Annotated in this window: 49 protein-coding genes and 2 tRNA genes (2 of these 51 running past the window's edge); 15 read left to right on the top strand and 36 right to left on the bottom strand. The window is 71.0% G+C overall.

The window, feature by feature from the left end:
• Positions 1 to 1627, bottom strand: the 5' portion of a protein-coding gene (leuS, locus tag ACV530_RS25645; RefSeq protein WP_494334960.1) for a leucine--tRNA ligase. Its footprint begins 1223 nt before the window's first position; only the first 1627 of its 2850 coding nucleotides appear in the window; its start codon is at positions 1625 to 1627; its stop codon lies beyond the left edge, outside the window.
• 206 nt (positions 1628 to 1833) lie between these two features.
• Positions 1834 to 3813 carry a S53 family peptidase gene (locus tag ACV530_RS25640; protein ID WP_494334959.1) on the bottom strand — a complete coding sequence of 660 codons (1980 nt, stop codon included), beginning with the start codon at positions 3811 to 3813 and terminating at the stop codon, positions 1834 to 1836.
• Between the two features lie 264 nt (positions 3814 to 4077).
• On the opposite strand from ACV530_RS25640, the gene ACV530_RS25635 reads away from it, so the two are divergent.
• Both ACV530_RS25635 and ACV530_RS25630 read left to right on the top strand, forming a co-directional pair.
• The gene (locus ACV530_RS25635; RefSeq protein WP_494334958.1) at positions 4078 to 4731 is read left to right on the top strand and encodes a hypothetical protein; all 654 of its coding nucleotides are present in this window, start codon (positions 4078 to 4080) and stop codon (positions 4729 to 4731) included.
• The gene (locus ACV530_RS25630) at positions 4728 to 6242 is read left to right on the top strand and encodes an NADH-ubiquinone oxidoreductase-F iron-sulfur binding region domain-containing protein (protein ID WP_494334957.1); all 1515 of its coding nucleotides are present in this window, start codon (positions 4728 to 4730) and stop codon (positions 6240 to 6242) included. The genes ACV530_RS25635 and ACV530_RS25630 overlap by 4 nt, the downstream gene beginning before the upstream one ends.
• Positions 6243 to 6300: 58 nt before the next feature.
• On the opposite strand, the gene ACV530_RS25625 is transcribed toward ACV530_RS25630, so the two are convergent.
• The 4 genes from ACV530_RS25625 to ACV530_RS25610 all read right to left on the bottom strand — a co-directional run bounded on the left by ACV530_RS25625 (position 6301) and on the right by ACV530_RS25610 (position 8417).
• Positions 6301 to 6373: transfer RNA gene (locus ACV530_RS25625), tRNA-Ala, on the bottom strand.
• Positions 6374 to 6495: 122 nt separating this feature from the next.
• Positions 6496 to 6729, bottom strand: a complete 234-nt coding sequence (locus ACV530_RS25620) for a hypothetical protein (RefSeq protein WP_004944425.1) — start codon at positions 6727 to 6729, stop codon at positions 6496 to 6498.
• Positions 6730 to 6733: 4 nt separating this feature from the next.
• Complete coding sequence (locus ACV530_RS25615) at positions 6734 to 6886, bottom strand: hypothetical protein (protein WP_494334956.1); 153 nt, start codon at positions 6884 to 6886, stop codon at positions 6734 to 6736.
• A 70-nt stretch (positions 6887 to 6956) separates the two neighbouring features.
• Positions 6957 to 8417 carry an MFS transporter gene (locus ACV530_RS25610; RefSeq protein ID WP_494334955.1) on the bottom strand — a complete coding sequence of 487 codons (1461 nt, stop codon included), beginning with the start codon at positions 8415 to 8417 and terminating at the stop codon, positions 6957 to 6959.
• A gap of 94 nt (positions 8418 to 8511) precedes the next feature.
• On the opposite strand from ACV530_RS25610, the gene ACV530_RS25605 reads away from it, so the two are divergent.
• Positions 8512 to 9456, top strand: a complete 945-nt coding sequence (locus ACV530_RS25605) for a helix-turn-helix transcriptional regulator (RefSeq protein ID WP_494334954.1) — start codon at positions 8512 to 8514, stop codon at positions 9454 to 9456.
• Positions 9457 to 9520: 64 nt separating this feature from the next.
• Here the strand turns inward: ACV530_RS25605 and ACV530_RS25600 are convergent.
• The 7 genes from ACV530_RS25600 to ACV530_RS25570 form a co-directional block, all read right to left on the bottom strand.
• Positions 9521 to 9593, bottom strand: a tRNA-Ala gene (locus ACV530_RS25600).
• Positions 9594 to 9708: 115 nt separating this feature from the next.
• Positions 9709 to 10359, bottom strand: coding sequence for a histidine phosphatase family protein (locus tag ACV530_RS25595; RefSeq protein WP_494334968.1), 651 nt, complete (start codon positions 10357 to 10359; stop codon positions 9709 to 9711).
• Positions 10356 to 10790 carry a ribosome silencing factor gene (rsfS, locus tag ACV530_RS25590; protein ID WP_494334953.1) on the bottom strand — a complete coding sequence of 145 codons (435 nt, stop codon included), beginning with the start codon at positions 10788 to 10790 and terminating at the stop codon, positions 10356 to 10358. The genes ACV530_RS25595 and rsfS overlap by 4 nt, the downstream gene beginning before the upstream one ends.
• 126 nt (positions 10791 to 10916) lie before the next feature.
• Positions 10917 to 12560: an LCP family protein gene (locus tag ACV530_RS25585; protein ID WP_494334952.1), complete on the bottom strand. Its 1644-nt coding sequence runs from the start codon at positions 12558 to 12560 to the stop codon at positions 10917 to 10919.
• A 43-nt stretch (positions 12561 to 12603) separates the two neighbouring features.
• Positions 12604 to 13215, bottom strand: coding sequence for a nicotinate-nucleotide adenylyltransferase (gene nadD / locus ACV530_RS25580; RefSeq protein ID WP_494334951.1), 612 nt, complete (start codon positions 13213 to 13215; stop codon positions 12604 to 12606).
• A 55-nt stretch (positions 13216 to 13270) separates the two neighbouring features.
• Positions 13271 to 13432 carry a hypothetical protein gene (locus tag ACV530_RS25575; protein WP_494334950.1) on the bottom strand — a complete coding sequence of 54 codons (162 nt, stop codon included), beginning with the start codon at positions 13430 to 13432 and terminating at the stop codon, positions 13271 to 13273.
• A 96-nt stretch (positions 13433 to 13528) separates the two neighbouring features.
• On the bottom strand, positions 13529 to 13699 hold the full coding sequence (locus tag ACV530_RS25570; RefSeq protein ID WP_494334949.1) for a hypothetical protein: 171 nt from the start codon (positions 13697 to 13699) through the stop codon (positions 13529 to 13531).
• Between the two features lie 113 nt (positions 13700 to 13812).
• Between ACV530_RS25570 and ACV530_RS25565 the strand changes: the two genes are divergently transcribed.
• Entirely contained in the window at positions 13813 to 14898 is a 1086-nt protein-coding gene (locus ACV530_RS25565; RefSeq protein ID WP_494334948.1) for a M48 family metallopeptidase, read from the top strand.
• Positions 14899 to 14914: 16 nt separating this feature from the next.
• Here ACV530_RS25565 and ACV530_RS25560 read toward each other — a convergent pair whose 3' ends face one another.
• The 5 genes from ACV530_RS25560 to proB form a co-directional block, all read right to left on the bottom strand.
• Positions 14915 to 15991, bottom strand: coding sequence for an SCO2583 family membrane protein (locus tag ACV530_RS25560; RefSeq protein ID WP_494334947.1), 1077 nt, complete (start codon positions 15989 to 15991; stop codon positions 14915 to 14917).
• 158 nt (positions 15992 to 16149) lie between these two features.
• Positions 16150 to 16749 carry an SCO2584 family spore wall biosynthesis protein gene (locus tag ACV530_RS25555; protein WP_494334946.1) on the bottom strand — a complete coding sequence of 200 codons (600 nt, stop codon included), beginning with the start codon at positions 16747 to 16749 and terminating at the stop codon, positions 16150 to 16152.
• A gap of 62 nt (positions 16750 to 16811) precedes the next feature.
• Positions 16812 to 18110 carry a glutamate-5-semialdehyde dehydrogenase gene (locus ACV530_RS25550; RefSeq protein WP_494334945.1) on the bottom strand — a complete coding sequence of 433 codons (1299 nt, stop codon included), beginning with the start codon at positions 18108 to 18110 and terminating at the stop codon, positions 16812 to 16814.
• A gap of 82 nt (positions 18111 to 18192) precedes the next feature.
• Positions 18193 to 18684, bottom strand: a complete 492-nt coding sequence (locus ACV530_RS25545; RefSeq protein WP_494334944.1) for a DUF8830 family protein — start codon at positions 18682 to 18684, stop codon at positions 18193 to 18195.
• A 269-nt stretch (positions 18685 to 18953) separates the two neighbouring features.
• The gene (gene proB, locus ACV530_RS25540; RefSeq protein WP_494334967.1) at positions 18954 to 20102 is read right to left on the bottom strand and encodes a glutamate 5-kinase; all 1149 of its coding nucleotides are present in this window, start codon (positions 20100 to 20102) and stop codon (positions 18954 to 18956) included.
• A 270-nt stretch (positions 20103 to 20372) separates the two neighbouring features.
• Between proB and ACV530_RS25535 the strand changes: the two genes are divergently transcribed.
• Positions 20373 to 22418 carry a hypothetical protein gene (locus ACV530_RS25535; protein WP_494334943.1) on the top strand — a complete coding sequence of 682 codons (2046 nt, stop codon included), beginning with the start codon at positions 20373 to 20375 and terminating at the stop codon, positions 22416 to 22418.
• Positions 22419 to 22617: 199 nt separating this feature from the next.
• Here the strand turns inward: ACV530_RS25535 and obgE are convergent, their stop codons facing one another.
• The 15 genes from obgE to folC all read right to left on the bottom strand — a co-directional run bounded on the left by obgE (position 22618) and on the right by folC (position 42307).
• Positions 22618 to 24057: a GTPase ObgE gene (gene obgE / locus ACV530_RS25530; protein WP_494334942.1), complete on the bottom strand. Its 1440-nt coding sequence runs from the start codon at positions 24055 to 24057 to the stop codon at positions 22618 to 22620.
• 120 nt (positions 24058 to 24177) lie between these two features.
• Entirely contained in the window at positions 24178 to 24432 is a 255-nt protein-coding gene (gene rpmA, locus ACV530_RS25525; RefSeq protein ID WP_494334941.1) for a 50S ribosomal protein L27, read from the bottom strand.
• Between the two features lie 14 nt (positions 24433 to 24446).
• Entirely contained in the window at positions 24447 to 24767 is a 321-nt protein-coding gene (gene rplU / locus ACV530_RS25520; RefSeq protein WP_494334940.1) for a 50S ribosomal protein L21, read from the bottom strand.
• A 218-nt stretch (positions 24768 to 24985) separates the two neighbouring features.
• Positions 24986 to 28717 (bottom strand): Rne/Rng family ribonuclease, encoded by a 3732-nt coding sequence (locus ACV530_RS25515; protein WP_494334939.1) that lies wholly within the window; start codon positions 28715 to 28717, stop codon positions 24986 to 24988.
• 220 nt (positions 28718 to 28937) lie between these two features.
• On the bottom strand, positions 28938 to 29711 hold the full coding sequence (locus ACV530_RS25510; protein WP_494334938.1) for a TIGR03936 family radical SAM-associated protein: 774 nt from the start codon (positions 29709 to 29711) through the stop codon (positions 28938 to 28940).
• Between the two features lie 167 nt (positions 29712 to 29878).
• Positions 29879 to 31813, bottom strand: coding sequence for a TIGR03960 family B12-binding radical SAM protein (locus ACV530_RS25505; RefSeq protein ID WP_494334906.1), 1935 nt, complete (start codon positions 31811 to 31813; stop codon positions 29879 to 29881).
• A 71-nt stretch (positions 31814 to 31884) separates the two neighbouring features.
• Positions 31885 to 33402: a CYTH and CHAD domain-containing protein gene (locus ACV530_RS25500; protein WP_494334907.1), complete on the bottom strand. Its 1518-nt coding sequence runs from the start codon at positions 33400 to 33402 to the stop codon at positions 31885 to 31887.
• Positions 33403 to 33442: 40 nt separating this feature from the next.
• The gene (gene rodA / locus ACV530_RS25495) at positions 33443 to 34621 is read right to left on the bottom strand and encodes a rod shape-determining protein RodA (protein WP_494334963.1); all 1179 of its coding nucleotides are present in this window, start codon (positions 34619 to 34621) and stop codon (positions 33443 to 33445) included.
• A gap of 104 nt (positions 34622 to 34725) precedes the next feature.
• The gene (mrdA, locus tag ACV530_RS25490) at positions 34726 to 36864 is read right to left on the bottom strand and encodes a penicillin-binding protein 2 (protein ID WP_494334908.1); all 2139 of its coding nucleotides are present in this window, start codon (positions 36862 to 36864) and stop codon (positions 34726 to 34728) included.
• On the bottom strand, positions 36861 to 37538 hold the full coding sequence (mreD, locus tag ACV530_RS25485; RefSeq protein ID WP_494334964.1) for a rod shape-determining protein MreD: 678 nt from the start codon (positions 37536 to 37538) through the stop codon (positions 36861 to 36863). Before mreD ends, mrdA begins: the two co-directional genes overlap by 4 nt.
• Positions 37539 to 37548: 10 nt before the next feature.
• Positions 37549 to 38487 (bottom strand): rod shape-determining protein MreC, encoded by a 939-nt coding sequence (mreC, locus tag ACV530_RS25480; protein ID WP_494334909.1) that lies wholly within the window; start codon positions 38485 to 38487, stop codon positions 37549 to 37551.
• A gap of 124 nt (positions 38488 to 38611) precedes the next feature.
• A complete protein-coding gene (locus ACV530_RS25475; RefSeq protein WP_004950903.1) occupies positions 38612 to 39631 on the bottom strand; it encodes a rod shape-determining protein in 1020 nt (339 codons plus the stop codon).
• Between the two features lie 282 nt (positions 39632 to 39913).
• Entirely contained in the window at positions 39914 to 40327 is a 414-nt protein-coding gene (ndk, locus tag ACV530_RS25470) for a nucleoside-diphosphate kinase (RefSeq protein WP_494334910.1), read from the bottom strand.
• Positions 40328 to 40416: 89 nt separating this feature from the next.
• Positions 40417 to 40770 carry a DUF4233 domain-containing protein gene (locus tag ACV530_RS25465; protein WP_494334911.1) on the bottom strand — a complete coding sequence of 118 codons (354 nt, stop codon included), beginning with the start codon at positions 40768 to 40770 and terminating at the stop codon, positions 40417 to 40419.
• Between the two features lies 1 nt (position 40771).
• Entirely contained in the window at positions 40772 to 42307 is a 1536-nt protein-coding gene (gene folC / locus ACV530_RS25460; RefSeq protein ID WP_494334912.1) for a bifunctional tetrahydrofolate synthase/dihydrofolate synthase, read from the bottom strand.
• 75 nt (positions 42308 to 42382) lie between these two features.
• On the opposite strand from folC, the gene ACV530_RS25455 reads away from it, so the two are divergent.
• From ACV530_RS25455 to ACV530_RS25435, 5 genes are all read left to right on the top strand, one after another.
• Positions 42383 to 43501, top strand: coding sequence for a PAS domain-containing sensor histidine kinase (locus tag ACV530_RS25455; RefSeq protein ID WP_494334913.1), 1119 nt, complete (start codon positions 42383 to 42385; stop codon positions 43499 to 43501).
• Positions 43498 to 44202, top strand: a complete 705-nt coding sequence (locus ACV530_RS25450) for a response regulator transcription factor (protein WP_494334914.1) — start codon at positions 43498 to 43500, stop codon at positions 44200 to 44202. Before ACV530_RS25455 ends, ACV530_RS25450 begins: the two co-directional genes overlap by 4 nt.
• 175 nt (positions 44203 to 44377) lie before the next feature.
• Positions 44378 to 45508 (top strand): non-hydrolyzing UDP-N-acetylglucosamine 2-epimerase, encoded by a 1131-nt coding sequence (gene wecB / locus ACV530_RS25445; RefSeq protein WP_494334915.1) that lies wholly within the window; start codon positions 44378 to 44380, stop codon positions 45506 to 45508.
• Between the two features lie 70 nt (positions 45509 to 45578).
• Entirely contained in the window at positions 45579 to 46943 is a 1365-nt protein-coding gene (locus tag ACV530_RS25440; protein ID WP_494334916.1) for an XrtP-associated glycosyltransferase, read from the top strand.
• A gap of 130 nt (positions 46944 to 47073) precedes the next feature.
• The gene (locus tag ACV530_RS25435) at positions 47074 to 48258 is read left to right on the top strand and encodes a hypothetical protein (RefSeq protein WP_494334965.1); all 1185 of its coding nucleotides are present in this window, start codon (positions 47074 to 47076) and stop codon (positions 48256 to 48258) included.
• A gap of 190 nt (positions 48259 to 48448) precedes the next feature.
• Here ACV530_RS25435 and ACV530_RS25430 read toward each other — a convergent pair whose 3' ends face one another.
• Positions 48449 to 51070: a valine--tRNA ligase gene (locus ACV530_RS25430; RefSeq protein ID WP_494334917.1), complete on the bottom strand. Its 2622-nt coding sequence runs from the start codon at positions 51068 to 51070 to the stop codon at positions 48449 to 48451.
• Positions 51071 to 51162: 92 nt separating this feature from the next.
• On the opposite strand from ACV530_RS25430, the gene ACV530_RS25425 reads away from it, so the two are divergent.
• The 4 genes from ACV530_RS25425 to ACV530_RS25410 all read left to right on the top strand — a co-directional run bounded on the left by ACV530_RS25425 (position 51163) and on the right by ACV530_RS25410 (position 54702).
• Positions 51163 to 51894: a hypothetical protein gene (locus ACV530_RS25425; RefSeq protein WP_494334918.1), complete on the top strand. Its 732-nt coding sequence runs from the start codon at positions 51163 to 51165 to the stop codon at positions 51892 to 51894.
• Between the two features lie 149 nt (positions 51895 to 52043).
• Positions 52044 to 53003 (top strand): hypothetical protein, encoded by a 960-nt coding sequence (locus ACV530_RS25420; RefSeq protein WP_494334919.1) that lies wholly within the window; start codon positions 52044 to 52046, stop codon positions 53001 to 53003.
• Positions 53004 to 53040: 37 nt separating this feature from the next.
• A complete protein-coding gene (locus ACV530_RS25415) occupies positions 53041 to 53805 on the top strand; it encodes a hypothetical protein (protein ID WP_494334920.1) in 765 nt (254 codons plus the stop codon).
• Positions 53806 to 53844: 39 nt separating this feature from the next.
• Positions 53845 to 54702: a hypothetical protein gene (locus tag ACV530_RS25410; RefSeq protein WP_494334921.1), complete on the top strand. Its 858-nt coding sequence runs from the start codon at positions 53845 to 53847 to the stop codon at positions 54700 to 54702.
• 6 nt (positions 54703 to 54708) lie between these two features.
• Here ACV530_RS25410 and ACV530_RS25405 read toward each other — a convergent pair whose 3' ends face one another.
• Together ACV530_RS25405 and ACV530_RS25400 are read right to left on the bottom strand one after the other, a co-directional pair.
• On the bottom strand, positions 54709 to 55257 hold the full coding sequence (locus tag ACV530_RS25405) for a GNAT family N-acetyltransferase (protein WP_494334922.1): 549 nt from the start codon (positions 55255 to 55257) through the stop codon (positions 54709 to 54711).
• On the bottom strand, positions 55254 to 56483 hold the full coding sequence (locus ACV530_RS25400) for an NsdA family TPR-like regulatory protein (RefSeq protein ID WP_494334923.1): 1230 nt from the start codon (positions 56481 to 56483) through the stop codon (positions 55254 to 55256). The genes ACV530_RS25405 and ACV530_RS25400 overlap by 4 nt, the downstream gene beginning before the upstream one ends.
• Positions 56484 to 56701: 218 nt before the next feature.
• On the opposite strand from ACV530_RS25400, the gene ACV530_RS25395 reads away from it, so the two are divergent.
• Positions 56702 to 56783, top strand: the 5' portion of a protein-coding gene (locus ACV530_RS25395; RefSeq protein WP_494334924.1) for a DUF6415 family natural product biosynthesis protein. 260 nt of this gene lie beyond the right edge of the window; only the first 82 of its 342 coding nucleotides appear in the window; the start codon lies at positions 56702 to 56704; its stop codon lies off the right edge, out of view.

The following is a 56783-nucleotide window of genomic DNA, read 5'->3' as shown; positions in this document are numbered from 1 at the left end:
CCAGCGGCAGCATCGACTCGGGCAGCGCGTGGGCGACGCCGTCCTCGTCGTAGACGATCGGGAAGGGCTCGCCCCAGTAGCGCTGGCGGCTGAACAGCCAGTCGCGCAGGCGGAAGTTGACGGTGCCCTCGCCGATGCCGTGCTCGGTCAGGTGGTCGATGACGGCGCGCTTGGCCTCGTCGACCTGCAGGCCGTTGATGTCCAGCAGCTCGCTCGCGGAGTTGATGGCCGGGCCCTGCCCGGTGTACGCCTCGCCGTCGAAGCCCTCGGGCAGCTGCACGGTGCGGATGATGGGCAGCTCGAAGGCGGTCGCGAACTCCCAGTCGCGCTCGTCGTGGCCCGGGACGGCCATGACGGCACCGGTGCCGTAGCCCATCAGCACGTAGTCGGCGACGAAGACGGGGATCTGCTTGCCCGTCAGCGGGTTGACGGCGTACGCGCCGGTGAAGACGCCGGTCTTGTTCTTGCCCTCGGTCTGGCGCTCGACATCCGTCTTCGTCTGCGCCTGCTTGCGGTAGGCCGCGATGGCGTCCGCGGGCGTGCGCGCGCCGCCCGTCCAGGAGTCGTTGACGCCTTCCGGCCACTCGGCCGGGACGATGGTGTCGATCAGCTCGTGCTCGGGGGCCAGCACCACATAGGTGGAGCCGAAGATCGTGTCGGGGCGGGTGGTGAAGACCGTGATCTTCTCGTCGTGACCCTCGACCTCGAAGCTCAGCCGGGCGCCCTCGCTGCGGCCGATCCAGTTGCGCTGCTGCAGCTTGATGGCCTCGGGCCAGTCCAGCGCGTCCAGGTCGTCCAGCAGGCGGTCGCCGTAGGCGGTGATCCGCATGTTCCACTGGCGCAGCTTGGACTTGAAGACGGGGAAGTTGCCGCGCTCGGAACGGCCGTCGGCGGTGACCTCCTCGTTGGCCAGCACGGTGCCCAGGCCGGGGCACCAGTTGACGGGCGAGTCGGAGGCGTACGCCAGGCGGTACTCGCCCAGCACGTCGGCGCGCTCGACCGCGCTCAGCTCATTCCAGGGGCGCCCGTCGGGAGTTGCGCGCTCGCCGCTCTCGAACTGCGCGACCAGCTCGGCGATCGGGCGGGCCTTCTTCGCCGTCTCGTCGAACCACGAGTTGAAGATCTGCAGGAAGATCCACTGGGTCCACTTGTAGTAGTCCGGGTCGATCGTCGCGAACGAGCGGCGCTTGTCGTGGCCCAGGCCCAGCCGGCGCAGCTGCGCCTTCATGTTGGCGATGTTGGCCTCGGTGGACACCCGCGGGTGGGTGCCGGTCTGCACGGCGTACTGCTCGGCGGGCAGGCCGAAGGCGTCGAAGCCCAGGGTGTGCAGGACGTTGTGCCCGGTCATGCGGTGGAAGCGTGCGGTGACGTCGGTGGCGATGTAGCCCAGCGGGTGGCCGACGTGCAGGCCCGCACCGGAGGGGTACGGGAACATGTCCATGATGAACTTGGCGGGACGGGCCAGCGTCGCGGCATCGCCGCCCAGGTCACCGCCGTCGGGGTTGGGGGCCTCGTAGGTGCCCTCGGCGTCCCAGAAGTCCTGCCAGCGTGCTTCGATGTCGGCGGCCAGCGCGGCCGTGTAGCGGTGCGGGGCAGCCACCTCGGCGGCGGGTGTGGTCTCGCTCATCGTCTTCAAAGCTCCATCGATGTCGTCTCTGCCTGCGAACGAAAAAACCCCTCGCACAGGAGGGGGCGCCGCGCCGATGCCGTCCGGGTCTCGTCCGGTCGGGATTGATCAGCGCGGCTCGCTAAGCAGGAGGCGTACGGCACGCATGGGCTCAGGCTACCGCAGGGGTACCGGGACCCGCACCGAGGTGCGGGCCCCGGCCCGCCTCAGCGGCGGTGACCCGGGACGTACGAGGTCACGTAGTTGTCGGCCGGGGAGCCGACACCGGTGACGTTGTCGTAGCCGACGGTCGCGGAGAGGGAGCTGTCACTGCCCATGCTGCGCAGCGAGGTGACCACGCCGGCCTTGGCGTCGACGCCGTTGACGAAGTCGAGGCGGACGTTGCCGATGCCCTGGTTCCTGCCCAGCGGGTGGTCGGTGACGTCGTGGTACGCCGAGGTGCCGTAGCGGTCGTAGATGGCGGGGTTGGCGAAGCCGATCGGCACACCGTGGCGGGCCTGCTGGGCCAGCGCCTGGACGCCCGCGATCACAGGGGCGGCGAGCGAGGTGCCGCCGATGCGGTACTCGCCGTACTTCACGGACTTGTCCGGGAAGGTCTGGGTCTGGCCGACCAGGAAGCCGGTGGTGGAGTCGGCGACGGCCGCGATGTCGGGCCCGACGCGCATCGGCTTGGCGGTGCCGTTGGCCTTGGCGAGCGTGTCCGGCACGACCCCGCGCTGGTAGAAGGGCTGCTCGAACAGCGCGCTGGTGCCGCCGCCCGCGCCGCCGGTGAAGGTGCCGGGGAAGTTCTCCCAGTTGCGGCCGTCCTTGGACAGGCCGGCCTTGTGGGTGCCCCAGCCGGTCTCCCACAGGTACTTGTCGCCCTTGCCGACGGCCAGCGAGGTGCCGCCGACGGAGGTGACCCACGGGGAGTTGGCGGGGGTGTCGACCTGCTTCACACCGTGCTTGTTGGTGTTGTCGCCGTCGTCACCGGAGGAGAAGTAGAAGCCGATGCCCTCCACGGCGCCGGCCTGGAAGACCTGGTCGTACGCGGCGGCGGTGTCCGGGGTCTCGTGGGTCTCGATGTCGCCCCAGGAGTTGGAGACGATGTCGGCCAGGCGGTTGTCGACGACCTTGTGCAGGGAGTCGATCAGGTCGTCGTCCTGGCAGGAGGCGCCGGCGACATAGACGATGTCCGCCGCGGGGGCGACGGCGTGCACCGCCTCGATGTCGAGGGTCTCCTCGCCGTACCAGCCCGACGCGTCGCACTCGGTGGGCCCGGTGTGCGTGTAGTTCGCGGGCTCGAGCTGGGAGAACTGGCCCTTGCGGTACGCCTTGTCGCCGTTGCGCTTGGCGTACTGCTCGATGTCCTTGGCGATCGTCGGCGAGGCGAACGCGTCGGTGATCGCGACGGTGACGCCCTTGCCGGTGAAGTTCTTCGCGCCGTACGCGGCGCGCAGCTGCTTGCCCGTGTAGCCCTTGATGGCGTACGGGGCGTGGCCGCCGTAGGCCGAGGGGAGGCTCTTGTTCACGTTCGAGCCGTAGTACGTGGAGAACGGGCCGGCGTTGACGAACGCGTTGCTCGGACCGGGCAGCGTCTCGTCGTGGTGGGCCAGCCGCGGCGCGTTGTTGAGGCCGACGACGGTGAGGACCGCGCCGTCGAGGGAGGCCGGGACGGAGGCGGTGCGGGACGGCGCGTGGTACGTCTTGCCGTCCTTGACGTAGTCGTGCAGCTCGGCGCCGAAGGCCTTCTTGGCCGCGGCGGCGTCACCGGAGACGGTGAGGTAGTGCTGGTTGGTGCCGGTCACCTTCAGGCCGGAGGACTTCAGCCAGTCGGTGACCTTGGCTATCTGGCCCTTGGTCGCGCCGAAACGCTCCGTCGTCTGCTTCGCGGTGAGGTAGTGGCCGTACGAGCCGGACTTCGGGTCGGAGACGGCCTTCGCAAGAGCGGCCAGGCCCTTGGCGTCACGGCCGGCGAGGTAGACGCGGGCGGTGATCTGCTTCGCCTCGGCGGTGGCGCCGCGGTCGGCGTGGGACGTCGCCCACTCGGGCTTGGTGCCGGCCAGCGACTGGCGGGCGTGCGGGCCGGGGTCGGCGACGGCGGAGGGCGCGCCGAGCGCGAGCGCTCCGGCCACCAGGGGAAGCGCCGCGACGAGGGACAGGCCGGCTTGCGCTCTGGAACGTCTTGTTCTCAATGAAACCCCCATGCGATCCGAAATGGTCGACGTCACTCTGTCGATGAACTGTTCATACAGGGGGCATGAGTTCACCAAGATGACACCAAGGAAACCTCATGTGACGTGCGAGGAAGGTGCGTTGAGGGAGCAAAGACCCAAAACCGGCACGGAAACACGCGGATCGCAGAGCGAACAGATCGCAGAAAGAACAGACGTTAGCAGCGGCTCGGCGCCGCGGATCCAATTCACCGGAAGCGGACCGCATCGTTCGGCAGCTGCCTAGCGTGCGGGGGCATGTCGCTCCTCCACCGCTTCCTCGACCACACCGGAGGCGTGCTCGCCCTCGTCGCGCTCACGGCCACCGTCGTCTGGGGGCTCGTCGCCACCGACCGGCTGGTCCTCACCGCGCGCGGCAGGCTGCTCGCCCAGGCCGTGCACCGCACCCTCGCCGTGTGCGCGCTCGGCTTCCTGGCCGTGCACATCGGCGTCAAGACCGCCGAGGCGCACGCCCGCCCCTCCTCCGCGCTGCTGCCCTTCTCCTCCGGCATACGGGGCACGGCCGGGCTCATCGGACTCGGCGCGCTCGCGGGGTACCTCCTGGTGCTCGCCGCCGCGACCGGCGCCCTGCGTTCCGCCTTCGCCGGCAACGGCCGCGCCGCCCAGCGCTGGCGCGCGCTGCACGCCTGCGCGTACCCGGCCTGGTGCACCGCCGTGCTGCACGGGCTCAAGTCGGGCCGCGCCCCGGCGTCTTGGGTGACGGCGTGCTACGCGCTCTGCCTCGCCGCGGTGGCCGTGGCGCTCGCCGTACGGGCCGTACGCGGCCGGTCCCGCGAGCCCGGGACGGCGGCGGCCTCCACCGGTGCCCACGCGGCGCGCCGGACGGTGCCGCCCGTGACAGTACGGCCCGTCCGGGCCGCCCTCGGACGCCCCACGGGCCGGCACCTGTGAGCACCGCGCTGCCCGACCTGCCCGCGGTCCTCTCCCTCGGACTGCCGCGCCTGACGGCCGGGTTCGACGAGGCGGAGCGCCTGGACCGCAGGACGCACCTGGCCGTGCACGGCTCGGTCCCCCGGCTCGGCGAGGACCAAGTGGCGCTCCTGGCCGAGACGATCGCACTGCGCGGGCGGGGCGGTGCGGGCTTCCCGTTCGCCCGCAAACTGCGGGCCGCCGGGAGCGCGGCGCGGCGGCGCGGGGTGCGGCCCGCGGTGGTGGTCAACGGCTGCGAGGGCGAACCCGCGTGCCGCAAGGACACCGTGCTGCTCGCCCGCGCCCCGCACCTGGTCCTGGACGGCGCGCTGCTGGCTGCCGAGGCGCTCGGGGCCCGTGTGCTCGTAGTGGCGGTGACCCGGCAGTGCACCGAGACGTCCGCACGCGAGGCCCTGGCCGAGCGCGGCCTCGCCGACCGGCGCGGCCGGGCCGTGCGCGCCCGGGTCGTACGCCTCCCGGAGCGGCTGGTCTCCGGGGAGTCCTCGGCACTGCTGCGCGCCGTGGACGGCGGGCCCGCGCTGCCGCCAGGGCGCCATGCGCGGGCGAGCGAGGAGGGCCTGGGCGGTGCGCCGACGCTGCTGTCCAATGCGGAGACCTTCGCCCAACTCGCCCTCGCCGCACGGCTCGGCGCACCGCGCTACGCCGCCACCGGCACGGCCGACGAGCCCGGCACCCTGCTGCTCACACTGTCCGGCGCGGTGCCGTGGCCGAGCGTGGTGGAGGCGCCCGGCGGCGTGCCGATGCCCTACGTCCTGCGCGCGTGCGGCACCGACCCCGGCTTCCAGGGGGTGCTGGCCGGCGGCTACCACGGCGGATGGCTGGACGCCGCGACGGCGTGCGAGGTGGCGGTCTCGCGCGACGCCATCGCCGCGCGGGGCGGGAGCCTGGGCGCGGGCGCACTGCTGCCGCTGCCGAACGGTACGTGCCCGCTGGGCGAGACGGCGCGGGTGGCGCACTGGCTCGCCGCCGAGTCGGCAGGGCAGTGCGGGCCGTGCCGTCTGGGGCTGCCGTCCCTGGCCGGGGCACTGGCGGAGGTGGCGGACGGCGGCGGACGGCGGGCGCTGGAGACCGTACGGGAGCTGACCGGGGCCGTGCGCGGGCGCGGCGCGTGCGGGCATCCGGACGGGGCGGCGCGCTTCGTGCTGAGCGCTCTGGCGGCCTTCACGGACGATCTCGCGGCGCATGTGCTCGGCGGCGGCTGCGGACGGCCGACGGCGGGCGTCCTGCCCCTGCCGGCGCCCGCGGGAGCGGAGGCGGGGGCGGGTGGCGCGGAGGAGCGGCTGGCGGTGGACTGGACGCTGTGCGAGGGCCACGGACTGTGCGCCGGGCTGCTGCCGGAGCTCGTACGGATGGGGGCGGACGGCTATCCGTCGCTCGCCGGTGACGGGGTGCCCGCGCAGCTGCGCGGCCGCGCGCAGCGGGCCGTACGCCGCTGCCCGGCGCTCGCCCTGCGGCTGGACCGGCGGCGGTGAGCGCGGCCCAAATACGCCGAGAGGGCCGCCCGTTCCCGGACGACCCTCTCATTCACTGTGGAGCTAAGGAGAATTGAACTCCTGACCTCCTGCATGCCATGCAGGCGCTCTACCAACTGAGCTATAGCCCCTTGTTTTGTTTTCCCGCCCGGCTTTCCTTGCGGTCTCCCTGGCGACACGGATTACATTACACGGACCCACCCCCCATCCGCCAAATCGGTTGACCGGCGATACCTTTTGCCCGTTTTGCCCGTCAAGCCGTGGCGAAGGAGTAGAACCGCTTGAGCGCGCAGTGCTCGTCGAGCAGCCGCCCGTAGATCGGTTCACCCTCGAGCTCACGGTAGGTCTCGATGGGGTCGCCTTTTATGATCAGCGCGCGTGCGCACTCGACGCACCAGTACTGGTAGTCGGCATTGATCGGCTCCATGTCGCGGACGATCGGAGTTCCGCTGCCGCACCAGTCGCACTTCCGGCTGTGTGCACCCATTCACTCAGCTCCAGCTGTGGCCGCAGGCTGTGCAGACGTAAGAAACACCGCCGTTGTCGCCGAGCACCTGGGCCACATGAGCGGATCCGCATGCCGGGCACTGCAGCGAGAACGTCCTGGGGAGGGCTTCGGATTCCGCGAGGATGCGCATCGGCATGTCCCCTTCCCTCCCCCTTCGGCCCCGTCCGCGCCCGGCGGTCCGATTCTGCCATGCGACGGGCGCCGGGTCAGCGTCGTCGCCGTAGCAGTCCCGTACCCATTCCTGCCACGGCTGTACCCGCCAGCGCGAGGCCGGTTACCCAGAGCGCACGCGCGGATGCCTGCGCGCCCGCACCGTCGATCCCGCCGAGATGGACGGCGCCGAAGACCGCCACGCCCGTCAGCAGGCCGATCTGGGACGTCGTCGCCAGCAGACCGCTGGCATCCGCCGCGTGCTCCCGTCGCACCGCCCCCAGGGTCAGGGTGAGTGTCGGGCTGAAGGCCAGGCTCACTCCCGCACCGCACCCGGCCAGCGCGGCGTACAGCGCGGGCCCGCCGTCGCCCCCGCCGCGCAGCAGCAGTGCGACGGACGTGTAGGAGAGCGCGGCCAGCGCGAAACCGGCCGTGGCCAGACGGTCGTGCCATCTCTCGGGCAGGCGCTGCCAGTTGAGCCCCACCGCGCCGAAGGCCACGGTCATCGGGACGAAGACCATCCCGGCGCGCTGTGCGCTGAAGCCCAGCCCGCTCTGCAGATGCAGTGACAGCACCAGCAGGAAGCCCGCGTTCACCGCCATGGACATCCCGATGCGGGCCACCGCCCGCGGCATGCCGGGCGCCCGCAGCACCTGGGGCGATATCAGCGGTGCCCCGCCGCGCCGGGCCAGCCCCGACTCGTACGCCGCGAAGGCCGCCGCCAGCACCGCGCACAGCGCGAACGACACCCAGCACCACAGGGGCCAGCCCTGGTCCTGGCCGAGCACCATGGGCACCGTGAACAGCGTGACCACCGCCGCGAGGAGCACCAGACCGGGCACGTCGAGCCCGCGGGCGCGCTCCGCCGGCTGCCGCTCCTCCCGCGGCATCAGCCGCACGCCCGCGGCCAGGATCAGCAGCCCGACCGGGACGTTCACCAGGAAGACCAGCCGCCAGCTCGCCCCGAAGAGGTCCGCGCTGACCAGCACACCGCCCACGATCATGCCCGCGGCCGCCCCGGAGGCGAGCACCGCGGAGTACGCCCCCAGCGCCCGGGTACGCGAACGGCCCGTGTACGTGCGCTGGATGAGACTGAGAACCTGCGGCAGCATCGTCGCCGAGCCCACGCCCTGGACGAACCGGAAGGCGATCAACTGCCCGGTGTCCGCGGCGAGTCCGCAGCTGAGCGAGGCCAGCGTGAACAGCGCCACCCCCAGCAGGAACAGCCGGCGGTGGCCGTACCGCGCGCCGAGGCGGGCGCCGGTGATGAGCAGCACCGCATACGCGATGGTGTATCCCGCGATGATCAGCTGCATCCCGGCGCCGGAGGCGTGCAGTTCGGAGCGCATGGTCGGCGCGGCGACATTGACGATGAACGTGTCGAGCAGGGACATGAACTGGCCCGTGAGCACGATCACCAGCAGCCAGCCGGGCCATGGGGCGCGGCGGCGGGGGCGGTTGTCAGTGGTACCCGCTCTACTGGTCACCGGAGCGGCACGGGTGAAGGTCTCGGTCATGTCACCGAGCCTGAGGCCGCCGCGGTACGGGTGGTGAGAGTCCGCCGATGCTGGTACTGGCAGCACCTGGCAGCCGTCCGCACCGGCACCGAGGATGGGGGGTATGACGACGATGGCGACGACGACCGGACGCAAGAGGCCCGAGCTGGCCGCCTTCCTGCGCAACAGGAGGGCCCGGGTGACCCCGGCCGACGTGGGCATGCCCGGAGGGCTGCGGCGTCGTACGCCCGGGCTGCGGCGCGAGGAGGTCGCGCAGCTCTCCGGCGTCGGCGTCACGTGGTACACGTGGCTGGAGCAGGGCCGCCCCATCAACGCCAGCGTGCAGGTGCTGGATGCGATCGCCCGCACGCTCCGCCTCGACACGGCGGAGCGCGAGCATCTCTACCACCTCGCCGAAGTGCCCTACGCGCCGCGGAAGACAGCCGTCGCCGAGACGGTGGACGCGGAGGTGCAGGGCATCATCGACACCCTCGACCCGCTCCCCGCCGTGGTCTACAACGCGCGCTACGACATCCTCGCCTCCAACACGCCCTACCGCGACCTGTTCCCCGTCGTGCACCTCACGGCGGACCAAAGGCCCAACGCCCTGTGGCAGCTGTTCTCCAGACCGTCGTGCTGCAGCCCGTTCATCAACCGCGACCTGGAACTGCCGCACCTCGTGGCCACGTTCCGCGGTGCGTACGGGCGCCATGTCGGCGAGGCCGGCTGGGATGCCTTCGTCCAGCAGCTGTCGGAGGTCAGCGAGGAGTTCCGCGCCCTGTGGGAAGCCGGTGACGTCGTCCCGCAGGGCAACCGGATAAAGGTCATCCGGCACGCCTCCGTCGGGGAGCTCCGGCTGACCACGACCTCGCTCTGGGTGGGCGGGGCGCCGGAGACCCGCGTCGTGGTCCACACGCCCAATGACGAGGAGAGCCGCGAACTGATCGCCCGCCTGCGCACCATAGAGGACCCGGTGGTCGGCTGCTGCGAGCACGCCCGCCCGCTCTCGGAGATGCGCGCACGCGTCGCGGCACGGACGGCCTTGGCGGCGGCGGGCTGAAACGGCGGGCTGAAAACGAACGATCCCGCCCCTCTGCGAGAGAGGGACGGGATCGTTTCGACTGTGGAGCTAAGGAGAATTGAACTCCTGACCTCCTGCATGCCATGCAGGCGCTCTACCAACTGAGCTATAGCCCCGCTGTTCTCGGTTCCCCCGGAGGTTTTCCCCCGCGTTTCCCGCGAACAAGAAGAACTTTAGCCTGCGACCTGCCCAGATGTGAAATCGGGCCGGAAGGGGCCCCGGTGGCCGACCTCAGTCGTCGTCGCCGAGGACGGGCTCGGGCAGCGTCCCCGCGTTGTGCTCGAGCAGGCGCCAGCCGCGCGCGCCCTCGCCCAGGACGGACCAGCAGCAGTTGGTGAGCCCGCCGAGCGCTTCCCACGTGGTGGACTCCAGGCCGAGCAGCCGGCCGATCGTGGTGCGGATCGTCCCGCCATGGCTGACGACGACGAGCGTGCCGCCGTCCGGCAGCTTCTCGGCGTTGGCCAGCACCACCGGGGCGGCCCGGTCGGCGACCTCGGTCTCCAGCTCGCCACCGCCGCGCCGCACGGGCTCGCCGCGCTTCCACGCCGCGTACTGCTCGCCGTAGCGCTCGATGATCTCCTCATGGGTGAGCCCCTGCCAGGCCCCCGCGTACGTCTCGCGCAGAGCGGCGTCGCCGGCGACGGCCAGGCCCGTGAGGGCGGACAGCTCGGCCGCGGTGGCGGCGGCCCGGCGCAGGTCGGAGGCGACGATCGCGTCGGGCTTCATCGCGGCCAGCAGCCGGGCGGCCCGGCGGGCCTGCGCCACGCCGGTCGCGGTCAGCTCGATGTCCGTGGAGCCCTGGAAGCGGCGCTCCACGTTCCACGCGGTCTGGCCGTGCCGCCACAGCACGATGCGGCGACCGCGGCCCGTTCCGCCGCTCAGAGCAGCTCTCCGTCCGCTCCGGCCTCGGCCGTCCGCGCGTGCTCCTCGGCCTTGCCCCGGGTGGCCACCGCGTCCTCGGGCAGCTCGATCTCGGGGCAGTCCTTCCACAGCCGCTCCAGGGCGTAGTAGACACGCTCCTCGCTGTGCTGGACGTGCACGACGATGTCCATGTAGTCGAGCAGCACCCAGCGGGCGTCACGGTCGCCCTCGCGGCGCACCGGCTTGGCGCCGAGCTCCTTGAGCAGCCGCTCCTCGATCTCGTCGGTGATCGACTTGACCTGGCGGTCGTTGGGGGCCGAGGCCAGCAGGAAGGCGTCGGTGATCGACAGTACGTCGCTGACGTCGTAGGCGACGACGTCGTGCGCGAGCTTGTCGGCGGCGGCCTGGGCGGCGGCCCGGATGAGCTCGATGGAGCGGTCAGTGGCGGTCACAAGCCATGCTTTCGATGAGGGGGTCGGTACGCACCAAGGGTCTCACGACCCGCCGACGCCCTTCCTTGCCTTTTCCGCCCGCCTTCCGCCCGCCCCGGAGGCTCCCGTCAGCCCCACGAGCTCCCGTCAGCCCTTGTAGTCCTTGCCCAGGGTCACGGTGATGTCGGCGTTGGCGGCGCCCTGCGCCTTCTTCACGGCCCCGGCAGGCAGCCCCAGGGTCTTGGCGACCTCCCTGGCCTCGCCCGCCCGCCTGTCGTCCGCGTAGGTCACCGACGACGTGCCCTGCACGGGCGCTGTGCCGCCGTCGAGGCTCGTGTAGCCCCCGTTCACGAGCGCGACCTGCGCCGATCCGGCGGCGGCAGTGCCGCCTGTGGCATTCCTCACGCTCACCCGGGGCGCCGCGTCCTTGCCCGCGTCCCCGACCGCGCCGCCCAGCACGTCCTTGACCACGCGGTCGGCCGCCTGGCCGTCGAGCGTGCCGTCCTGCCGCACGGGCAGCACGGTCGTGTCGTACGCACCGCTCTTGGACCGCGAGGCGAGCTGTGCCAGGGAGGCACCGAGCTGCTTGACGGACAGCGAGGGGTCGGGGATCTGGGCAAGCGACTCCACGGTCGTGGTCGCGGCGCCGGGGTCGGTGGAGAGCTTCTTCAGCACCGCCTGCATGACCTGGCCGAAGCGCGCGAGCTGCTTGTTCTGGTCCTCGCGGGCGGCCCGGTAGGTGGCGTAGGCGACGGCCGTCTGGCCGTTCAGGCTCTGGCCTCCGCCCTGCCGCACGAGCGGGCCGTCACCGGGCTTCGCGCCGGGCACCTCGGCGTCCGCGTCGACGGTGATGCCGCCGACGAGCTGGACGAGGTTCTCCAGGTAGGGAGTGTCCAGCCGCCAGCTGCCCTTGATCCGGGAGCCGAGCAGGGTGTTGAGGGCGTCCCGGGTGGCGCCGGTGCCGGCGTCCGTGACGGACTTGCCGAGGGTCGTGGCGCCGCCGCCCTCCTTGGCCACGGCGAGCGAGTTCGGCAGCAGCACCGTGCTGCCCTTCCGGGTGGTCTCGTTGTCCACCAGCAGGGCCGTGGAGCTGCCCCCGCCCTTCATCTGCCGCAAGTGCACGACGATGACGTCGCGCTGCTGGGCACCGCCCGTGGCCGTGCTCTTCTTGTCGTCGGAGCCCGACAGGAAGAACCAGGCGAGCCCGCCGGCCAGGACGAGCACGAAGGCCACGACGAGGACGACGTACCGGTTACGGCCCTTGCGCTTGCGCTCGTCGCGGCGCTCCGAGCGGCTTTCGCTGAACTTGAGCCAGTCGATGACGTCCTCGGACTCCTCGTCCGGCGCCTCGACGAACGAGAACTGCTCGGTGCGGTAGTCCTGTGCCTTCGCCCCGTCCGCCTGGTCCGGGGCCTGACGCGGCTCCGGGATCACACTGTCCGGGATCACGCTGCCCGGAAGCACAGCCTCCGGTACCGGCTGCTGCTCCTCCGGGGCGGTCCGCCCGGCCTGCCGGGGGATCCAGTCCTGCTCGCGCGTCTGCGCCTGGGGCGGGGACGGGGGCGGGGCGTAGGCGGCCTGGTCGTACGCCTGCGGTGCCGCGGCGGCGTACGGGTCGTGGCCGTGGCCCTGCTGGTACGCACTCTGCAGGGGCTGCCCGTAGACGTCGTACGCGAGCTCGGGTGCGTCGGGCTGATACACCGGACGGCCGTAAGCGTCGTAGCCGTACACCTGCGGCTGCTGCGGGTACGGGTACGAGTCGTGTGCGTACGGGTCCTGGCGGTCGTTCAACGGTGCCCCTCGGTGGCCGCCGAGCCGGGAATCGGCCCGATTGTCAGCCGTCGTGACGGTACAGCCTGCGCTTGTGGATGTAGCGCACGACACCGTCGGGGACCAGGTACCAGACCGGTTCGCCCCGGGAGACGCGCGCACGGCAGTCGGACGAGGAGATGGCGAGCGCCGGGACCTCGACGAAGGAGACCCGGTCGTCGGGCAGCCCGGGGTTGGCCAGTATGTGGCCGGGCCGGGTGACGCCGATGAAGTGGGCCAGGGAGAACAGCTCGTCCGTGTCGCGCCAGGTGAGGATCTGTGAGAGCGCGTCGGCGCCGGTGATGAAGAACAGGTCGGCGTCGTTGTTGAGCGAGCGCAGCTCGCGGAGGGTGTCGGTGGTGTACGTCGGCCCGCCGCGGTCGATGTCGATGCGGCTGACCGAGAACTGCGGGTTGGACGCGGTGGCGATCACCGTCATCAGATAGCGGTCCTCGGCCGGCGACACCTGCCGGTGGCTCTTCTGCCACGGCTGCCCAGTGGGCACGAAGACCACCTCGTCCAGGTGGAACTGCGCGGCCACTTCGCTCGCGGCGACCAGGTGGCCGTGGTGGACCGGGTCGAACGTCCCGCCCATCACGCCGAGCCGCCGCTTCACGGGCTCTGTCTGCTCTCCCATGCGAGCTGACACTACTGCGCGCGGTCGCACACCGGTTCTCCGGGGACGGCCGGGCTCAGCGGTCGCGGTTGAAGCGGGTGGTGACCCAGAGCAGGAGCAGCAGGATGACGAGCGCCGCGCCGCCCGTCATGTAGGGGCTGATGCTCTTGTGGGTGTCCACGTGCTCGCCTTCGGAGGCGAGGGTGACGAGGGCGGCGTGGGCTGAGGCGAGATTCACGTCGGCAGGACCTATCCGGGATGGGATCGGGTGGAGACTTCGGCCACATCGTATGCGGGCGCGGCCTTCGCCCACACGCCGGGCGCCTCGGCGGCGTCAGTTCTTGTTGCGGTAGCCGCGCAGCAGGAACCAGGCGGTGAGGGGGACGCCGATCAGGGCCACCAGCAGGACCGTGCGCAGCAGCGTGCCGGGGCCCTGGTCGCTCTTCGACACGGCGAGGAGCTCGGTGAAGGCCGGGCTGGCGGCGAAATCATGGATGAGGGGCATGGCTCCACGGTAGCCATGTCGGTGCCACGGCCTAGTGTGGGGTCCGTCAGCCGGGGGACGGGCAGCCGGGGGCCTCCCCGGGAAGACGCAGTAGCCCACTTGAGGGGGTCTCGATGAGTGACAACCATGCCGACGCCACTGCCGGGGACGGCCGCGAGCATCTGCCGAGCCGCAACCGCAGGCGGTTTCCGGACATCTCGTCACGGGCGTACGAGCACCCCGCGGACCGCTCGGCCCTGGTGGCGCTGCGCAAGCTGAGCGGTTTCGACACGGCGTTCAAGGCCCTGAGCGGGCTCCTGCCGGAGCGCAGCCTGCGGCTGCTCTTCCTGTCCGACTCGGTGCGGGTGGGCGAGCAGCAGTTCCCGCACCTGCACGGCATGCTGCTGGACGCCTGCTACATCCTGGACCTGCCCAAGGTCCCGCCGATGTACGTGACCCAGGACCCGCAGCCGAACGCCATGTGCGTCGGGCTGGACGAGCCGATCATCGTGCTCACCACCGGTCTCGTCGAGCTGATGGACGAGGAGGAGATGCGGGCGGTCGTGGGCCACGAGGTGGGCCACGCGCTGTCGGGCCACTCGGTCTACCGGACGATCCTGCTGTTCCTGACCAACGTCGCGCTCAAGGTCGCCTGGATCCCGCTGGGCGGCATAGCGGTGACGGCGATCGTGACGGCCCTGCGCGAGTGGTTCCGCAAGTCGGAGCTGTCGGCCGACCGGGCGGGGCTGCTGGTGGGGCAGGATCTGCACGCCTCCCTGCGCGGGCTGATGAAGATGGCGGGCGGCAACCACCTCCACCAGATGAACGTCGACGCCTTCCTGGCCCAGGCGGAGGAGTACGAGGCGGGCGGCGATCTGCGCGACTCCGTACTGAAGATCATGAACGTGCTGCCGCGCAGCCACCCCTTCACCACGGTGCGGGCGGCGGAGCTCAAGAAGTGGGCCGAGAGCCGCGACCACCAGCGGATCATGGACGGCCACTACCCGCGCCGCGCGGAGGACAAGGACGCCTCGGTGTCCGACTCCTTCCGCGAGTCCGCGAGCCACTACGCCGAGTCCGTGCGCGCCAGCAAGGACCCGCTGATGGGCCTCGTCCGGGACATCGCGGGCGGGGCGAACGACCTCGGCGGCAAGCTCCGGGACACGTTCACGGGGAAGAAGAGCGACGGCAGCGGGCCGAAGGACGAGCCGAAGCAGTAGCTCCGGGAGCGCGGGCTCAGGGGCGCGCCGGGGTCGGCTCGGCCGCCGGGGCGAGCACGCCGCACAGCGCGGCGGCCGGCTGGCCGGTGGCGTACGGGTCGGTGCCGGGCTGGTGGTCGTTGTCGGCCCGCTGCCCGGCCAGCAGCGGGTGCAGGTAGGCCGCGTCGTCCGCCGAGCAGGACTCCGGGCCGGCCTGCATATAGCTCTGCAGGAGCTGCACGTGGTGGTCCTGGAGGTCGTCGCGGTCGAAGCGGAAGCGCACCGTGCGCCGGACGGTGAACAGCGACACCTGAGCGACGTCCGCCTTCGCCGGGCGGAGGGCGTAGACGAAGGTGTGGTCGGCCGAGACCTCCAGGGCCGCGGGCGAGACCTCGGTGACGGAGAAGGTGCCCTGGACGCGCACGGGCGTGTCCGCGAGGGTGACCTGGCGGGGGTCGAAGCGGATCAGCCAGCCGGTCGCCGCGTGCCGCCCGTCGGCCGCCGGGTGGCCGAAACTCCGGTCGAACTGGTCGAGTTGGGACGGCGCGAGCAGGACGCGCAAGCTGCGCTGGTCGCCGCCGAGGAGCACCCCCGTCCCCAGCGCGGACTTGCGGGTGTACTCCTTCGCCGTGGCGAGCGCGGCCATGACCAGGCCTTCGGAGAAGTTCTGGGTGCGCCGCACGGCGGGCAGGTTGATGCCGTCGGCGGCGTTGCGGAACTGTGCGGCAGGGCTGTTGTCGAAGAGCTCCTGCGCCGACCCGCCGGGCACCGGGACGCGCGGCGCGAGCGGGACGACCGTGCTGTGCAGCGGCTCGGCGTCGGGCGGCCTGGGCTCCTTGTAGGGGTGGCGCAGCCCCATGTAGACGGCCGTGCCGAAGGCGAGGACGATCAGCAGCACCAGGAGCATGAGCTGCCGGGAGGCCCCGAGGCGCGCCCAGGCGTGACGGGTGCGGACGGCGGGCGCGTGGTCGGTCATCCGCTCGCGCGCGGAGGACTCCTGGAGCCGGGCAGCACGGACGAACGATTCATCAAAGACGACCGAACGGTACTCTTCGTCGCCACCTCCCGGGACACCCTCGGGCGTCCCCTCAGGTGGGTCTCCAGGCCCTTCCATACCTCAAGGGTAGGTCTCCGGGCGCCTCGGTAAACGCCCTGGTACACGACAACTTTTGACGAAATTTCACGCTGACGGCCGCACGCCCCCGGCCTTGGCCCAGGGCATTGCGGCCCGTCACACCTGCGATGATCACTCAGCGTGCTCAGCAGCGACGGTCAGCCATGGCGTGGTGCGGCCGATACCGCGGGGGGCTGGGAGTCCGCCGAGACGGAGGGCAGCGGGCCGGGCCGGCCCCCCGCCGGAAGGTCCACCCCGGTGGTCGCCGGGGGCGGCGCGGGCTCCCGCCGCTCCCCCGAGGAGGCGCTGCGGTAGACGGCGGCGAAGGCGAAGGCGACCACGCCGATGCCCATGAGCACCGCGAGCACCCAGGCCACCGGCCGGTGCCAGCGGGACCGGCCGCGATAGGGGCGGCGCCAGGTGCCGTACCGGCCGTACGGGCCGTAGGCGTCGTCGGGGTCGAGGTGGTGCGCGAGGCCCGGCAACTCCCCCTGGCCGCCCGGCCGGTGACCCATCGCCTCGAAACCGTCGTCGTCGGCACCGGCACCGACCGGCCAGGCGCGGGCGGCGTCGGCCTCGGCGCGGGCCCGGTCGGCGGCCAGCATCCGCTCGGCGGCACTGGGCTCATGGATCGTGGCCGACCGCACGAAGTCCTCGTCGAAGACCACGGAGGCGAACGGGTCGTCCGCGCCCCCGTGGCAGTGGTTCTCGGGCTCCTCGCCGTCCGGGAACGGCCCGCCCCCCACGTCGTCCGGCACGCAGTCCAGCGTAGACCCGAACCCGTCAATCCGCGCGTCCGGTACGGGAATTCGCCCTACCGCTACCCGCGGATGTGCCCGTCTCCGGTGACGATGTACTTGGTCGAGGTCAGCTCCGGCAGGCCCATGGGCCCCCGGGCGTGCAACTTTTGAGTGGAGATGCCGATTTCGGCACCGAAGCCGAACTGGCTGCCGTCCGTGAACCGCGTCGACGCGTTGACCGCGACCGTCGTGGAGTCCACCAGCTGCGTGAACCGGCGCGCCGCCGCCTGCGACGTGGTGACGATCGCCTCGGTGTGCCCGGAGGACCACCGCCGGATGTGCCGCACCGCCGCGTCCAGGGAGTCCACGACGGCGGCCGCGATGTCGTACGAGAGGTACTCGGTCTCCCAGTCCTCGTCCACCGCCGGGACCACGGTCGCCGCGCTGTCCTTGGCCAGCTCCAGCACCCGCTCGTCCCCGTGCACGGTCACGCCCGCCGCAGCCAGAGCGGCCAGTGCGCGAGGCAGGAACTCCGGCGCGATGTCCTGGTGCACGAGCAGCGTCTCGGCCGCGTTGCACACGCTGGGGCGCTGCGCCTTGGAGTTGACGAGGATCTCCACGGCCATGTCCAGGTCGGCCTCGGCGTCCACGTACACATGGCAGTTGCCCGTGCCCGTCTCGATGACCGGCACCGTGGACTCCTCGACGACCGTACGGATCAGCGAGGCGCCGCCGCGCGGGATCAGCACGTCCACCAGGCCCCGGGCGCGCATCAGTTCACGGACGGACTCCCGGCTCTCGCCCGGCACCAGCTGCACCGCGTCGGCGGGCATCCCGGCCCCGGCGACGGCGTCCCGCAGCACGCGCACCAGCGCGGCGTTGGAGACGTACGCGGACGAAGAGCCGCGCAGCAGCACGGCGTTGCCCGACTTCAGGCAGAGCGCGGCGGCGTCCACCGTCACATTGGGCCGCGCCTCGTAGATGATCCCGACGACGCCGAGCGGCACGCGCACCTGCCGCAGGTCGATGCCGTTCGGCAGGGTGGAGCCGCGCACCACCTCGCCCACCGGGTCGGGCAGGGCGACGACGTTGCGGACGTCCGCGGCGATGGCCCGCACCCGCTCCGTGGTGAGGCTCAGCCGGTCGACGACGCTCTCGGGGGTGCCGGCGGCACGGGCCTTGGCGACGTCCTCGGCGTTGGCCTCGACGATCTCGCGGGTACGGGCCTCGAGGGCGTCGGCGATCGCGAGCAGCGCGGCGTCCTTGACCGAGCGCGGCAGTGGCGCCAGAGCCGCCGCCGCGACGCGTGCGCGACCCGCGGCCTCGAGCACGGGAGACGCCGAGAATTCGGTCTGGGAGGTGGGGATGTCGCTGCTCATGAGCGCAGCCTAACCGGGTTACGGGGATTGACTCCCCCGCGTTCCGCTCCGTGGGACCCGCACCCGACCCGTCGGACAGGCCCTAGAACGGGTGCACGCCGACCGGGGTGGCCGGCAGCGGGCCGTGACCCTCGGCGACGCGCAGGTGGTAGGTCTCGCGGTCGATGACCTCGAGGCCCACGATCTCCCAGGGCGGGAGCCGGGCGGTCGAGCGGTGTTCGCCCCACAGCCGCAGGGCAACGGCCGCCGCGTCGTGCAGGTCGCGGGCCTCCTCCCAGTAGCGGATCTCCGCGTGGTCGCCCGCATAGCGGCTGGTCAGCAGAAAGGGATGGTCGTGCGCGAGCTGTTCCAGCGCCCGCCGGACCTCCGCCAGCGGCGCCTCGGCACCGGAAACGCTGAGGGTGACATGCCACAGCCGGGACACCTCACCGCCCCGCCCGGCGGCCTCGTCCTCCGTCTGACCCACCCGCCCCGGACCGATGCTGGCCAGTGCGCGCTCCTCCCCCGTGGCCCTGCGGGCCCGGTCGGGAGCGCCCCCGTCGCGGGGCAGGGCCCCTGGGCGCCCTCGTCTCACCGGCGGCCTCCTGGTTGTCGCCGGCCCCGCGCGCCGTGCGGCGGAGCCGTGTCGTGCTGGTCTCGCCCTGCTCTGCACGGTGGATCACCGCCGCGGCTCCGCCCGCCCGTGACGGCCCGCACTCCACCCGCACTCCAAAGTTGACCAGCCCGGGGGCGGCCGCGTGGCGGTTTTCCGGAAAGGTCCCGGGGAAAGGCCGGACTCGTCCCGTCCCCTTCCCGTCTTTCGGTCACCCGTCCGCCCTGGCGGTGACGCTCTGGTGACGCCCGTCAGGAGTGCAGCACAACCAGGTCGTCACGGTGCACGACCTCCCGCTCGTAGCCCGGCCCGAGTTCGCGGGCCAGGTCGCGGGTGGAGCGGCCGAGCAGCTGCGGGATCTCCCCCGCGTCGTACGAGACCAGCCCGCGGGCGACGGCGCGGCCCGTGCTGTCGCGCAGCTCGACCGGGTCGCCCGCGCTGAACTCGCCCTCGACCGCCGCGATGCCCGCGGGCAGCAGCGAACCGGTCCCCCGGACCACGGCCCGTACCGCCCCGTCGTCGAGCGTCAGCGCCCCGCGCGGCGTGGAGGCGTGCGCCAGCCACAGCAGCCGGTCGGCGGACCGGCGGCCCGTGGGGTGGAAGTACGTGCCGGTCACGCGCCCGAGGAGCGCGTCGGCGGCCTGGCTGGCGGAGGTGAGGACGACCGGGACGCCGGCCGCGGCCGCGATGCGGGCGGCCTCGACCTTGGTGACCATGCCGCCGGTGCCGACACCGGCCTTGCCCGCGCTGCCGATGGAGATGCCGTCGAGGTCCGCAGGGCCGGTGACCTCGGCGATCCGCGAGGTGCCCGGGGTGCTGGGGTCGCCGTCGTAGAGGCCGTCGACGTCGGAGAGCAGCACCAGCAGGTCCGCCCGGACCAGGTGGGCGACGAGGGCGGCCAGCCGGTCGTTGTCGCCGAAACGGATCTCGTCCGTGGCCACGGTGTCGTTCTCGTTGACGACCGGCACGGCCCCCATGGCGAGCAGCTGGTCCAGCGTGCGCCGGGCATTGCGGTAGTGGGCGCGGCGGCTGGTGTCGTCGCTCGTCAGCAGCACCTGGCCGACCCGGCGGCCGTAGCGGGCGAAGGAGGCGGTGTACCGGGCCACCAGCAGCCCCTGGCCCACGCTCGCGGCGGCCTGCTGACGGGCCAGGTCACGCGGGCGCCGCTCGAGCCCCAGCGGGGAGAGTCCCGCGGCGATCGCACCGGAGGAGACGAGGACGATCTCCTTGCTCCCGTCCGGCTCCCTGCTCCCGTCCGGCCCGCTCGCCCCGAGCGTCCGCGCCAGCACGTCGACGAGCGCGTCAACACGGTCCGCGTCCAGCCCCCCGCCCGCGGTGGTGAGCGAGGACGAGCCCACCTTGACCACGATCCTGCGGGCGTCCACGACCGCGCGCCGCATCTCCGCTGCTGCCACTGCCCCTGCCAATGTCCGTACACCCCTGTGCTCGCCGACCGTGCCCGGCTTCCTGCCTGCTCCGGACCCGCCAATCTACCGGTCCGGCGATTGCGGTCGTTCGACCCTATTTTGTGCCGGTTGACGTGGGCGAAGATTGCTCCTGGCCCAGCGGGCGTCATACGGTCGGTTGCGGCCGTATGTCCGACCGTTGTCCCATGACGTGTCCACCACGGTCCTCCAGACCTCTCAGCCCTCCTGCCAGGAGCCCGTCCAGTGCCCTCTGCCGGAAAAGTCTCCCGCCGAGCCGTACAGGCCGCGGCGCTGCTCGCGATGCTGGTGTTCTTCATCACCCAGCTCGTGGGCGCGCTGCTGCCCAGTGCACCGCTCCTGATCGCCACCTCGGCGGCGGGACTCGCGCTCGACCTCTATTTGCAGCACCGCGATCCAGGCCTGCTCGCGCTGCTCGGCAAGCTCCGCTTCGACGTCATGGTGCGGCAGCTGCTGCGCGACATGCTGCTCATGGTCGGGCTGCTGCGCCTGCACGGCGACGGCTCGCTGCGCTCCTACGCCCCGGTCTTCATCGGGCTCGTGCTCTACTACGGCACGCACCTCGCCTGCCAGGCCGTCGCGATCCTCGTCCGCCGCTCGCGCACGCTGCCGTTCGTCACGCGCAACATCGACGCCTCCGGGCTGCACCTGTCGGCCGCCCCGCCGCGCCTGCTGGCCCGCCAGCACGGCCGCAGGCTGGTGCGCTTCGCCGTCCCCGTCTCCGTCGGCCTGCTGATCACCGTCGGCACCGGCAAGGCCCTGTGGGGCGCGATCGGCGTGGGCATCGGGCTCCTGCTCGGCCTCGGCGGCACCCTGTACCTGGCGAGCTGGCTGCGCCCCGCCAAGCGGATCGCCAACGAACAGCAGGCCATAGAGTGGCTGGACCGGTGGCTCGCCGCCTACCGGCCCACGACCGGCATGTACTTCTCCGGCGGCACGAGCTCCGCGTACCAGGCCAACATGTGGCTCTCCACCCTCGCGGAGCTGGACGGCAACCCGATCATCGTGCTCCGTGAGCGCTTCATGGTGAAGAAGATCGACGCCACGGACATCCCGATCGTCTGCATCCCCAAGGTCGTCCACCTGATGGCCCTGGAGGAGTCGACGCTCAAGCTGCTGCTGCACCCGGCGAACTCGGGCAAGACCTCGCAGGTCCTGCGCATGCCGTCGATCAAGCACGCCTTCACCAACCACGGCGAGAGCGACAAGCTCTCCAGCTGCAACCCGTACTCCAAGGCCTACGACGAGGTCTGGGTCGCCGGCCCCGCCGCGCGCGACCGCTACCAGCTCGCCGACATCGGCGTCGAGGACAAGGACGTCGTCGAGGTCGGCCGCCCGCAGCTCGCCCCGATCCGGCCGTACGCCGGTGCGCCGGTGCGGCCGTACACGACCGTGCTGTACGCCCCCACCTGGGAGGGCTGGGACGGCCAGCCCGGCAACACCTCGGTCATGCTCGCCGGCGAGAACATCGTCCGCGAGCTGCTCGCCGACCCGGCCGTCCGGCTGCTCTACAAGCCGCACCCGATGACCGGCTCCGTCGACCCGCGCGCCGGGCTCGCCGACGAGCGCATCAAGAAGCTCATCCTCGAGGCCAACGACCGCCGTGAGGGCCCGCGTCCGGGCCCGGAGGCCGCCGCCGAGCTCGAGCGCCGCACGGCCGAGCTGGAGGAGATCACCACCACCTCCTTCCGCCACAGCGCGGACGAGGTGGAGCGCATGCTGCTCCAGACCACCCCGGAGCCGGGGCGTGCCGCCAAGGTCACGGCCGCCACGGAGGCCTGGGAGGCCGCCTACTGGGCCTCGCTGCCGGAGTGGGAACACCAGATCATCACCGGCCCGCGGCCGACGCTCTACGGCTGCTTCAACGAGGCGGACCTGCTCATCAGCGACGTCTCCAGCGTGGTCTCGGACTACCTGATCAGCGAGAAGCCGTACGCGGTGGCCAACACCAGCGGGATGACCGAGGAGGAGTTCCTCGCGGGCTTCCCGACCGTCACCGCGGCGACGATCCTCACGCCGGAGGCGGACGGTGTCGCATCGCTGCTCGCGGCGGTCCGCGATCCGCGCCAGGACACGCTCGCGAAGGCGCGTGCGGAGCTGAAGGTGCAGCTGCTGGGACCGTCCGACCCGCCGTCGCTGGTCCGCTTCAACCAGGCGGCCGTGGCGCTCGCCCGCAAGGCGGACGAGCGGGCGGCCCGGGTGGCGGCCCGGATGGCGTCCGAGATTCCCGGGCAGCGGGATGCGGAGGCTTTGGCGGAGGGTGCGGTGTAGCGCCGCGCTCAGCGCATGGGGAAGGCCCCCGGGAGGTTCTCGACCTCCCGGGGGCCTTTCGCGTTCCGCGGGGTGGGGAGTTGTGCCCCGGTCCCGCCCTCTCCCCGTCTCCTGGGGCTGCGCCCCAGACCCCGCTTGTCGCGGCTTCGCCGCTCGTCCTCAATCGCCGGACGGGCTGAAATTCAGCCCGCCGCCGGAATTACGCGAACGGGTCGAAGCCCTCGTACTCCTGGTCCGCATCGTCGCGCTCCGCCTCGCGGTCGCGGCGGCGCTGCGCGGCCGGGCGCGGGGCCTCCAGGCGGTGGTCCTCGCCACGGCGGCCGAGCATCTCCGCACCGGCGGCCATGGTCGGCTCCCAGTCGAAGACGACCGCGTCCTCATCCGAGCCGATGGCCACGCCGTCACCCGCACGGGCACCGGCCTTCATCAACTGGTCCTCGACGCCGAGGCGGTTGAGGCGGTCGGCGAGGTAGCCGACGGCCTCGTCGTTGTTGAAGTCCGTCTGGCGCACCCAGCGCTCCGGCTTCTCGCCGCGCACGCGGTAGATGCCGTCGTCCTCGAGCGTGACCGTGAAGCCCGCGTCGTCGACGGCCTTCGGCCGGATGACGATGCGCGTCGCCTCCTGCTTCGGCTTGGCGGCACGCGCCGCGGCGACGATGTCGGCCAGGGCGAAGGACAGTTCCTTGAGGCCGTGCCGGGAGACGGCCGAGACCTCGTACACCCGGTAGCCGCGCGCCTCGAGGTCGGGGCGGACCATGTCGGCGAGGTCCTGGCCGTCGGGGATGTCGACCTTGTTGAGGACGACCATGCGCGGCCGGTTCTCCAGGCCGCCGTACTCCGCCAGCTCCGCCTCGATCACGTCGAGGTCGCTCAGCGGGTCGCGCTCGGACTCCAGCGTCGCCGTGTCGAGGACGTGCACCAGCACCGAGCAGCGCTCGACGTGCCGCAGGAACTCCAGACCGAGGCCCTTGCCCTGGCTGGCGCCCGGGATCAGGCCGGGGACGTCGGCGATGGTGTAGACGGTCGAACCGGCCGTCACCACACCGAGGTTGGGGACGAGCGTGGTGAACGGATAGTCCGCGATCTTCGGCTTGGCCGCGGACAGCACCGAGATCAGCGAGGACTTGCCCGCGCTCGGGTAGCCGACGAGCGCCACGTCGGCGACGGTCTTGAGCTCCAGCACCACGTCGCCGGCCTCGCCGGGCACGCCGAGCAGCGCGAAGCCGGGCGCCTTGCGGCGCGCCGAGGCCAGCGCGGCGTTGCCGAGGCCGCCACGGCCGCCCTGGGCGGCGATGTAGGTGGTGCCCTGGCCGACCAGGTCGGCGAGGACGTTGCCCTTCCCGTCGAGGACGACCGTGCCGTCCGGCACCGGCAGCACCAGGTCGGAGCCGTCCTTGCCGGAGCGGTTGCCGCCCTCGCCGGGCTTGCCGTTGGTCGCCTTGCGGTGCGGGCTGTGGTGGTAGTCCAGAAGCGTCGTGACGGACTGGTCGACGACCAGGATCACGTCACCGCCACGGCCGCCGTTGCCTCCGTCCGGGCCGCCGAGCGGCTTGAACTTCTCACGGTGCACGGAGGCGCAGCCATGGCCTCCGTTACCCGCGGCGACGTGCAGCTCGACGCGGTCCACGAAGGTGGTCATAGCGGTGTGCCTCCAGATACGTGTGGGGAGATGTGTCTGTTGTAACGCAACAAGGGCGGCCCCGCTTCCCCGGGCAGGGGAAGGGAGGTCCGCCCTCGTGATCGTTCTACGGAGCCTGGATCAGGCAGCCGGAACGATGTTGACGACCTTGCGGCCACGGTGGGTACCGAACTCCACCGCACCGGCGTTCAGCGCGAACAGGGTGTCGTCGCCACCGCGACCGACACCGGTGCCCGGGTGGAAGTGGGTGCCGCGCTGGCGGACCAGGATCTCACCGGCGTTGACGAGCTGACCGCCGAAGCGCTTCACGCCGAGCCGCTGAGCGTTGGAGTCGCGACCGTTCCGAGTGGACGATGCGCCCTTCTTGTGTGCCATCTCTCCTCAGTCCCTTACTTCGCAGCCGTGGGGATGCCGGTGATCTTCACCGCGGTGTACTGCTGGCGGTGACCGATCCGCTTGCGGTAGCCGGTCTTGTTCTTGTACTTCAGGATGTCGATCTTGGCACCCTTGTGGTGGTCCACGATCTCGGCCTGGACCTTGATGCCCGCCAGGACCCACGGGTCGCTGGTGACGGACTCGCCGTCGACCACGAGCAGCGTGGAGAGCTCGACCGTGTCGCCCACCTTGCCGTCGGAAATCTTGTCAACCTCGACGATGTCGCCGACAGCAACCTTGTGCTGGCGACCACCGCTACGCACAACTGCGTACACGCGGATCTCACTCTCTCGCTAGTAAATCGGGACCTCTGATGCCAGCCGCTCGGACGGGCGGAGAACCCGTGTCTGTCCGAAGTGGATGAGCGGCCTCTCCCGGCGGACCGGGAGGTGTTTGCTCAGAAGTGGGCGCACAGACGCCGAAGGCAAGGTTACGGGGCCCTGCCCGGGGGGTCAAACCGGGCCCCCTGTTGAACAGGGGGCCCGTGTTCGCGTCAGCCTTCGACGGAAGCCGTCTCCGGCTCGGCCGCCACGGTCTTCTTCGCCGCGGCCTTCTTGGTCGTGGCCTTCTTCGCCGTGACCTTCTTGGCCGCCGTCTTGGTGGCGGCCTTCTTGGCCGTGGTCTTCTTGGCGGCCGCCGTCGTCTTGGCGGTCGTCGTCTTCTTCGCCGCCGTCTTCTTGGCTGCCGCCGTCTTGGTGGTGGCGGCCTTCTTGGCCGTGGCCTTCTTGGCGGCCGTCTTACGGGCCGTCTTCTTGGCCGGAGCGGCCTCCGCCTCGACCTCCGCCTCCGCGGGGGCCTCGGGCTCGGCGACCGGCTCCTCGACCGACTCGACCGGTTCGGCCGACGGCGCGGAGACGACGACCACGGCGGCTTCCTCGGCCTCCGCGGGCGAGCCCACCGGAGCGGACGCCCTGCGGGTCGCCCGGCGGCGCGGCCGGACGGGAGCCGGCTCCTCCGCAGGGGTCTCCGGCACGGCCACCGGCTCCTCGACCGCCTCGGGGACGGTCTCCGTCACCGGCACGACGATCTCCTGCACGGCCGTCACCGCGGCCTTGGGCGAACCCGCCGGAGCGGACGCCTTCCGGGTCGCCCGGCGACGCGTACGGCCACCACGGGCCCCAGCACGGGCAGCGGCCTCGGCCTCGGCCGGGCTGCCGAACCACTCCTCGTCGCCGCCGACGGCCGGCACCAGCTCGGCCTCCGCCACCGGCGCGGGCTCCAGCTCGGGAGCCTCCTCCGGCACGACCTCAGCGACCTCGGGGGCCTCCATGGCCTCCTCGATCGCCGGAGCCTCCAGAGCCTCCGGTGCCTCGACGGCCTTGCCCTTCTTCCGGCCGCGCTTGCCGCCACCGCCACCACCGCCGCCGATCACGGCCGGCTGGTCCATGTGCACGATCACGCCACGGCCGTTGCAGTGCACGCACTGCTCGGAGAAGGACTCCAGCAGGCCCTGGCCGACCCGCTTGCGGGTCATCTGGACCAGGCCCAGCGAGGTCACCTCGGCGACCTGGTGCTTCGTACGGTCCCGGCCCAGGCACTCCAGCAGGCGCCGCAGCACCAGGTCCCGGTTGGACTCGAGCACCATGTCGATGAAGTCGATCACGATGATGCCGCCGAGGTCGCGCAGCCGCAGCTGGCGCACGATCTCCTCGGCCGCCTCCAGGTTGTTCCTGGTGACCGTCTCCTCGAGGTTGCCGCCCTGGCCGGTGAACTTGCCGGTGTTCACGTCGACGACGACCATCGCCTCGGTCCGGTCGATCACGAGCGAACCGCCGCTCGGCAGCCAGACCTTGCGGTCCAGCGCCTTCATCAGCTGCTCGTCGATCCGGTACGTGGCGAAGACGTCGACGTCCGACGTCCACTTCTGCAGCCGGCCCACCAGGTCGGGGGCGACGTGCGAAACGTAGCCGTGGATGGTCTCCCAGGCGCCGTCACCGCTGATGATGACCTTGGAGAAGTCCTCGTTGAAGATGTCGCGCACGACCCGGACGGTCATGTCCGGCTCGCCGTACAGCAGGCTCGGCGAGCTGGTGGACATCGCCTTCGACTTCTTCTGGATGTCCTCCCACTGCGCCTGGAGCCGCTGGACGTCACGCGCCAGCTCCTCCTCGCTCGCACCCTCGGCGGCGGTACGGACGATCACGCCCGCGTCCTCGGGGACGATCTTCTTGAGGATCTGCTTCAGCCGCGCCCGCTCGGTGTCGGGCAGCTTGCGGCTGATGCCGGTCATCGAGCCCTCGGGCACGTACACGAGGTAACGGCCGGGCAGCGAGACCTGGCTGGTCAGGCGGGCGCCCTTGTGCCCGATCGGGTCCTTGGTGACCTGCACCAGCACGGACTGGCCGGACTTCAGCGCGCTCTCGATGCGGCGCGGGCCGTTGCCCATGCCGAGCGCGTCGAAGTTGACCTCGCCCGCGTAGAGCACGGCGTTGCGGCCCTTGCCGATGTCGACGAAGGCGGCCTCCATCGACGGCAGCACGTTCTGGACCTTGCCCAGGTAGACGTTGCCGACGTAGCTGGTGGCCTGCTCCTTGTTGACGAAGTGCTCGACGAGGACGTTGTCCTCGAGCACGCCGATCTGCGTCCGGTCGCCGTTCTGGCGGACGACCATGACGCGCTCGACGGCCTCCCGGCGGGCCAGGAACTCGGCCTCGGTGATGATCGGCACCCGGCGGCGGCCCTGCTCACGGCCCTCGCGGCGGCGCTGCTTCTTCGCCTCCATGCGGGTCGAGCCCTTGATGGACTGCACCTCGTCGAAGCCGGTGCCGCGCTCACGGGGCTCGCGGACCTTGACGACCGTGCGCTCCGGCTCGTCGGTACCCGCCTCCTCCATCGGCTCACCGCTGCGACGGCGACGGCGGCGACGACGACGGCTGCCCGCGGTCGACCCGCCGGCCTCCTCGTCCTCTTCCTCGCCCTCGGCAGCCTCCTCGGCGGCCTCGGCCTCCTCTGCTTCCTCCTCGGCCGTCATCTCGCCGGCCTCGCCCTCGGCGGCCTCACCGCGACGGCGGCGACGGCCACCCCGGCGACGACGGCGCGACGGACGCTCGCCCTGCTCCTCGGCCTCCTCGGCGGCCTCGGCCTGCTCGGGCTCGGCCTCCTCGACGGCCTCCGGCTCCTCCGCGACCACACCGGGCGCCGCCACGGCGGCCTCGGTGACCTCGGCGGCCTCGCCACGGCGACGACGACGGCGACGGGGAGCGGCGGGCTGCTCCTCGACGGCCTTCTCCTCGGCGGCCTTCTCTTCCTCGGGCGCGAACGCGGCGGCAGCGGCGGCAGCGGTCTCCGGCGTCTGGAACATCGGCTCGGCGAACACCGGCGCCTGGAACACGGCGACCGGCGGCAGCGACGCCCGGCGGCGGCCACGCGCGGGGGCGGGTGCCTCCTCGGCAGCGGGCGTCTTCTCCTTCGCGGAAGCGGGAGCGGTCTCCGCGCTCACGGCCCGGCGGCGCGTACGACGCGCACGGGGCTCCTCGGCAGCCTCCTCGGCGGCCTCGACCTGCTCGGCAACCGCCGCGGTACCCGCAGAGCGGGTGGCACGACGACGCGCACGGACCGGCTTCACCGGCTCCTCGACAACAGGCTCAGCGACAACCTCAGCCGGAGCCACGGCCTCGGTCACGGCCTCGGCCTGCGGGGCGGCGCCCTCAGGCGTCATCGTCTTACGGGTCGCACGACGACGCGGACGCGCCGGAGCGGCAACCTCGGCCGGAGCGGCCTCAGGAGTCTCCTCGGCGACCTCTGCCACGGTCTCCACGGTCTCCGCGCTCACGGCCCGGCGGCGCGTACGACGCGCACGGGGCTCCTCGGCAGCCTCCTCGGCGGCCTCGACCTGCTCGGCAACCGCCGCGGTACCCGCAGAGCGGGTGGCACGACGACGCGCACGGACCGGCTTCACCGGCTCCTCGACAACAGGCTCAGCGACAACCTCAGCCGGAGCCACGGCCTCGGTCACGGCCTCAGCCTGCGGGGCGGCGCCCTCAGGCGTCATCGTCTTACGGGTCGCACGACGACGCGGACGCGCCGGAGCGGCAACCTCGGCCGGAGCGGCCTCAGAAGTCTCGGCAACGGTCCCGGCGTCCTCGGACACGGTGGCCACCGGCGTCTCGGCCGCCGCCTTCACGGGCGGTCCGGCCGGGCGCGAGGCCGCACGGCGGCGTCGCCGCGGCGGCAGGGTGTCACCAGGGGTGCTGTTGTCAGTAGTGGGCTCAATGGGTTCGAGCATGCGGGCGGTTCTCCCGTCACGCTCCCGGGCGCCGCGTCGTGGTCCGGCCCGCCGGCCCGCTTGATGAGCGCGGGCCGTCGTCCGGGGCGCGGTCGCCGCACGGGAGCTGTCGTCTCGCTCGCCGGATCCGAGTCGTCGGGACCGGCGAAAGTCTGCTGGTCAATGCGTCTGCCGGACCCGGGTGGCTCCCTGGTTCGGCGGCAGCGCGCGACGGCCGTCCTTACGCCGGTCCATCCGGCACCGTGACCGCACCGGCGGCGGCCGTCGATGAAACGGCTGCGGCAGCGTCGCGGTCGGGCACGAGCGGATCGGTCACAGTCCCGGACTCCTCATCGAGCAGCCCCTGCGCCAGCCTGGTCACCGCTGCGGGGACCGGCGGCGCCAGGTCGGCCGTGGCGCGGAGACCGGACAGGACGTCGTCGGGTCGAACGGCAGGTGTCACATGCCGAACAACCAGCCGCAGTATCGCACAGGCTCCGTCGCCCGGCCTATCGGCCGAGGCGTCCAGGGCCTCGAGTCGGCACACCGCGGCACGCGCGTCGAAGGTCCGCAACCCGTTTTTCGTGGCGCGCTGGACCTCCACGGTCTCCGCCGCCATGAACGCCGCCACGGCCCGCCCGGCTTCCGCCTCCTCGACGCCGTCCAGTCGCAGCTCCCACACGGAAGCCTGCAGCCGGTCGGCGAAGGAGGAGGTGTGGGCCTCCACCGCGTCGACGATGTCGAGCCCGTCGGGCAGCGACTCGTCGAGCAGCTCCCGCAGCCGCGCGGGGTCGCGCGTCTCGGCGAGCTGGATCTCCAGGTACTCGGCCTCGCTGCCCGTGCCGGTGGGTGCGGCATTGGCGTAGGAGACCTTGGGGTGCGGGGTGAAACCCGCCGAGTACGCCATCGGCACCTCGGCGCGGCGCAGCGCCCGCTCGAAGGCGCGCTGGAAATCGCGGTGGCTGGTGAACCGGAGGCGGCCGCGCTTGGTGTAGCGCAGACGAATGCGCTGCACCGCGGGTGCGGGCGGCGGGCCTTCGGGCTGTCGCTTGCCCAGTGTCCTGTTCCTTCGTGAGAGCGGTCGTACTGCTACCTAGAGTACGTGCCGCGTGGGGGAGCGCTCCCGGGGGGGGGAGGGGGGGGGGGGGGGGGGGAAACACCCCCCCCCCCCCCCCCACGGTCCTACTTGACCACGGAAAGCGGCAGAAGCTTCTTGCCCGTGGGGCCGATCTGGATGGAGGTGTCCATCTGCGGGCAGACCCCGCAGTCGAAGCACGGCGACCAGCGGCAGTCCTCGACCTCGGTCTCGTCGAGGGCGTCCTGCCAGTCCTCCCAGAGCCAGTCCTTGTCGAGACCGGAGTCCAGGTGGTCCCAGGGCAGGACCTCCTCGTACGTGCGCTCACGCGTCGTGTACCAGTCGACGTCCACGCCCTGCGGCGGCAGCGTCTCCTCCGCGCTCTTCATCCACTGGTCGTAGCTGAAGTGCTCGCGCCAGCCGTCGAAGCGGCCGCCGGACTCGTACACGGCGCGGATGACCGCGCCCACGCGGCGGTCGCCGCGCGAGAGGAGGCCCTCGACGATGCCGGGCTTGCCGTCGTGGTAGCGGAAGCCGATGGAGCGGCCGTACTTCTTGTCGCCGCGGATCTTGTCGCGCAGCTTCTGCAGCCGGGCGTCGGTCTCCTCGGCGGAGAGCTGCGGGGCCCACTGGAACGGCGTGTGCGGCTTGGGCACGAAGCCGCCGATGGACACGGTGCAGCGGATGTCGTTGGACTTCGACACCTCACGGCCCTTGGCGATCACGTTGACCGCCATGTCGCCGATCTGGAGGACGTCCTCGTCGGTCTCGGTGGGCAGGCCGCACATGAAGTACAGCTTCACCTGGCGCCAGCCGTTGCCGTACGCGGTCGCGACGGTCCGGATGAGGTCCTCTTCCGAGACCATCTTGTTGATGACCTTGCGCATGCGCTCGGAGCCGCCCTCGGGGGCGAAGGTCAGACCGGAGCGACGGCCGTTGCGGGTCAGCTCGTTGGCCAGGTCGACGTTGAACGCGTCGACGCGGGTCGACGGCAGGGAGAGGCCGATCTTGTCGTCCTCGTAGCGGTCGGCCAGGCCCTTGGCGACGTCGCCGATCTCGGTGTGGTCGGCGGACGAGAGGGAGAGCAGGCCGACCTCTTCGAAGCCGGTCGCCTTCAGGCCCTTGTCCACCATCTCGCCGATACCGGTGATGCTGCGCTCACGCACCGGGCGGGTGATCATGCCCGCCTGGCAGAAGCGGCAGCCACGCGTGCAGCCGCGGAAGATCTCGACGGACATCCGCTCGTGCACGGTCTCCGCGAGCGGGACCAGCGGCTGCTTGGGGTAGGGCCACTCGTCGAGGTCCATGACGGTGTGCTTGGACACGCGCCACGGCACGCCGGAGCGGTTGGGCACGACGCGGCCGATCCGGCCGTCGGCCAGGTACTCCACGTCGTAGAACTTGGGGACGTACACCCCGCCCGTCTTCGCCAGGCGGAAGAGCAGCTCGTCGCGCCCGCCCGGGCGGCCCTCCTGCTTCCAGGCGCGGACGATCTTCGTGATCTCCAGCACAGCCTGCTCGCCGTCGCCGATGACGGCGCAGTCGATGAAGTCGGCGATGGGCTCGGGGTTGAACGCGGCGTGCCCGCCGGCCAGGACGACCGGGTCGTCGATGCCGCGGTCCTTGGCCTCCAGCGGGATGCCGGACAGGTCCAGGGCCGTGAGCATGTTGGTGTAGCCGAGCTCGGTGGAGAAGCTCAGGCCGAAGACGTCGAAGGCCTTGACCGGCCTGTGCGCGTCCACGGTGAATTGCGGCACGTCGTGCTCGCGCATCAGCTTCTCGAGGTCCGGCCACACGCTGTACGTGCGCTCGGCGAGGACGCCCTCCTGCTCGTTGAGGACCTCGTAAAGGATCATGACGCCCTGGTTGGGCAGACCGACCTCGTAGGCGTCGGGGTACATGAGCGCCCAGCGGACGTCAGTGCTTTCCCAAGGCTTGACGGTGGAGTTCAGCTCGCCACCGACGTACTGGATCGGCTTCTGAACGTGCGGAAGAAGGGCTTCCAAGCGTGGGAAGACCGACTCGACCGACTCGACAGGCATTCGCGAATGTCTCTCATGAGCGGACAGGGGTGACCCTCAAGGGTAACCCGCCCGCGAAGGGCCCATTCGGGTCACGCCCCCAGGCCCTCCCGCCACCGCCGTGCGGACGCCTCGCCCCACACCCCGGGCAGCGCCCGCTCGTCGTCGGCGGCGCGCTGCTCCTCGCGGCCGTACAGCAGCCCGTACGTGAAGCCCGGCTCCCCCGCGGCGTGGGCCTCGGCCTCGAGGCCCCGGAGGGCGCCGCGGGCCATGACGCTGTCCTGGTGGTCGCCGAGCAGGGTCTGTACGGCCTTCATCTGACGGGCGAAGCGGCCCGCGTCCCGGCCCAGGGCCGGGGTCGCGGCCTCCGCCGCGTAGCGGGCACGCTTGGCGGCCTTGCGGGCCTCGTGGAGGGCGGTGTCCCGCCCGGTGCCCGGGTCCGCCGCGAGGGCGTGCTCGACGCGGGCGGCGAGGCGGCCGTAGTCGCGCAGCACGGCCTTGGCCAGCACCGGCCGGGGCGGGCGCGCGGCGGCGGGCCCCAGCGGCGGGTCGGCGAGGAGGGTGTCGAGGGCATCGAGCAGCGCGAGGTAGCGCTTGCTGTCGAGGACGGCGGCCACGCGCCGCCGCGACGCCCCGCGGCGGCCGCTCGACCAGGAGCGCAGCCGGGCGCGGACGGGCCCGCGGACCAGGGTGCGCGGCACCTCGCCGAGCCGCTCGCGCAGCCGGTCGGCGAGCACCTCGCGGTCGCGGTCGACGCCCAGCTCGGCGGCGAGCCACTTGAGGTCCTCGCCGAGCGGGTCGGTGGCCCGCCGGTCGAGGACCTTGCCGTACGAGCGGAAGGCGCCGCGCAGCCGCCGGGTGGCGACGCGCATCTGGTGCACGGCGTCCTCGGTGCCGCGGCGGGCCCCGGGGTCGAGGGCGGCGATGGCCTCGGCCTGTTCGCGGACGTATGCGAGGACGCAGTCCCCCGCGGTGGGCCTGCCCTTGCGCTTGCGCGGTGGCTCCTCGTGCCGTTCCAGCGCGCGAGCGAGCTTGGAGGGCCATGCGGCGGGCCTCAACCCCGCCTTGCGCAGGCGGGGTTCGAGGGCGTCGAACAGCTCGGGGCCGGAGTCCCGGGCCAGCTCGACCTCGACCTCCGTCCAGCGGACCGTACCCTCTTCGCCGTGCAGGCGGGTGGCGGTGACGTCGTCCGCCGAGGCCTCGGCGAGCAGGGCGCCCCGGTCGTCGAGCAGGTGCTGTACGCGGCGCCGGGTGGCGATCCGTACGACCGGCAGCAGCGCCGTGTCCCGGGTCCGGGAGCGGACGAGCGCCGCGAGGGCGCGCGGGACGCGGGCGGAGAGCGGGGCGCGGATCTCGTCCCGTACCCCGGGGGCGACGGGGAGCTTGAGGTGCCACCCGGCGTCGTCGCCACCGGTGCGGCGGCGCAGGGTGATGCCGGCGGCGAGGAGCCGGTGGTCGGCGGTGTCGTAGTAGACGGCGTCCAGTTCGGCCGTGCCCCGGTCGGTGACGCTCGCGACGGGCGCGGCCTTGCTCAGGTCGGGGAGCCGGGCCGCGCCCGGTTCATCGCCGGATTCGTACTTCCGCTCGATCTCTCGCACGGTGTCCGCCATGTCGCCGAATCTAGTCGGCGAACGAGCGGGACGGCAGACCCTATGCCGCCACGAGCGGACGTTGGGTCCTGATCGCCTGGAGCAGCCCCACGGCGATCCAGGCGGCGAACATCGACGAGCCGCCGTAGGAGACGAAGGGCAGCGGCAGTCCGGTGACCGGCATGATGCCGAGCGTCATGCCGATGTTCTCGAAGGACTGGAAGGCGAACCAGGCGATGATCCCGGCGGCCACGATCGTCCCGTACAGGTCGGTCGCCTCCCGGGCGATCCGGCACCCGCGCCACAGCACCACCCCGACCAGCAGGATGATGGCGCCCGCGCCGACGAAGCCGAGCTCCTCGCCCGCGACGGTGAAGACGAAGTCGGTCTGCTGCTCCGGTACGAACTGGCCGATGGTCTGCGGCCCGTGGAAGAGGCCCGCGCCGGTCAGGCCGCCGGAGCCGATGGCGATGCGGGCCTGCATGGTGTTGTAGCCGATGCCCATCGGGTCGAAGGACGGGTCGGCGAAGGCGGCGAAACGATTGATCTGGTACTCGTCGAGGATCCCGAGCTGCCAGATGAGGACGCAGCCGAGCACCCCGGCCCCGGCCAGGCCGGCGATCCAGCGGTTCGAGGCGCCGGAGGCCAGCAGGACGGCGAGGACGATCACCACCAGGACCATGACCGAGCCGAGGTCGGGCATCAGCAGGATGACCAGGACCGGCAGGCCTGCGACACCGAGGGCCTGCAGGACGCTGCGGTGACCGGGACGGTCCCGGTCCCCCGCGTCGACCTGCCGGGCGAGCAGCATCGCCATGCCCAGGATGATGGTGATCTTGGTGAATTCGGAGGGCTGGATCGAGAAGCCGGCGCCGAGCTGGATCCAGGACCGGGCACCGTTGATCGTCGCCCCGAGCGGGGTGAGCACGGAGGCGGTGGCCAGGACGGACAGGGCGTAGAGCACCGGTACGGCCCCGCGCAGCGCCCGGTGTCCGGCCCAGATCACCCCGGCGGCGAGGGCGACGCCGATGCCGGTGTTGAGGATGTTGCGGAGCAGGAAGTAGTGCGGGTCCCCGTGGGTGAGCTGGTGGCGTCCCCGGGTCGCCGAGTAGACGAGCAGGGTGCTGATGACCGAGAGCGCGAGAGCGGCGAGCAGCATCGGCCAGTCGAGCCGCCACAGGACGGAGTCGCGGCCGGCGAGCCGCTCCCGGCCGGAGCGTCCGGGAGCGAAGCGCCGTATAGGAGCAACGACGCGCCCCCTCCCTCTGTTCGCTTCTCCGCCCGCACGGCGCAGAGGTGCGGCTATCGCTTTCGTCTGCAGCCCGGCGGCCGTGCGTGCGCCGCTCACTCGTCCTCCTTGCGGGACGGGCTCGCGGACGGGGACGGCGGCGGGTCGACGTGCTGGGCCTGGATGCTGCCGTCCTTGTCGATCTTCGGCAGCCCGGCCTCGGGGTGGGACAGCAGCGCCTTCTTCTCGTCGATCTTGCCATTGCCGTCGACACCGTAGAGGGCGTTGTAGATGTTGCGCACCGCAGGGCCGGAGGCACCGGAGCCGGTGCCGCCCTGGGAGATCGTCATGATGACCGTGTAGTCCTTGGTGTACGTCGCGAACCAGGAGGTCGTCTGCTTGCCGGCGACCTCGGCGGTGCCGGTCTTGGCGTGCATCGGGATCTCCTTCTGCGGCCAGCCGCCGAACCGCCAGGCGGCCGTTCCCTCGGTGGCCACGCCGGCGAGGGCGGCGTCGATCTGGTTGCGGGTGTTGCCCTTGAACGGCAGCCTGCCGTGCGCGGCCGGCTTGATCTCCCGGACGTCCTTGCCGTCGGGGCTGACGACCGCCTTGCCGATGGTGGGATTCCAGAGCGTGCCGCCGTTGCTGACGGCGGCGTAGATGGTGGCCATCTGGATGGGGGTGACGAGGGTGTCGCCCTGGCCGATGGAGTAGTTGACGGAGTCACCGGCGCGCATCCGGGCGAAGGACTCGCAGTTCTCCTTGGCGATCTGGCCCGCGTAGTCCTTGGGGCTGTTGCCCTGCTTGCACCAGGCGTCCTTGTTGGCCTCCCAGTAACGCTTCTTCCAGTCGCGGTCGGGGACGCGGCCGCGCACCTCGTTCGGGAGGTCGATGCCGGTCTCCTTGCCGAGACCGAACTGGTGGGCCGTCTTGTAGAACCAGTCCGCCGGGTTCTTGGGGTTGTTGCCCCCGTCCTTCTGCCACTGGCGGTACGCGAGGTCGTAGAAGACGGTGTCGCAGGAGACCTCGAGCGCGCGGCCGATGTTGATGGGGCCGTAGCCCTTGGACTCGTAGTTGGCGAAGGTCTGCCGGCCGATGCTGTACGAGCTGGAGCAGTTGTAGTTGTCGTTGAAGCCGTAGCCGGCGTTGACGGACGCGGTGGCCGAGATGACCTTGAACACCGAACCGGGCGCGGACTGACCCTGGATGGCCCGGTTGAGCAGCGGGTAGTCGGAGTCGTTGCCGGTGAGGTTCTGGTAGTCCTTGCCGGAGATGCCGCCCACCCAGACGTTGGGGTCGTAGGTGGGGTTGGAGGCCATGGCCACGACACGGCCCGTCCTCGACTCCATGACGACCACGGCACCGGCGTCGGCCTTGTACTTCTCGCCGGTGTTGTGGTCGTACTCCTGGCGGGCGTCCTTCATCGCCTGGTCCAGCTCCCGTTCCGCTATGGCCTGCACGCGGGCGTCGATGCTGGTGACGATGTTGGCGCCGGGCTCGGCCTTGTCGCTCTTGGCCTTGCCGATGACGCGGCCGAGGTTGTCGACCTCGTAGCGGGTGATCCCGGCCTTGCCGCGCAGCTGGGTGTCGTACTGCCGCTCGAGCCCCGAGCGGCCGACCTGGTCGGAGCGGACGAGCGGGGTCTCGGACTCCTTGGACTTGGTCATCTCGTCGTTGGTGACGGGCGACAGATAGCCCAGCACCTGGGCCGCGTTGGCGCCGCCCGGTGCGCCGTAGCGGCGTACGGCCATGGGCTCGGCGGTGATGCCGGGGAACTCCTCGGCGCGCTCGCGGATCTGCAGGGCCTGCTGGGTGGTGGCCTCGTCGGTGATGGGGATGGGCTGGTAGGGCGAGCCGGCCCAGCAGGGCTTGGGCGTCTTGGCGTCGCACAGCCGGACCTTGTCCGCGACGTCCCGGGGCTTCAGGCCGAGGACGGCGGAGAGCCGGCCGATGACGCCCTTGCCCTTGTCGCGCATCTTCATCAGGTCGGTGCGGTTGGCGGAGACGACGAGCCGGGTCTGGTTGTCGGCGAGCGGCACCCCGCGGGCGTCGAGGATCGATCCGCGGGTGGCGGGGGCGATGACCTGCTGGATGTGGTTGTTGGCGGCCTCGGCGGTGTACTGGTCGCCGTTGCGGATCTGGAGGTACCAGAGCCGGCCGCCGAGGGTGACGAGCAGGGAGACGACGAGGATCTGGATGACGATGAGCCGGATACTGACCCGCGAAGTCCGTCCGGTCTCCGGGATGTTGCTCATAGCCGCTTGCCCCCCTTGCCCCAGGCCCTCCGGCTCGTCCCCCGCACCAGCAGCCCCCCGCGCTGGCCGCCGCCGAGGCGGCTCGTCCGGCTGCCGCGGAGGCTGACGCTCGAGAGCCAGCCGTACGAGCCGTCGCCGCCGGTGACGGGGGCGCCGTCACCGGTGAGCTGGTCGCTCTCGCCCTTGCGGGCGAGCGCCATGATCAGTGGCACGGTGAAGGGCGCGAGCAGCAGGTCGTAGAGCGTGGCGGTGAACAGCAGCCCGGTCAGGCCGACATGGCGGGCGGCGGTGTCGCCGACGAGCGAGCCGACCCCGGCGTACAGCAGCGTCGAGGCGATGGCCGCGGCCACGACGACGAGCATCGGGACCGTGGCCGACCGCAGCCGCCCGGTCTCCGGGCGGGCCAGGCCGACCGCGTAGCCGACGACGCACAGCACCAGTGCGTAGCGCCCGGCGGCGTGGTCGGCGGGCGGGGCGAGGTCGGCGAGGAGGCCCGCGCCGAAGCCGACGAGGCAGCCGCCGGCGTGCCCGTAGACGAGGCCGAGGGCGACGACGACGAGCAGCAGCAGGTCGGGGACGGCGCCGGGCAGATGGAGCCGGGCGAAGACGCAGACCTGCAGCACGAGGGCGATCACCACGAGCGCGGTGGAGAGCAGAATCCGGTTGAGGCGCATCGGCATCGGTTCAGTCCCTGGGGCTGGGGTTGGCGCTCGCTGAGGGTGTGGCCGTGACGGTCACCGTGGGCGTCGGTTTGGGCGCTTCCGGCTTGGGCGGCAGTACCGAGTCCCGGGGGTCCGCGCGGGGCGGCTGGACGACGACGCCGACGAGGTCGAGCTTGCTGAAGCCGACGAAGGGACGGACCTGGAGGGTGCGGGTGAGGCTGCCGCCGGCCGGTTCGACACGGACGACCTCGCCGACGGGGACGCCGGGCACGAACGGCTTGTCCTTGCTGGAGCCGAAGGTGACGAGCCGGTCGCCGCGGTGAACGGCCGCCTTGCCGTTGAGGAGTTCCACGCGCAGGGTGCTGTCGCCCTGGCCGCCCGCGAAGCCGATCTCGCCGCTCTTCTCGAGCCGGGTGCCGACGGTGAACTTGGGGTCGCTGGCCAGCAGCACGGTGGCGGTGGACGGTGCGACGGTGGTCACCCGGCCGACGAGGCCGTCGCCGTTGAGCACGGTCATGTCGCGCCGGATGCCGTCGTTGCTGCCGGCGTCGATGGTGACGGTCCAGGAGAAGCCCTGGGCCGCTCCTATGGCGATGACCTGGGCGGCCTTGATGCCGTACTGGCCTCGGCCCCCGGTCTTGAGCATGCTGTCGAGCTCACGGACCCGGGCGCGGTTGCGGTCGTCGCTGCCGAGCCGCTGCTTGAGCTCGGTGTTCTCGCGCTCGAGGTCGGTGATCCTCTTGCTGCGGTCACCGGAGTCCCGGATGGCGGCGACGGCGTTCGCCACCGGGTCGACGGCCGCGGCGACGCCCTTCTCCACCGGGCCGAACGCCGAGGCGGCGCCGTGCCGGACACCGTCCAGGGGGGACTGCTCGCCGCCGCGAATGTCGATCGTGATCAACGCGAACGCGACGGCGACCAGTAGAACCAACAGCAGCCGACTCTCTCGTGTGTCCCTCACGTGCGGCGGCATGCCCTTCTCGTCGGACCGGCCCCGACTGCGGGCCCGAGCCGGTCATCGGCAGCGTTGTGCCTGTATATCAGGTTGTTCGGGCCTGATCCGGCCACCCACCATCAACGCACCATCAACGACGGGGCTGGGCGTCCAGCACCTGCTGCAACGCCTCGAATTCCTCGACACACTTGCCGGAGCCGAGCGCCACGGAGTCCAGCGGGTCCTCGGCGATATGGATCGGCATGCCGGTCTCGCGGCGCAGCCGCTCGTCGAGGCCGCGCAGCAGGGCGCCGCCGCCGGTGAGCACGATGCCCCGGTCCATGACGTCACCGGAGAGCTCGGGCGGGCACTTGTCGAGCGTGGTCTTGACCGCGTCGACAATGGAGTTGACGGGCTCCTCGATGGCCTTGCGGACCTCGGCGGCCGAGATGACCACCGTCTTCGGCAGACCGCTGACCAGGTCACGGCCGCGGATCTCGGTGTGCTCGTCCTGCTCCAGGTCGTACGCCGAGCCAATGGTGATCTTGATCTGTTCGGCGGTGCGCTCGCCCAGCAGGAGGCTGTATTCCTTCTTGATGTGCTGGATGATCGCGTTGTCCAGCTCGTCGCCCGCGACGCGGATGGACTGCGCGGTGACGATGCCGCCCAGCGAGATCACGGCGACCTCGGTGGTGCCGCCGCCGATGTCGACGACCATGTTGCCGGTGGCCTCGTGGACCGGCAGGCCCGAGCCGATCGCGGCGGCCATCGGCTCCTCGATGATGTGCACCTGGCGGGCACCGGCCTGCGTGGACGCCTCGATGACGGCACGGCGCTCGACGCCGGTGATGCCGGAGGGCACGCAGACGACGACACGCGGGCGGGCCATCCAGCGGCGCTTGTGGATTTTGAGGATGAAGTAGCGCAGCATGCGCTCGGTGATCTCGAAGTCGGCGATCACGCCGTCCTTCAGAGGCCGGACCGCGACGATGTTCCCCGGGGTGCGGCCGATCATCTTCTTCGCCTCGGCACCCACTGCCAGGATGCCGCCGGTGTTGGTATTGATGGCGACTACTGACGGTTCGTTGAGTACGATCCCGCGACCTCTGACGTACACCAGCGTGTTGGCGGTCCCGAGGTCGACAGCCATGTCACGGCCGATGAACGACATGTTGTTCCCCATGAGGATACGTCTGGCCTTCCCAACTGGAGCGATTGCTTACTTGAGGTCGGCAGGTGGTGCGCTGCGGTGCGCGGAAACTTCATCGTAGTCGCGACCGGGTCAAGGCGGCGCGACATGCTCCGCCATTGTCGGCGGAACGCAAGTCCTCCCCTGTAATGGTGACGTCGTGTCGGAGTGAGAGGTTCCCCCGTTCGGCACGCATATGTCAGAGGGCGACCGAAAGGAAAATCGGTCGCCCCTGATCACAATGGGCGTGCGCCTGATCAAGTATCAGGCGAGGCCCGGAAAGAAAATCTTGATTTCTCGCTCGGCGGACTCCTCGGAGTCCGAGGCGTGGATGAGGTTCTCGCGCGTGATGGTGCCGAAGTCACCACGGATGGAACCCGGGGCGGCCGAGATGGGGTCGGTCGGCCCGGCCAGCGCCCGTACACCCTCGATGACCCGCTCGCCCTCGACCACCATGGCCACGACGGGGCCGGAGGACATGAAGCCCATCAGGGGCTCGTAGAACTCACGGCCGACGTGCTCGGCGTAGTGCTGTTCCAGGGTCGCCCGGTCCAGGGTGCGCAGCTCCAGCGCGGTGATCACCCAGCCCGCCTTGCGCTCGAGGCGGCCGATGATCTCGCCGACCAGCCCGCGCCGGACGGCGTCCGGCTTGAGGAGGACGAGGGTGCGCTGGCTCATACTGCGGCTCCTTGCGGGGCGATCGAGTGTGGTGGCCCAGAGGGTACAGGGGCACCCCACCGGGGTGACACCCCGGACCTGGCCTGGACCTATGCGGCCTCTGCCGCGGCCTCCGCCGCGGCCGCCCAGCGGGCCTTCGCCTCGTCGATCTTGCGGCCGTAGTGGACAGACGCCCACCACAAGCCGCCGAAGACCGCGCCGAGGATGAACATCGTCGGGATGACGAAGCCGCTCGCCAGCAGACCGATCTGCAGCGCCCAGCCCAGCTGGACCCCGCCGGGCCGGCCGATCATGCCGCACAGCAGCACGCTCAGCACCATGGCCGTGCCGCTGACCGCCCAGACCGTGCCCGTGGACAGGTCCGTCATCTTCATCGCGACCAGACCGGCGAAGCCGATCACGAAGAATTCACCGATCAGAGTGCTCGCGCAGAGCGTCCGCATGTCAACTCCTTCCCAGCAGCAGCCGGGCCTCGCCCACCGTGTACACCGAGCCGGTCACCAGCACGCCGGCGCCCGCGAACTCACCCTCTTCTTCGGCAAGGGTGATCGCCGCCTCGAGGGCGTCGTCCAGCCGCGGTTCGACCTGCACCCGCTCGGCGCCGAACACCTCGACCGCCAGCGCGGCCAGCTCGTCGGCGTCCATGGAGCGGTGGGTGGAGTTGCTGGTCACGACGACCTCGGCGAAGACCGGCTCGAACGCCTCGAGCAGGCCCCGGACATCCTTGTCGGCACTGGTGGAGACCACGCCGATCAGCCGGCTGAAGCCGAAGGACTCGGTGACGGCCTCGGCGGCCGCCCGCGCGCCCGCGGGGTTGTGCGCGGCGTCCAGCACGACCGTGGGGCTGCTGCGCACGACCTCCATGCGCCCCGGCGAGGTGACCGAGGCGAAGGCCCGGCGCACGACGTCGAGATCCAGCGTGCGGGCGTGCTGCGAGCCGATGCCGAAGAACGCCTCGACCGCCGCGAGCGCCACCGCCGCGTTGTGCGCCTGGTGCGCGCCGTGCAGCGGGAGGAAGATCCCGGGGTATTCGCCGCCGAGCCCGCGCAGGGTCAGCAGCTGGCCGCCGACCGCGACCTCGCGGGCGACGACGCCGAACTCCATGCCCTCGCGGGCGACCGTCGCATCGACCTCGACCGCGCGCTTGAGGAGCACCTGTGCGGCGTCCACCGGCTGCTGCGCCAGCACGACCGTGGCGTCCTGCTTGACGATCCCCGCCTTCTCGGCGGCGATCTCGCCGGGCGTCTCGCCGAGCCGGTCGGTGTGATCGAGCGCTATCGGCGTGACGACCGCGACCGTGCCGTCGACGACATTCGTCGCGTCCCAGGTGCCGCCCATGCCGACCTCGACGACCGCCACGTCGACCGGGGCGTCCGCGAAGGCCGCGAAGGCCATGCCGGTGAGCACCTCGAAGAACGAGAGCCGGAACTCCTCGCGCTCGTCGACCATCCGCACATACGGCTCGATGTCGCGGTAGGTCTCGATGAAGCGCTCGGCACTGATCGGCGCGCCGTCCAGGCTGATGCGCTCGGTGACCGACTGCACGTGCGGGCTGGTGTAGCGGCCGGTGCGCAGGTCGAAGGCGAGCAGCAGCGCCTCGATCATGCGGGCGGTGCTGGTCTTGCCGTTGGTGCCGGTGATGTGGATCGAGGGGTACGCGCGCTCCGGCTCGCCCAGGATGTCCATGAGCTTGCGGATGCGCACGAGCGAGGGGTCGAGCTTGGTCTCGCCCCAGCGCCCCGCCAGCTCGGCCTCCACCTCGCGCAGCGCGCGGTCGACCTCCGGGTCCGCGGGGCGGGCCGGCACGGCGTCGCCCTGCGGCGGCCCGGCCTGGGTGCGCAGCGTACGGCTGCCTGCCTCGATCACGGCGAGGTCAGGGTCGCGGTCGGCTTCCGCGTCCACGATCTCGTCGAAACGGTCCTCGGGGTTCTCGGGATTCTCGGTGCTGTCGTCGTCGTTGTTCTGGGGGCGCTCGCTCACGCCGTCCAGTCTACGGAGCGGGTACGACACACAGGGCAAGGAGCACGTCCCTCTGCTTTGGCATACGGTTTTTCCATGGGCTCCGAGGACCGGGACCGGCTCCAAGCGGTCCTGGAGGCACTGCCCGCCGGCGCGCTCCTGCAGAGCCCCGCCGACGAGATAGTGGCGGTCAACCGGCAATTCATCCGCATGTTCGGCCTCGAGGGCCGGGCGGACCTCTCCCCCGGCGCCCCCATGCGGCCGCTCGTCCCGCTCGTGCCGCTCGTACGGGCCTTCGGCGGGGAACCCGCCCGGCCCCATGTCCACCGCGTCGCCGAGATCCCCCTCGCCGACGGGCGCACCATACGCCGCCGCGTCGAGCCCCTCCGCCACGGCGGCACCTACCTGGGCGCGCTGTGGACGTTCACCGACATCACCGAGCAGAAACGGCGCGAGCACGACCTCGAGCGGGACAACCGCGCCCTCACCGAGCTCGCCCGGCAGCGCAACGCCTTCACGGCGGCCGCCTCGCACGAGCTGCGCACCCCCCTCACCACCGTCATCAGCTTCGGCGAGCTCCTCACCGACCCGGCGTTCGGCGCCCTCACCTCGGAGCAGCGCGCCTTCGTCGAGGCCATCCGCCGCAACGGCGAGCGCATGCAGCGGGTGATATCCGACCTGCTGTTCACCACCCATATGCGGGCCACCACGCCCGAGCTGGAGTTCGGGGCCGTCGACGTGCCCGCCATGCTCCAGGACGCCGTCCTGGACTTCCTGACCGCCGCCCGCCGGCCGATCGTCTTCACCGTCCTGGACTGCGCGCCCGGCCCCGCCCTGCGCGGCGACCGGCACCGCCTCCAGCACGTCCTGGGCAACCTGCTCGAGAACGCCGCCAAATTCACCCCGCCCGACGGCCGGATCACCGTCACCGCCGCGGCGCACGGCGCGCACTGGACGATCGAGGTCGCCGACACCGGCATCGGCATCCCCGAGGACGCCCGCGAGGGCATCTTCACCGGCTTCGTACGCGCCGCGAACGCCCGCGCGGGCGGCTACCCCGGGACCGGGCTCGGGCTGGCCATAGGCCGCATGCTCGTCGAGCTGCACGGCGGCACGCTCACCGCCGGTGGCGTCGAGGGGGAGGGTGCCGTCTTCACCATCCTCCTGCCCGTCGCGGGCCCGCCTTCCCCGCCGCCCGAGGAGGACGTGCCATGACGCGCGTCCTCGTCGTCGAGGACGACGCCGACCTCGCCCTCGCCCTGCGCACCCTGCTCACCCGGGCCGGCCACGAGGTCGTCCACGCCGACGACGGCCGCGAGGCGCTGCGCCTGCTCTTCGCCGAACGGCCCGGCCTGCTGATCCTCGACATCGGCCTGCCCGAGCTCGACGGCTGGGAGGTGCTCGAACGCACCCGGGACCTCAGCGACCTGCCCGTCCTGCTGCTCACCGCGCGCGGCGCCGAGAGCGACCGGGTGCGGGGGCTGCGCTCCGGGGCCGACGACTACCTGCCCAAGCCCTTCGGCAACGACGAGTTGCTCGCCCGCGTCGAGGCCCTGCTGCGCCGCAGCGCGCCCGGCCGCTGGGCCGGGGACTCCTTCGACGACGGGCTGCGGCTCGTCCCCGAACGCCGCTCGGCGGTGTGGCAGGGGCAGGAGGCCCGGCTCAGCGACATCGAGTACCGGCTGCTCCAGGTGCTCGTCCGCAACCGGGGGCGGGTGATCACGACCGACCAGTTGCTCGACCGGGTGTGGGACGACCAGGAGGGCACGGGGCGGGAGCGGGTGAAGTTCGCGGTGCTGAGGCTGCGGCGGAAGCTGCGGCAGGCGGCGGGGGACGAGGCGGCGGATCCGCTGGAGGCGGTGCGGGGGCTGGGGTACCGGTACCGGGTGGAGGGTTCCAGCCCGTCCGGCGATTGAGGACCAACGCGGCGGAGCCGCGTTGCCCCGGGCCGGACGGCCGGGACCAAAGTCCCCCGCACCCCCCGCGCAGCGATCCGCAACCGTCCCGCAACCGAACTCCATCCGCACGGACAACCGACCCCCCGCACTGTCTGGTGCTGTCCCCGCCGTCAGCCCCAGCAGGAGCACCCCCATGTCTCTCCCCTCCCGTAGCGTCGCTGTCGTCCTCGGTACCCGCCCCGAGCTCGTCAAGCTCACCGACCTCGTCCGCCTGCTGGGCCCCGCCGCCCACCTGGTGCACACCGGTCAGCACTACGACGAGGAGCTGTCCGGCCGCTTCCTGACCGAGCTGGGGCTGCCCGAGCCCACGTTCCTCACCGGTGTCGGCGGGCAGCCGCGCGCCGTGCAGATCTCCGCCGCGCTCGCCCAGCTCGACGAGCTGTTCACGGCCGAGCCGCCGCTGGCCGTCGTCGTGCAGGGCGACACCAACGCCGCCCTCGCCGGTGCGCTGGCCGCCAACGCCCGCGGCATCCCGCTGCTGCACGTCGAGGCCGGTCTGCGCAGCCACGACCGCAACATGCCCGAGGAGCACAACCGCGTCCTCATCGACCGCATCGCCGACGTGCTGTGCGCCGCCACCGAGGACAACCGCGCCAACCTGCTCGCCGAGGGGATCGACGACGCCCGTATCGCCGTCACCGGCAACACCGTCGTCGAGGCCGTACGCAACCAGCTCCCCGGCGCCGCCGAGCGCGCCGCGCTCCTGGAGCGGCACGGGCTGACCGCCGACTCCTACGTTCTGGCCACCGTCCACCGGCCCGAGAACACGGACGACCCCGAGGCCCTGCGCGCCGTGCTCACCGAGCTGGCCGGCATCGCGGGCGACGGCACCCCCGTCCTGCTCCCCCTGCACCCGCGCACCCGGGCCCGCATCGCCTCCGCCGGGCTGGCGGAGCTGCTCGCCCCGCTCGTGGTGACCGCGCCCCTCGGCTACGCCGAGTTCCTCGCGGTGGCCCGGCACGCCGCGCTGATCGTCTCCGACTCCGGCGGCGTGCAGGAGGAGGTCACCGTCCTCGGCCGCCCGCTGGTGGTCGTACGCCGCTCCACCGAACGCCCCGAGGCCATGGCCGACTTCGCCGACCTCGTCGAGCCCGGCCGGCGCATCGGCGAGCTCGCCCGCAAGCGGCTGGCGGAGGGCTCCGAGGGGCTCCGCCGTCTCGCCGCGCTGCCGAGCCCGTTCGGCGACGGCCTCGCCTCGGAGCGGATCACGGCCCTGCTGGCCCGCATCGCCGAGGTTTCCGTGCCCGTGCGCCTCGCCGCATAACCGCCTTCGCGCGCAACCGCCGCCCCGCGCCCGCCCCCGGAAACTCCCCCAACCCCCCAGGTACTTCCGCATGTTCTCCAGCCCCCTCCTGCTCGCCTTCCCCTTCTTCCTCCTCGCCTGTTTCCTCCTCTACTGGGCCGGCGCCCGCCACGCCTACACGCGCCGCCCCGAGGTCGTCACCGGCGACCCCGGCGCCCTCGACTGGCACTTCTTCGTTCCCTGCCGTGACGAGGAGGCCGTGGTCGCCACCACCGTCGGCCGCCTGCGCGCCGACCACCCGCGCGCCCATGTGTGGGTGATCGACGACGACAGCGAGGACCGCACCGGCGCGATCGTCGCCGAGCTCGCCGAGGACGACCGCCGTGTGCACCTCGTGCGCCGTCACCGCCCCAACGCCCGCCAGGGCAAGGGCGCCGCGCTCAACGCCGCGTACGACGAGCTGAACCAGTTCCTGTCCAAGGACACCGACCGCGAGCGCGTCGTCGTCTGCGTCATCGACGCCGACGGCCAGCTCGACCCCAACGCCCTCAACATCGTCAGCGGCCCGGCCGGCTTCGGCGACCCCGAGACCGGTGGCGTCCAGGTCAGCGTCCGTATGCGCAACACCGAGGACGAGCGCCCGCTGCCCGACCGCGGCCGCGCCCGCAATGCGTTCGCCCGGCTGCTGGTGCGCATGCAGGACATGGAGTTCTCCGTCTCCAACGCCGGTATGCAGCTGCTGCGCGGCCGCACCGGTTCCGTCGGCCTCGGCGGCAACGGCCAGTTCACCCGTCTCTCCGCCCTCGACCGCATCGCGGAGCAGGAGCGCCGCCCGTGGAAGCACGGCGCGCTGCTGGAGGACTACGAGCTCGGCCTGCACATGATCCTCAGCGGTGACCGCATATCCCACATAGCCGACACCTGGGTCTCCCAGGAGGGCCTGCCGCACGGCCGCCGGTTCTTCACCCAGCGCACCCGCTGGGCGCAGGGCAACCTCCAGTGCGTCCGCTACGCGCCGCGCATCATCTCCTCGCGCCACTACAGCGGCAAGGGTGTCCTCGAGACGCTGTACACCTTCCTCCAGCCCGTCGCCCACCTGGTCACGCTCGCGCTGTGCGCAGTGATGTTCGTGTACCTCGGCCTGGCCGCCGCCGAGGACGGCGTCGGTTCCGCCTTCGGTGGGATGATCGCCCTCTGGCCGCTCATCCTGGGCCTGGCCGTAGTCTCCGTCATGCCGTTCGTGCTGTGGGGCCCGATCTACCGCCGCGACCGTGCGACCGACCGCTCGCTGCTCACCGCGCTGCTGTGGGGGCTGGCGCTGTGGCTGTACGCGTACCACCTCTTCCCGGTGTCCGCCCGCGGTTTCGTCCGGATGCTGCGCGGCCGCAACGGCTGGGCCAAGACCCGCCGCAACGCCGAGAAGGTCGAGTCCGGCCCTGTCGCAATCGAGGCCTGAGCCACGGCAGATGAGGCCTGAGTCACAGCAGACGCAGGCAACCCCGGATAGCGTTCCACCCTCTCACCGCCGGTGACAGGTGTGCCCGGAGCCGGCAGGGCTCCGGGCTGTGGAACGGAGCGTTGTGCGGATACCGGTACTGAGCAATAGGACCCATCTGCTGTTGCTCACCGCGTGGGCCGTTCTCTGGTTCCTCGTGGTCGAGCCCAGCGGTGGGTTCTCCTGGCACTATCTGCGCACCGGCGGCGAACTCATCTACAACGGCGGCTCGTCGGACGACGGCGGCCTCAACCTCTACGCCCGCCACCCCGAGTTGCAGATGGGCCCGGTCAGCTTCCTGATGGCGGGGCTCTTCAACCCGTTCCCCGCCGTGGTCGGCCAGGTCATGGCCGAGGCGCTGATGTCCGCCCTGGGCCTGGTGATCGTGGTGCTGGCCGGCCGCAGCGCGGCCATGCACCTCCTGGGCACCGGTACCAACCACCAGAAGCTGCGGCAGCGCGTCCTCATCGCGGGCCTGGCCTTCATCCCCATGTGGATCGAGGTCTCGGTCCGCTTCGCGCATCTCGACGACGTCCTCGCGCTGTTCTTCACCGCCCTGGCCGTCTATTACCTGACGCGCAACAACGCGGCGGCCACCGGCATCTGCATGGCGCTCGCCCTGGACTCCAAACCGACCGCCCTCGCCTTCCTGCCGCTGCTGCTCGCCCTGCCGAAGGACCGGTGGGTGCGCGCCGGGCTGTGGTGCGCGGGCCTGGTGGCGGTCGCCTGGCTGCCGTTCTTCCTCATGGACGTGCACTCCTTCGCCGCCGCGAAGTTCACCATCCCCAACAGCCCGGCGTCGGCGCTGCGTTGGCTCGGCGGCAACACCCCGGTGACGCCCGACTGGGCCCGCCCCGCGCAGGCCGCGGTCGGCCTGACGCTGGGCGCGATCGCGGTATGGCGCGGCAGATGGGCGGCAGTGGTACTGCTGGGCGCCAACGCCCGTATCGTCCTGGACCCCAGCGTCTACACCTACTACACGGCGTCCGTACTGCTGGGCACCCTGCTGTGGGACGTGTGCGGCCAGCGGCGCCTGGTGCCGCTGTGGAGCTGGCTGGCGCTGGCCGTCCTCTACGGCAGCGTGTTCATCGTGCACGACGACTCCACGCGGGGCCTGATCCGTCTGGTCTTCGTCGCCGTGACGACGGTGTACGTCCTGTTCTGGCCGCAGCGCGACCGCCGGGACCGCAACAACCGCCGGGGGAACCGGGTGGAGCACGAGCCCCTGGAAGGACCGTGGGGTCCGATGTGGGACCCGGGCCGTACGAAGCCCTGAGCCCGCTGAGCGGGCTTGTTGAAGTCCGGTGCGGTACCGCGTCCCGAAGGGGCGCGGGGAACTGCGCTCGTGTCGGTGCCCCCGCAGCTGGGTCCAGGCCGCCGGACAGGCACCGGCCCGTTGGCCGACAACGGCGAAGGCCTCGCACCCCTCTTGAGAGGAGTGCGAGGCCTTCGCTGTATCAGCCGTCTCAGCCCTGCGGCAGGGAGGCCAGCTGCGCGGTGATCCGCTCGATGTCGGCCTCGGCCTTGGCCAGCCGCGTACGGATCTTCTCCACCGCCTGCTCGGCCGCCTTGGCCAGGAACGCCTCGTTACCCAGCTTGGCCGTGCACTGCGTCTTGTCCTTCTCGGCCGCGGCCAGCGCCTTGGCCAGGCGCTTGCGCTCCGCCTCGACGTCGATCGTGCCCGACAGGTCGAGCGCGACCGTCGCCCCGGCGACCGGCAGCGTCGCCGTCGCGGTGAAGCCCTCCTCCGCCGGCTGCAGGCGCAGCAGCTGGCGGATCGCACCCTCGTGCGCGGCCAGCGACGTGCCGCTCAGGTCGAGCTCGGCCGGCACCCGCTGGCCGGGCTGCAGGCCCTGGTCGGCGCGGAAGCGGCGGACCTCGGTGATGACCTGCTGGAGGTTCTCGATCTCGGTCTCGGCAGCCGCGTCACGGAAGCCGCTGTCCTTCGGCCAGTCGGCGACGACGAGCGACTCCTTGCCCGTGAGCGTGGTCCACAGCGTCTCGGTGACGAACGGGACGACCGGGTGGAGCAGCTTCAGCGTGACGTCCAGAACCTCGCCGAGGACCCGCGCCGACACCTTGGCCTGCTCGCCGCCGCCCATGAACGTGGTCTTGGACAGCTCGACGTACCAGTCGAAGACCTCGTCCCACGCGAAGTGGTAGAGCGCGTCCGACAGCTTGGCGAACTGGTAGTCCTCGTAGAACGCGTCCACCTCGGCGACGGTCGCGTTGAGCCGGGACAGGATCCAGCGGTCGGTGGCCGACATCTGCTCGGCGGGCGGCAGTTCGCCCTCCACCGTCGCGCCGTTCATCAGCGCGAAGCGGGTCGCGTTCCAGATCTTGTTGGCGAAGTTGCGGGACGCCTGGACCCAGTCCTCGCCGATCGGCACGTCCGTACCGGGGTTGGCGCCCTTGGCGAGAGTGAAGCGGACGGCGTCGGACCCGTACGCGTCCATCCAGTCCAGCGGGTCGACGACGTTGCCGAAGGACTTCGACATCTTCTTGCCGCGCTCGTCGCGCACCAGGCCGGTGAGGGCGATGGTGTGGAACGGCGCGACGCCGTCCATCGCGTAGAGGCCGAACATCATCATCCGGGCGACCCAGAAGAAGATGATGTCGTGGCCGGTGAGCAGGACGTCGGTGCCGTAGAACTTCTCCAGGTCCGGCGTCTTCTCGGGCCAGCCCAGCGTGGAGAACGGCCACAGGCCGGAGGAGAACCAGGTGTCGAGGACGTCCGTGTCCTGGTGCCAGCCCTCGCCCGACGGCGGCTGCTCGTCCGGTCCGACACAGACGACCTCGCCGTCCGGGCCGTACCAGACGGGGATCCGGTGGCCCCACCACAGCTGGCGGGAGATGCACCAGTCGTGCATGTTGTCCACCCAGTCGAAGTAGCGCTTCGACATGTCCTCGGGGTGGATCTTCACCCGGCCGTCGCGGACGGCGTCACCGGCGGCCTGTGCCAGCGGACCGACCTTGACCCACCACTGCATCGACAGCCGCGGCTCGATGGTCGTGCTGCACCGGGAGCAGTGGCCGACGGAGTGGACGTACGGACGCTTCTCGGCGACGATCCGGCCCTGCTCGCGCAGCGCGCGGACGATCGCGGAGCGCGCCTCGAAGCGGTCCAGGCCGAGGAACGGGCCGTGGACGGTGATGTTGCCGCGCTCGTCCATCACGGTCATCGACGGCAGGTTGTGGCGCTGGCCGATGGCGAAGTCGTTGGGGTCGTGGGCCGGCGTCACCTTGACCGCGCCCGTCCCGAACTCCGGGTCGACGTGCGTGTCGGCCACGACGGGGATCGTGCGGTCGGTCAGCGGCAGCTTGATGTGCTTGCCGATGAGGTGCGCGTACCGCTCGTCCTCCGGGTGGACGGCCACGGCCGTGTCACCCAGCATCGTCTCGGCGCGGGTGGTGGCGACGACCAGCGAGTCCTCGCCCTCGCCGTAGCGGATGGAGACGAGCTCGCCGTCGTCCTCCTGGTACTCCACCTCGATGTCGGAGATCGCGGTGAGGCAGCGGGGGCACCAGTTGATGATGCGCTCGGCGCGGTAGATCAGCTCGTCGTCGTAGAGCCGCTTGAAGATCGTCTGGACGGCCTTGGACAGACCCTCGTCCATGGTGAAGCGCTCGCGCGACCAGTCCACGCCGTCGCCGAGCCGGCGCATCTGGCCGAGGATCCTGCCGCCGTACTCCTCCTTCCACTGCCACACGCGGTCGGTGAACGCCTCACGGCCGAGGTCGTGGCGGGACTTGCCCTCCTCGGCGAGCTGCTGCTCGACCTTGTTCTGCGTGGCGATGCCGGCGTGGTCCATGCCGGGCAGCCACAGGGCCTCGAAGCCCTGCATGCGCTTGCGGCGGGTGAGGGCGTCCATCAGCGTGTGCTGGAAGGCGTGGCCCAGGTGGAGGGAGCCGGTGACGTTGGGCGGGGGGATGACGATCGTGTACGGCTTCTTCTCGCTCGAGGCGTCGGCCGTGAAGTAGCCCCGCTCTACCCAGCGCTCGTACAGCGGCCCCTCTACTTCGGCCGGCGCGTACTGGGTCGGCAGTTCGGGGGTGCTGCTGTTCGGCTGCTGAGTGTTATCGGTCACGGGCGAAATTCTACGGGGCAGGTCCGACAGCCCACGACCGGTTTCACCCCCGGGGTAAAGCGCAGGTAAGACGTCGGGAAAGATGGGGCAACATGAGCACCACCCCCATAGCCCCGATGGATCACCCGGCCCCGCGAGGCGGAGGCAGAGGCAGGGTGATCGCCATCACGGCGGGCGCGCTCGCGGTCGCGGGTGCCGGGCTCTGGTTCTTCACCGGCGACGACGGTGACGATGGCACGAAGCCCTACACGATCGTGATGCCGGAGAAGCTCCTCGGCGGCGAGTACGCCCAGGACAAGGAGTCCTCCGACAACGACGAGGCCCCCGAGGACCTGGCCAGGGACAAGACCGCCAAGATGATGGGCATCGTCGACGGCAAGGCCGTCGGGGGCGCGTACATCAACGACAAGAAGCAGAACCTGAACATCTTCGGCGCCTACGGCACGATCGCCGACCCCGCCAAGACCCTCGACGCCATGGTGGCCAAGTCGAAGGGCGGCTCCGAGGAGTCCGGCATCAAGACGGAGACCGTCACACCCTGGACCGAGTTCCACCCGGCCGGCATGGACGGCGCGGTCATGAAATGCACGTCCTCGAAGAGCACGATGAACATGGGCCTCGCCTCGCTCTCGTCCGAGTTCGCCCAGTGCATGTGGGCCGACGGCAGCGCCCTGGGCGCCGTCCAGCACTCGGTTACGAAGACCACCGGCCTGCCCGCCACCGCGAAGGGCATCAAGCCGAACGCCACCGGCAACGCGATGTCGGCGAAGGAGCTGTCCGAGGCGGCCGCCAAGGTGCGCAACGAAATCCGCAAAGACAAATAGGACCCTTGGGGCTCAACCACCCTCCCCTCTGCGACTGTTCCAAAACCGTTGCTCCCCCGCTGTAAAGCCGGAATAAGCCGTCGGCAAGGATGTCGCGACGCAATGACGCGTGCGCGCCCCACAGCGAACGAGAGAGACACAGACACACCATGAGCAACCACCAGCCGGGTCCCTACGGCCAGCCGCCCCAGCCTCCCCGGGGCCCCAACCCGTACGGCCAGGGCGGCGCCCCGGGCCAGCCCGGCTACGGCTACCCGCAGGGCAACCCGTACGGCCAGCAGCCCCCGCAGGCCCCGTACGGCGCCCCGCCCCAGCAGCCGCCGTACGGCGCTCCGCCGCAGGGGCCGTACGGCCAGCAGCCGGGCATGCCGATGCAGGCCCCGTACCCGGCCCCGGTACCGCCGCAGGGCGGCGGCAAGGGCAAGACGGTCGGCATCGTGATCGGAGCGGTGGTGCTCGTGGGCGCGATCGCGGGCGGCGCGTTCGTGTTCCTCAAGGGCGGTAGCAGTGACGGCAATGTGAAGCCGTACACGATCGTGCTGCAGGACAAGCTGGCGGACGGGAAGTACACGAAGGCTCCGTCCGCCGACCCGCAAAAGCAGACCGAGAGCCTCGCCAACAACGACAAGGCCAAGGAGCTGGGCGTCTCCAACGGCACGGGTGTCGTCGGGAGTTACTCCAACGACGACAAGCAGCGGATGATGATCATCGGCATGTACGGCGACATCTCCGACCCGAAGAAGTCGACCGACGCGATGATCGCGAAGATGGACGAGTCCTCCAAGAAGAACCAGGGGACCATGGGGGCCGGCCAGAAAGAAACCGTCACGGACTGGACCGAGTTCCACCCGAGCGGCTTCGACGGTGCCGTCATGAAGTGCAAGGCCGAGAAGACCTCGACCTCCTTCGGCACCATGTCAAGCTCGGTCAACATCAGCACCTGCATCTGGGGGGACTCCAGCGCCCTGACCGTGGTCCAGCACGTGACCCAGAAGATGACCGGCGGCATCACCGGCGGCGTCGGCTCGTCCTCGGCGGACCCGCTGTCCGCCAAGGACCTGGCCGACCTCACGGCCAAGGTCCGCACCGAAGTCCGCAAGGACAAGTAGCCAACCGCACAAGGTGGTTGGCCCGGAGGAAAGAACCATGAGCAATACCCCGAGCCCCTCCCTCCCGGCCGGAGACCCCGGCCCCTACGGGAGCGGCCACACCCCTCCGGGCCAGCCGCCTTTGCCCCCGAAGAGCGGCGGCAGCAACGACGCGAAGGTGATCGGCATTTCCGCGGCTGCCGTCGTCCTCGTGGGCGCACTCGCGGGCGGCTACCTCTACGTCAAGGGCGACGCCCCCATCGACGGCGTGAAGCCGTACACGGTCACGCTGCCCGAAAAGCTGCTGGACGGCACGTACGCCAAGCACGGCAAGGACACCGACCCCAAACAGCTGAGCAACAATCGCCTGGGAATTCACAACGGGACTCAGGTGTCCAACAGTTACTACGGCCCCCAGAAGAAGACCATGATCGTGGTCGGTATCTACGGCGGAATATCCGACCCTCAGAAGTCGGTAGACGCCTGGGCGGCCCGGCACGACGAGAACGCACCCAGCGATGAAAAGGTCGAGGTCGTCACACCCTGGGCAGAATTCCACCCGGCAGGCTTCGACGGCGTCACGATGAAGTGCCAGACCGAGAAGTCCACCAGGGCGAACGGCGCCTTCACCACGGCCACGAACGCCAGCATCTGCATCTGGGGCGACTCCAGCGCGGTGACCCTGGTCGAGGACATGACGGTGGAGGCAAGCTCTGTCTACGACACGGGCAACTCCCGCTCCGAGACCGGCAACGTGATGTCCGCCAAGGAACTGTCCGAGGCCACGGTCAAGGTGCGCGACGAGGTTCGCAAGGAGAAGTAGCAACACCCCTGCAAGGCGATGGGCTCCGAAGGGAACGAGATGAGCTACGACCAGCCCAACCCGTACGGCCAGCCGAACCAGCCCAACCCCTATGGCCAGAACGGCCCCACGGGCCAGCCCGGCTACGGCTATCCCCCACCGGCCCAACCGCCCCAGCAGCAGCCGTATTACCCCCCGCCGCCGCCCATGCCCCCGCAGAGCGGCGGCGGCAAGAGCAAGGGTGTCGTCATAGGCCTGGCGGTAGGCGCCGTGGCCGTCGTGGGCGCCGTCATCGGCGGCATGCTCCTCTTCACCAACAGCGACAAGGGCAGCAGCTCCGTCGCCGACGATGGAAAGCGCTACAAGCTCACGGCTCCGGACACGGTCGCGGGTGAGTTCAAGAAGGACGCCTCCGAAGGCGACGACGGCGGTTTCTCCACAGCGAGGGACAAGTCCAAGTTCGAAGAGCTGGGCGTCAAGAATCCGCAGGACGCCAGCGCCTCGTACAAGTCCAGCGGATTCGCCCCGAGGGTGCTCCAATTCGGCGGCGTCTGGGGTGAGGTGAAGGACCCCGACGCTGTGGTCGACGGTATGTTCAAGGTCATGGCGGACGAGGCGAAAAAGGACTCCTCCACCGGCAACGGCGGAAAGGGCGAACTCGAGGGCACTCCGCAGAAGGTGTCCCCCAGCGGTCTCGACAACGCCGTCATGAAGTGCCAGTACATCAAGATGGTGGGCAACCCCGCAGCACCGAAGGGCTTCAGGACCCCGTTCTGCGTCTGGGCCGACCACAGCACGGTCGCCCTCACGATGCTCGTGGATCCTTCCGCGGTGACGTCCGGCAAGAGCACGACGATCGAGGAGGCTGCGGGCATCGCGGCAAGGGTGCGGCAGGACGCGCGCGTCGAGATCAAGTGAGCCGAGCTATTTGTTCATTGGCCGCACCATGGCACACAGTTCAGGGGCGTCGGGAAAGTCCGGTGTGGTCCTCCCCACCGCCTCATAGCCCCACTCTTCGTAGAGCGCCCGTACCTTGGCATGCATCTGGTGCACCAGGAGTGTGACACGCTCCTCGGGGCGGCCGACGAGCAGTTCGTCGTGGATACGGCGGGCGTACCCGGTCCCACGCCATGGCGTGCGGACCATGAGCTCGGACAAGGCGAAGGTCCTGGTGCCGGTCTCAGCGGCGAAGGGTTCCTCCGGGCGCGGTTCAACGGTCGCCCACCATGCCGTGGACGCGCTCAACGGGGCGCCGTACGCGTAGCCCACCGGCTCTCCAGCGTCGTAACCGACGACGCAGGAGAAGCCGGGGAGGCCGGACCAGTGATCCAGGAAACCGGCGAACTGAGCGCGGTCGGCCAGTGGATCACCGCTGTCGGTGTATACCTCGTCGTGCACGTCGAGCAGGAGCTCTCGGATGGACTTGACCTCTCGGCCTGCGTACTGCCGCACGTCGCGATTCAAGCTGCTCATGGCCTGCCTTTCGTTGAGTGTGCAAGAGCTTCTGCCACATGCTCAAGGCGCTGAGTCACACGGCTACTGGTCGTGGTTGCAGTCATTGCGGCAGCAACAGCAGCCGCTGCCTGTTCCAAATCACCCCGGGCAAGCTGTAGTTCGGCAAGCAAGACGGTGTAAAAGGTGCGGTTTCGCGTGAATTCAGCGCCAAGCAGTTCAAGTGTTTGCGTCGTGAGGTGCTCAGCACGGTCGTAACAACCTGCACTTTGATGAGCCAGGGCCGCAAGACCACTGACTTCGGCCGGAGTAACGAAGGCCAGCCAACTCGAGGAATCGGCTGCACCAGCACGATCAAAGACCCGCTCAGCAGCTGCGAGGTGACGTCCCATGCCCGAAGGGTCTCCCGTGGACCCCAGGCAGTCGGCCAATCGCGAGTGCAACAACGTGGCAATCAACGGGTGCTGTCGAATGTGACGTTCGCTCAAAGCGGTCCGATTGATACGAGCAGCCTCGGCAGGCCGCCCAGCCTGCTCAGCCTGAGCTGCAAGATCGGACCAAGCACGAGTTCCCGCGACCCGATCACCTGCGAGAACCGCGGCCTGGAGGGCCTCATTCCGCAACCGTGCAGCCTCGTCACACCGGCCACTGTCGTGGGCAGACCATCCCGCACAGCCAGCCACGGCCCCAATGGCTCGATACAGCGCCTTTTCGACAGTACTTCCATAAAAGCAGTGATCCAGCACGTGACGCAGGCGACGGAGGTAGTCGGTCGCCACGTCGATGGTAGCCACGCCGCCAAACCCGTTGAAGTGGGCATCCAGCAGACTGATCGTCCGCTCGATCCGCTCGATATCGCTTGCGCCAAGACGCCCGCGCTGAGGCACTTGGTCAATACCCAGGGTCGTGACAAGAGCTCCGGCGAGGAACGTGCGCTGCGCTGGGTCCTCCTCCGGTACAGGGACGGAGGTCCGAGGCGGTACGGGAAGCCGAGTGCTCTTGCCCCGAGGGACAAACCCCATTGCCTCGGCAGGCTTGTCGAAGATTCGCTGAAGTGCCAAGAGATAGCGCGTCCATGGCCATCGCACCTCACCCGAGATCCAGCGCCGTACGTGACGGTCAGTGCAGTCACCTGGCGATCCACACATCTCGGCAACGACCCGATTGACCTCCCTGGCGAGTTCCTGCTGGCTCAACCCATACGCATCCAGCAAGCCTTCCAACGTGGTGTTCCGCTGTCGGCCCATCCGGCCCCCTCGGGTCTGAGCGCAAAGAACTGACAGCCACGGCAACCGCTGTCCCGTAGGTAAAACTGTCCGGCCGCTCGTCGGTAACTGCCCATGTTCTGCCCTGGGCCCCGCGCCCCTCTGCGGCCTTGACTGGGAAGCAGCGAAGACCCACACCCCCAGGAGCCACACCGATGCGACCCGATCACTCAAAGCATCCCCTGCCACCGGCAACCCTCATGACCGGAGAGAACATCCCCCTCGACCTCGTCACGATCCGCGCCGTCACCCGCCGCGCCCTCGCGGAACGGATCGTCCGCC

The organism is Streptomyces sp. SX-6, assembly GCF_059089585.1.
Note: the sequence above shows the minus strand (reverse complement) of the source record. Positions and strands in the feature narration are given on the sequence as shown.

What these genes read in the sequence shown, in the direction of transcription:
- ACV530_RS25640 (WP_494334959.1), bottom strand. Translation starts at nt 3,813, where the DNA reads ATGGGGGTTTCATTGAGAACAAGACGTTCCAGAGCGCAAGCCGGCCTG.
- ACV530_RS25635 (WP_494334958.1), top strand. Translation starts at nt 4,078, where the DNA reads ATGTCGCTCCTCCACCGCTTCCTCGACCACACCGGAGGCGTGCTCGCC.
- ACV530_RS25620 (WP_004944425.1), bottom strand. Translation starts at nt 6,729, where the DNA reads ATGGGTGCACACAGCCGGAAGTGCGACTGGTGCGGCAGCGGAACTCCG.
- ACV530_RS25615 (WP_494334956.1), bottom strand. Translation starts at nt 6,886, where the DNA reads ATGCCGATGCGCATCCTCGCGGAATCCGAAGCCCTCCCCAGGACGTTC.
- ACV530_RS25610 (WP_494334955.1), bottom strand. Translation starts at nt 8,417, where the DNA reads ATGACCGAGACCTTCACCCGTGCCGCTCCGGTGACCAGTAGAGCGGGT.
- ACV530_RS25605 (WP_494334954.1), top strand. Translation starts at nt 8,512, where the DNA reads ATGGGGGGTATGACGACGATGGCGACGACGACCGGACGCAAGAGGCCC.
- nadD (WP_494334951.1), bottom strand. Translation starts at nt 13,215, where the DNA reads ATGGGAGAGCAGACAGAGCCCGTGAAGCGGCGGCTCGGCGTGATGGGC.
- ACV530_RS25570 (WP_494334949.1), bottom strand. Translation starts at nt 13,699, where the DNA reads ATGCCCCTCATCCATGATTTCGCCGCCAGCCCGGCCTTCACCGAGCTC.
- ACV530_RS25565 (WP_494334948.1), top strand. Translation starts at nt 13,813, where the DNA reads ATGAGTGACAACCATGCCGACGCCACTGCCGGGGACGGCCGCGAGCAT.
- ACV530_RS25560 (WP_494334947.1), bottom strand. Translation starts at nt 15,991, where the DNA reads ATGGAAGGGCCTGGAGACCCACCTGAGGGGACGCCCGAGGGTGTCCCG.
- ACV530_RS25550 (WP_494334945.1), bottom strand. Translation starts at nt 18,110, where the DNA reads ATGAGCAGCGACATCCCCACCTCCCAGACCGAATTCTCGGCGTCTCCC.
- proB (WP_494334967.1), bottom strand. Translation starts at nt 20,102, where the DNA reads ATGCGGCGCGCGGTCGTGGACGCCCGCAGGATCGTGGTCAAGGTGGGC.
- obgE (WP_494334942.1), bottom strand. Translation starts at nt 24,057, where the DNA reads ATGACCACCTTCGTGGACCGCGTCGAGCTGCACGTCGCCGCGGGTAAC.
- rpmA (WP_494334941.1), bottom strand. Translation starts at nt 24,432, where the DNA reads ATGGCACACAAGAAGGGCGCATCGTCCACTCGGAACGGTCGCGACTCC.
- ACV530_RS25515 (WP_494334939.1), bottom strand. Translation starts at nt 28,717, where the DNA reads ATGCTCGAACCCATTGAGCCCACTACTGACAACAGCACCCCTGGTGAC.
- ACV530_RS25505 (WP_494334906.1), bottom strand. Translation starts at nt 31,813, where the DNA reads ATGCCTGTCGAGTCGGTCGAGTCGGTCTTCCCACGCTTGGAAGCCCTT.
- ACV530_RS25500 (WP_494334907.1), bottom strand. Translation starts at nt 33,402, where the DNA reads ATGGCGGACACCGTGCGAGAGATCGAGCGGAAGTACGAATCCGGCGAT.
- mrdA (WP_494334908.1), bottom strand. Translation starts at nt 36,864, where the DNA reads ATGAGCAACATCCCGGAGACCGGACGGACTTCGCGGGTCAGTATCCGG.
- mreD (WP_494334964.1), bottom strand. Translation starts at nt 37,538, where the DNA reads ATGCGCCTCAACCGGATTCTGCTCTCCACCGCGCTCGTGGTGATCGCC.
- ACV530_RS25475 (WP_004950903.1), bottom strand. Translation starts at nt 39,631, where the DNA reads ATGTCGTTCATCGGCCGTGACATGGCTGTCGACCTCGGGACCGCCAAC.
- ndk (WP_494334910.1), bottom strand. Translation starts at nt 40,327, where the DNA reads ATGAGCCAGCGCACCCTCGTCCTCCTCAAGCCGGACGCCGTCCGGCGC.
- ACV530_RS25465 (WP_494334911.1), bottom strand. Translation starts at nt 40,770, where the DNA reads ATGCGGACGCTCTGCGCGAGCACTCTGATCGGTGAATTCTTCGTGATC.
- ACV530_RS25455 (WP_494334913.1), top strand. Translation starts at nt 42,383, where the DNA reads ATGGGCTCCGAGGACCGGGACCGGCTCCAAGCGGTCCTGGAGGCACTG.
- ACV530_RS25450 (WP_494334914.1), top strand. Translation starts at nt 43,498, where the DNA reads ATGACGCGCGTCCTCGTCGTCGAGGACGACGCCGACCTCGCCCTCGCC.
- wecB (WP_494334915.1), top strand. Translation starts at nt 44,378, where the DNA reads ATGTCTCTCCCCTCCCGTAGCGTCGCTGTCGTCCTCGGTACCCGCCCC.
- ACV530_RS25440 (WP_494334916.1), top strand. Translation starts at nt 45,579, where the DNA reads ATGTTCTCCAGCCCCCTCCTGCTCGCCTTCCCCTTCTTCCTCCTCGCC.
- ACV530_RS25425 (WP_494334918.1), top strand. Translation starts at nt 51,163, where the DNA reads ATGAGCACCACCCCCATAGCCCCGATGGATCACCCGGCCCCGCGAGGC.
- ACV530_RS25420 (WP_494334919.1), top strand. Translation starts at nt 52,044, where the DNA reads ATGAGCAACCACCAGCCGGGTCCCTACGGCCAGCCGCCCCAGCCTCCC.
- ACV530_RS25415 (WP_494334920.1), top strand. Translation starts at nt 53,041, where the DNA reads ATGAGCAATACCCCGAGCCCCTCCCTCCCGGCCGGAGACCCCGGCCCC.
- ACV530_RS25410 (WP_494334921.1), top strand. Translation starts at nt 53,845, where the DNA reads ATGAGCTACGACCAGCCCAACCCGTACGGCCAGCCGAACCAGCCCAAC.
- ACV530_RS25405 (WP_494334922.1), bottom strand. Translation starts at nt 55,257, where the DNA reads ATGAGCAGCTTGAATCGCGACGTGCGGCAGTACGCAGGCCGAGAGGTC.
- ACV530_RS25400 (WP_494334923.1), bottom strand. Translation starts at nt 56,483, where the DNA reads ATGGGCCGACAGCGGAACACCACGTTGGAAGGCTTGCTGGATGCGTAT.